Below are 57671 nucleotides of genomic sequence, written 5' to 3'. Positions count from 1 at the left end.
GGGGTTCTCGCAGACATCGGCGTGAGTGAGCCGCGGAATGTGGGCGAGCCCCAGAGATGATCAGCAGGGGTGGGCCGTGGTTGCGTTCCGCGGACACCCTTGGGCGTGACCGGGGTGCGGTACGTGCGCCCGCCCGCCGACGGGCGCACGTACGGCGGTCTTACGGTGCGGTCTCGTACTCCACGTTGGTCTGCCCGCAGCCGGAGGCGATGTGCTCCAGCGCGGTGCGCTCGGCGGTGTCGACGGTGAGGCCCCAGCGGAGTTTGGTGGAGGTCCAGTCCGAGGCGTACTGGCAGCGGGCATCGGTCAGTGGCGGCAGCCAGTCGGTGACGTCCTGGTCGCTCTTGGACCGGTTGGCCTTCGCGCTGACAGCGGCGAGGCTGCGGGGGGCGTCGAGGTCATTGGCGTACGCCTGGCGGCGGGCGGCTGTCCAGCCCGAGGCCCCGGAGTCCCAGGCTTCGGCGAGCGGGACCATGTGGTCGATGTCGAGGCCGCCGGGGGCGGTGACGGTGATCCCGTCGTAGTACGAGTACCAGGTGCCCGAGACGATCTTGCAGCCCGCTTCGATGACCGGCTTCGTGCGTGACTCGGCGATCAGGACCTCGGCCCGGGTGTTGCACCCGTTGTGGTCGGCGTCGACCCAGTGCTTGAACTTCGTCCTCTCGTACCCCTCACGATGCTCGGGAGCCACGGGCAGTCGAGCGATCCCGTTGGTGAGCGACGTGGTCTCAGGTGCGGGCGCGGCGTGGGGGAGGGGAAGGTTGGCGGCCGGCGCGGGTGCGGCGGCGGCGAGGGGCAGGGTGAGAAGGGCGGCGGCCGCGAGGCCGCGCATCAGGTTCTTGATCACGCACTGTTGATATCGGCTACGGGGAGACCGGGTTGGGCGTACCGCCCTGATGATCACTCGTCCGTGGATAGGTCGTATTTACGGCCCAGGTCGGCACCGCCGCAGGGCCCGGGGCCAGCTCCCGGAGCAAGGCGGAACGGAATCCGCATCGGCTTCGAAGCCCAGTTCGTAGATGACGGTCGTCTTGCAGATCGCTAGCCCTCATTTGACGAGCGAGGACCCATCGGACGCACTGTTCCCTACGATGGGCTCATGGGCTGTTCCGGCCTGGTGTCTGCCTCGGGGAGGCTGCTGTGACGACTGCACCGCTGCACACCGGCGAGAGCCCGACCCCACCCTCATACCCGCCGAAGACCCCGCCGCCGCCGAAGAAGCCGGTGGAACCGCCGCGCCCGCAGCGTGATCCTGTGCGTTCGTATGGGCCGCTCGGCGCCGGGACCGCGGTGGCGGGGCGTGGCCGGCCGGTGGTGACGATGGCGAACCGGCGCGGCGCGAACTGGCCGCTGGAGGCCCAGCCTTGGGCGCCCGCGAAAGCCTGCCGGCTCGTTGCCGGGCAGCTGGGGGAGTGGGGCTACGGGCCCGACGGAGAGGCTGTGGCCCAGGTGGTGACCGCCCTGGTGACTGCCGCGGTGGGCGAGGGAACCAGGCTCAGCATTCACCTTGCCGACCAGGACGAGCACGCCCTGGTCGTGGTCCTTTCACACCAGCACGGCCAGGCCCCGACCGACGACGGGCTGTTGCATGAGCTCGCGGGGCTGGGCGTGGTGTCATGCGGAGTCGATACCGACCAGGAGCACGGCGGCCGCCGACGCTGGGCACTTCTCGCCATGTGACCCTCTGCCAAGTCGTCGGTGGAACCGGACCTTCCTGGAGGCCGGGCGCGTAGTCCATCCTCGCTGCTCTTCACCGGTTCGGGTATTCGCAAGTCGTCACCTGATCCGTTCGGGCATGGTCAGACCTGGATACCGGGGCCGGGGCGGTGCTCTCCTCCGAGAGTGCCCGAAATCGTTGGCGCGGCCAGCCCGGCCCGCGGGGAGACAGGGTCTTGAGAAGGGTGTGGGAGTCATGTGGCAGGTCGAGGAGTTCGGGACTTCGCACGAGGGCAGGCCGGGGGTGCTGCTGGCTGACGGGAGCGAGCCGAAGCCGGTGATCTTCGATACCGGCAGCGGCCCGACCGTGCACGAGAGCAGCGACTGGTGGATCTATAACGGGACGCTCCGTGCGCCGCGGGCCACGGATCTGCGGGGATCGTGCTCGTGCGGTTGGCGGGGCGGTGAGCGGTACCCGGTCGACTGGGAGAGCGTGGACAGCAGGCGCCCATACCTCTTCGACACCCAGGGCCCGGAGAGCGACTGGCAGCGGCACATGGAAGAAGTCGGGGCGCGGTCGACGCCGTTGCCCGCCGGACTCGTCGCCCTGCTGGACCAGGTCGGGGAACAGCTTGATGCTCTTGTCACCGACGCTCCGCTCGCCGCTCTGAAAGCGGTGGCCGCTCTGGAGCGAATCACCCGCGACGCCGGGGAAATGGCGGCCCACTACGTGGAGGCCGACGCGGTCTCGGACGAGACCCTCGCGGCCGCCCTGGGGCTAACCGAGAAGGACGCCCGCTCGCGCCTGTTCCACTACGCCCACCGCTGAGCTCAGCTGACGACGCACCGCCGCACACCGGACAGGAACATCCGAGCCCACCTGCTCTGCCCGACCCGCTTGAAAGGTAGGACAAGCTGAAAGTTCAAAGCCTTGGCCTCCTCGCATCGGCCGAGAGCCCTTCATCCGGCCGTCGCGGCGTGTTCTCCGGTCCGAACGGTGACTTCAAGGTGCTGAAGGCCGCGCAGGCCGTTGTTGATGAGCGGGGTCGACGTCACGATCTCGAACCGGCTCACACGGTCAGCGAGCCGGTCCAGCAGCGCGCCCATCTCCAGGCGGGCCAAGTGCATGCCGATACAGACGTGTTCACCGCGCCCGAAGGCCAGATGGTCCGAGGCGCGACGGGTGATGTCGAAACGCTCGGGATCCTGATAGTGGCGCTCGTCGCGATTGCCCGAGCCGTAGAGAAGCGCCACTCGGCTGCCTGCGGCGAGAAGGACCTCGTCGATTTCGTGATCTTCGGTCAGGACCCGGCTGAACTGCGGGACCGGGGATTCCAGGCGCAGCGTCTCATTGATCGCGTGGGGAATGAGGGATCTGTCGGCGCGCAGCAGGTCCCACTGTTCAGGGTTCTCGGCGAAGAGAGCTATCGCGTTGCTGATTGCGAGGATGGTCGTGTCGAGGCTCGGTGTGATGTAGTCGAGCATCATCGCGGGACACTTGTCGCGCGGCAACTCCCCTTGAGCGGCGGCCTGGTACAGCTGTGAGGCCCAGCCGTCGGGGTCGATACGCCCGGGTACCGCCTCGTGCGTGACATAGGCCATGAACTCTTCGACGGCCGGCGCGGCTTTCGTGAAGCGCTCGTTGGCCGGGCCCTGCATGTCCCACATGGCCGCGGCCCATTCCAACATCTTGGCGCGCCCCTGCTCGGGGATGCCGACAAGGTCGGAGACGACGGCCATGGGCAGGTGCGCAGCCAGTTCCGTCACGGCGTCGAACCGGCCCCGGGCGACCAATGCCGTGACGACGCGGTCCGCTTCGGCCTCGATCGTGGGCGTGACATCGCGCATCCTGTCCTGCCGAAGGGGACGCCCCAGAACCGAGCGCATCGTGGTGTGCTCGGGTGGATCACTGCACAGCGTGATGCCTTCCAGCTGGGCGTTCATCGCCGGGTCGACGAACACACCGCGGGCCGATGAGAAGGTACGCCAGTCCATGAGGGCCGTTCGCACGTCTCGATAGCGCGGGATCGCGTACAGGTCGTGGCGCGACAGACGCACCACCGGACCGAGCGCGCGAAGCTCCTCATAGATCGGATACGGGTCGGTCCGCGCCTCCCGGGTGTAGAGATCTACATCGCTGACCGGTATGGCGGGCACATCGACTCCAGGAGACAGGGTTCGATCCAGGTACGGCTCAGCCGCTCAACAACTCTCAACTCGCATGGAGGGTCGCTGGAAACGTTGGGCACCGTGACGATCGTCGCATAAGTCAACCAGGAGTACACCGGCCTGGCCAAGCTGCTGGAGACCGAGGGCTTCGACGTGGTGCCCGTACGGCACCGGCACCGACGCCTGTTCGGGGGCGGGTTCCGCTTCTTCACTCTGGACACCCACCGCACCGGCGGCTTCGAGGACTACCTGTCGTGACCCTCCCAGGCGTGCTGTTACTGGACGCGGCCGGCCCCGAGGCAGGTTTCCTCGCCACGACAGCGGCCGTCCGCGGGTACCAGGTCCACGCCGCGATGTACGCGGGCTACGGGCCGGAACCGAAGGGACTGCTGGCCGGGCGCGTCGTCACCGACTTCGCCCGGCCGGGCCGGGCCCTCGACGAGATCGCCGCGTACTCCCTCCGCCACGGTGTCGGCGCCGTGCTCACCGTCAACGAATACCTGACCGACCTCACCGCGCACCTCTGCGCCGAACTGGGGCTGCCCGGCAACGACCCCGCCGCCGCACGGGCGGCCCGGGACAAGGCCGCCATGGCCGAGACGTTCACCATGGCTGGGATACGCACCCCGTACTCGGTCCTCGTCCGCGACGAGGCCGGGCTGCGGGCCACGCTGGCAGACCCACGGGTCGGCTTCCCGTGCGTCGTCAAGCCTGTGTCCGCGGGGGGCTCCGCCGGCGTCACGGTGGTGACCGGCCCGGCCGGCGCGGCCGCCGACACCGCCCGCGCGGCGGTCGGCATGTACGAAAGCGGCGGCGACCCGCACATCCTGGTCCAGGCATACGCCGCGGGGACGGAATACAGCGTCGAGTCCCTTACGCAAGACGGCACCACGACGCACCTCGCCGTAACCCGGAAGCAGGTGACCGCCGGCCAAAAGAGAGCCGAGACCGGTCACAGCCTCCCCGTCCGCTGCCACCGGCCGTCTACCCGGAGGCGGAGGCGGCCATCCAGACGGCCGGTATCCGGCACGGTGCCTCGCACACCGAGATCATCGTCGACGAGAACGGGCGGTGCACGGTCATCGAGATCGGCGCCCGCCTCGCCGCCGGGCAGATCGGCGTCCTGATCCAACACGCCCTGGGCATCGACGTGTGGGCGGCTCTCCTCGACGTCGCCCTCGGCCGCGCAGCTGCACTCGATCCCACCGCCCACGGGTATGCGACCGTACGGTTCGTGACCAGCTCGCGTGCCGGACGGCTGACCTTGCTCTCCGGATTCCCGGCGACGGGGCCGGACGTGCCGTTCGTCCGCTGGCGGGCGGCGATCGGGAGCCAACGGCCACCGGCTCGGATCGTTCGTGGTCACCGGCCTGGAGCTGCCGAGGTCGAGGAGCGGGCCGACGCACAACTGCGTAAAATCCGCATCGAAGTCGAACCACACCACGGCGAACCGGGACCGGTCCCCGGCCGCTCGGCCAGAACCGGCCGATGAGAGGGCCCGTCACACGTGAGGCGCACGAATCCGGGTCCGATGCGGTGATCACAGCGGCCTGCTTCCCCGCCCCTGCCCTTGTCCTGCGCACCAACTACCCGGGCGCCCAGCGGATGGTCCGGGCCTTCGCCGGCCAGCAGGCCGAGGCAGCGCGCTTCCTGGCCCGGTCCCTGGCCGCCGCTCTCCGCTCGACCCCCGACATGAGGGCCCGGGTCGCGGCATTCATCGCCGCGTTCGAGGCGACGGAGAACTGGCGGTACTCACTCGTCGTCGGCGGCGTGCTGTCGCGCAGGGGCCGCATCCCACCAAGCAGGTCGGGCAGCTGGAAAGAGTACCGGCCGTGCATGTTGATGTGCCGCCGTACGAACGGTGAGAGGCGGGCGACGTCCTCGTCGTGGACGTCGAAGCCGTCCGCCCGCAGCTTGGTTCACCGCAGCGTTCATGTTCCGGATGTTGAACAGCGTATCTGGGGCAAAGGGGGTGAACGGCTGGTGTTCGCGGAAGTAGAGCACTTGCGGTCGCGTCCGCAAGAGATCGGCGTCAAAGGGTCTGGAGCGGGAGATGGGTCGAGGGCCGAGGCAGGGCCGGGGGCCTTCGCTCTTGGGCGGCTTCGAGGACTTGCCTGGAAGGACGCGGCGGATATGGTCGATCAGGTTCGCGAGATCACCGACGCCCAGGTTCGGGGCACCGAGGAGTCCACGATGCAGCACCCAGACCCGCGGTATGCCGGGCGGCTCGCGACTTATGGGACCGTGGCCACGCGCCTGTCCCTGCTGAGCGACCGTCGCCTTGGCGAGGTCGTGGCTGCTGCCAGCCCGCTCGGGTCAGGGATCGGGGGCCGGTTGGCGGAGCTGGACATCGACGGGACGAAGGTGTTCGTCAAGCGGGTCCCCTTGACGGAGCTGGAGTTGCGACCGGAGAACGTGCGGTCGACGGCGAATCTCTTCGGGCTGCCGATGTTCTACCAGTACGGGGTGGGCTCAGCGGGGTTCGGGGCCTGGCGGGAGCTGGCCGTGCACACAATGACGACTCACTGGGTCCTCGGGAATGAGTACGACGGCTTTCCGCTGATGTACCACTGGCGCATCCTGCCCGACTCTCCTCCCGAGGCGTTCGCCGACGAGTTCGGGGGCATCGAGGGGGCGGTCGCGCACTGGGAGGGCTCATCGGCGGTGCGCGAGCGGCTGGAGGCCATCGGCCGGTCTTCGTCCAGCCTGGTGCTCTTCCTGGAACACGTGCCGCAGACGCTCGCCACGTGGCTGGACAACCGCCGGGAAGGTGTACTGGAGAGCGAGGAGGGCTCGCCTTATCCGTGGGTGGAGGAGGCTCTGGCGAGGGGGACCGCCTTCATGAGCTCGCACGGGCTGGTCCACTTCGACGCCCACTTCGCCAATGTGCTGACTGACGGCCGACTGCTCTACTTCGCGGACTTCGGACTCGCCCTGAGCTCCAGCTTCGAACTGTCAGCGGTCGAGGTCGAGTTCCTCTCAAACCATCTCGCCTACGACCACTGCCACACCGCGAGGCATCTCCTCCGCCACCACTTGCCCGAGCGCCTGCGTGGCGGCACGGAACACGAGGAGTTTCTGCGCGAGTGGGTGACTGGCCGACGGCCCGAGGGGGTCCGGCCTGAGATCGCGGCGATCATCGACCGGCATGCCCGGACTGCCGTCGTCATGGGCGAGTTCCGCCGCCGCCTACTCACCGAGAGTAAGCGAACCTCGTTTCCGGCCGCTGAGATCGAGCGGATCCGGGGCGACGCGGTCACGGCGCTCCACTGAGACCGTGACTCCGCACGAGAGCGATGTCAGGAGGTCTCGGGGCGAGCGGTGTGCCGGGGGCCGAGGCGGCGCCGAATTCGAGGTTCTCGCTCTGGGCCGCTTCGATGGTCTGCCGCGGGGCTTGGACTTCGTCGCGGTGCCGTTGCTTGAGTTCGGCGAGCTGGGCGGTGAGGGTGCGGACGACACTGCTGGGCGAGTCGTTGGGCAGTTGTTCTGCTGGCTGCGGCGGGTGGCTTCTCTGCTGGTCCCGGAGCTGTTCGACGCGTCTGCGGAGCTCGGTGCACCGGCGCTCCAGGATCCGGGCGTGGCGACTGATGACATTCCGGATGACCTGATCGCGCTGGAGCGCGCCGCCTGGGCTGAGATCCAGGAGAACCGGTTGACGGTGGAGACCGCGTGGGCTCCGGGTGGCGGACCCTCCTCTTCACGGCTTTGTCTTTTATTCGAAAAGAGGAATCGAACTGCACCCTTTCGGGGAAATGCCTTCCCGGGTGAAACCCTCTAGTCTTGCATCTGCGACTCAGGGGATTCTCGTATGGGAAACCCCGGTACGTGGAGCGGCAGTTCAGCGAGCAGTGAAGGTGGTTATGGCGTGGTAGAGAATGGGGTTTCCGCCGCCGAGATTGAGGGCGTTACGTGGAAGAAGGCGCGGGCGAGCATCGGAGGGGGTGAGTGCGTCGAGGCGGCCGGGCTGCCCAGTGGTGGCGTCGCGGTGAGGAACTCCCGGCACCCGGCCGGCCCGGCCCTCGTGTTCACCGAGGCCGAGTGGAGCGCGTTCCTGGCGGGTGCTAAGGGGAGCGAGTTCGACCGCCTCGCCACCTAGGGATAACTAGACGTGATGCGCTGGCCATAGTTTGTGGTGGCGGGCATGCCTCCGGCATTCTGTGGGGAACGTCTGTCCTCCCCTTTTCGGAGTTCGCATGCCCGCCGCCCACAATTCTCGGCCGGATGGTCCCGTGGTTTCCATGCAGGATTCGGGCGACAGTCTCAGTGGCCGGATGCTGGGAGCCGAGCTCCGCCGTTCCCGTGAACGGCGAGGCTATACGCTGGCCGACGCGGCCCGGGTTATCCGCGCCAGCACATCGAAGATCAGTCGCCTGGAGCGGGGGCAGAACCCCGTCAAGTACCGTGATCTGAACGACCTTGCCATGTTCTACGGTGTCTCGCGCGAGGAGCGGGCCCACCTCGATCAGTTGCACCAGCAGGTCGGGAACGAGGACCTGATCCAGCGGTTCAGCGATGTCACGCCGGCCTACTTCAAGCGCCTCATCGGTCTAGAGCGGTCTGCCTCCCGGATCACGGTCTACGAACCTCGCGTCGTACCAGGGCTCTTGCAGACCGAGGAGTATGCACGTGCGCTGGTCCGCCTCATAGAGGTCGACCGCTCCGAAAGAGACATTGAGCTTCTCGTTCTCCTTCGGATGGAGCGGCAGCTGAGGCTCGGCGGTGATGGGCCAAGTCTGGCAGCACTCATCTACGAGAGGGTTCTGTACGAGGGATTCGGGCCAGGCCGCATGATGGCGGAGCAGATGCGATACCTCCGCGATGCAGCCGCGGCCGACAAGGTGACCGTACGCATTCTGCCGAAGCAGGTCATTGCGTTGCCCGCTCCCATTTTTCACCTGTCGTTCCTCGATGGTGAGCATCAGGAGCTGGCGTACGTCGAGCATGCGAACAGCGCCAACTACATCACCCAGAGGGCAGAACTCGACCGCACGCGAAGTCAGCTCACCAACATCCGCGAGAACGTATACACCCGTGAGGACAGTGTGGTGGCCTTGGAACGCGCCATCGACTACTGGGAGCGGATCGCCGCGGAGGAGGAGCAGCCGTGCTAGGCGTTGGGCCCCGCGCAGCTGCTCCTCTGGCGCCGGTGTCACCTTTGGGTGCGGACGCGGCCGACCCCACCCCATTCGACCCAGTCCTCCGGGCGCATGCCTGGGGGCGGAGACGGTGAGTCGGGAAGCCAATCGATTACGTCGACCAGGCCGGGGGGCTCTTCAATGTCCAGAGAATCGAAGTAGCGAGCCACTTCGTGCGGTTGGCGCACGCGGCCCCATTTGCCTCCGGTGGCGCCGTCCATCAGGCGAGTAACGCCGTCGCGTACGTCGGGGTCGTCGCTGACCAGCTGGCAGATGACCACGTAACTGCCGGGAGCGAGCTGTTCGGAGACGGCTCTTATCAGGGCCGCCGGGTCGGTCTCATCGTCCGCATCGGGCAAGCAGTGCAGGACGGAGACGAACAGCGCCGCGATGGGTTCGCTCCAGTCGAGAAATTCGCTGGTAGCGCTCCTGATGTCTTTTGTGAGCCGCATGTCGTAGTCGACGACCATCGTGTTCACGTTGTCATCAAGGTGTGTCCGAGCGTGGGCGAGGACCATCGGGTCGTTGTCGACGTAGACGACCTTGGTGCCGGGGGCGATGTGCTGGGCCACCTGGTGAACGTTGTCCTGCGTGGGCAGGCCGCTCCCGTGGTCCAGGAACTGGGCGATCCCTTTTTCCGCGGCGAGGAACCGAACGACGCGGCGGAGGAAGGCCCGGTTGTTGCGCGCGAGCTGCTGGGTGCTCGGTGCGATCGTCAGGAGTTCACCGCAAGCGGTCCGGTCGACTTCGTAGTTTTCCGTCCCCCCTAAGAGCCAGTCGTACATGCGCGCTGCACTGGCCCGGCTGGTGTCGATCACGCGGTTAGTTTGGGGTTTCTCCCCGTTGGTCATACGCGCTCCCCTAAGCCCTGGTCTGGGCTGTATCCCTGAACGTAAGGGCTGATTCTAGAAGCGCGTACGGATGACGGCTAGTCATTCCCAGGGGCTGGCGGGGTTAGAAATGCGCCACAGGGGGTGCGAAATGCTGGTCAGCGCACACCTTCTTCGAGGACGTGCGCCGACCAGGCTTCACCCGTCGAACTGGGCACCGAGTGCCCGTGCCGCACTGCGCAACAGGGCGCTCGCGACGGGGGCCGGCATTCCCATGAGGTGAGCAGCCCGCTCGACGGGCAGGCCCAGATCGTGGTGGAGGATCACGATGTCGGCCTGGGCGGGTCTGAGGATGGCGTGAAGCCGACCGGCTCGACTGCCAGTGATGGGGGTCCGGCGCGCGGCTTCGGCGCGTAGGTCGGTCCAGATGCGGTCCGCGGGGCACCGGCTGCCCAGTACCGCGATCCATGAGTCTTCCAGTGCCGCCAGCACGGTGTCGACGCACCGTCGGGCCTCGGCGCGGTCGATGCACCGCCGTTCCGCGTACTGGACATACGCCGACCGGTTCGCCTCGCAGAGCGCGTGGTACCCGAGCCAGTTGGCGAATAGACGTGCGTCGCCGCCCCTCCGCCGGCTCATGACGGCACCACCTGTTCATCGGATTCCAGCTGAGTGGCCCGCGCAACGACCCACAACTGCTCGAACGCTGCCGGGTCCGCACCGAACCCGGCCAGGAGCGCGCTCACCATGGGCCACGGCGGAACCACCCGTCCACAAAGGGTGGCGCGGGCCACTGCCACATCGACATCCGACACGATCGCCGGGCTGGGCCCTCCGGCAGCCAGCCAGGCACCCCGCAAGGCCGCCGCCAGACGGTCCGTGCCGTTGCTCCCGTGGGTCGCCAGCCGCTCACCCGAAGCGTGCTCCCACAAGTGCAGCAGGTCCTGCGGCTCGCCGCCCAGGGCGTGCGCGACGGTGTACGTCACGGGCCAGGACCTCACTGTCCGCCCTTCGACGATGTCGGTGATCTGCTCAAGCGTCTGCCCGGTGACGGCCGCTGCCTCCGAGAGGCTGGTACGGGAGGCTCTGCGGAGCGTGCGCAGCGCAGCTCCGAGATCCCGCCGGGCGCCGGGTGCCACCCTGCCCGAGGTGCGGGGGCACGGAACCCGCGGAGCGCAGGGCACGGGCCGCGCCGGAAAGTCCGCGGCCGCCCTCAGGATCATCGGTGGCGGCAGTCGTGCGGCCAGCAGCTCTGAGACGCGGGACCCGCCCCATCTTGCCGTGGCCGATGCCCGGTTCACCCCGGCCGCGACGGCGATGTCCTGCCAGCTGTCACCACGGCGCAACGCGGTATCGACGGCGACCGCGACCAGGCATTTCGCATCCCAAGCGATGCGCTCGGCGAGCAAGGAGGCGCTCTTAAGCTCCAGTTGCTGTCCGCCGTACAGCTGAAGGCTGCTGGTCACCAGATCGTGGGCGATCGGCCACCACGATGGTCCGGGATCACGCCGGGCGCGGTCTCGTTCACGCTGGGCTCGGCGCCTGCACCGCGACGCACAGTAAATTCGGGGGCGCCCGCCCCGCGTTGTCCTCTCGATGGGTTCGCCGCACTGCACGCACCGGACCCGCCGCAATGGCTTCGCCATCAGGTCTCCCTTCGCCACCCCGGAGCACGCTCGCCCGCAGCATCCGGAGCTGGCCGTTGAGGCCGGGTGGGGCCGCTGTTGAGCGGCCCCACCCGACAGGGGGTCAGGCCCTGCGGTAGTGGAACCGGCGAAGCGTGCTCTGCCGGCTGGCCTTCAGCAGCAAGGCCACGAAGGACAGCACCGGCAACGGCCAGTAGCCAGGCAGGCCCAGCACAACCGGGAGTACCGTGATGATGAAGACGGCAGCGACGACCAGAATCGTGACGGTGAAGAGACTCCCGCACAAACGTACTTCGGTCCGGGAGATCTCCGTGGTTTCACCGGTACTCGCGTGAGGGATACTCCCGTGGGGGTGGCCCGGGAACGCCTTAGCAGACTCCGGGTTTACTCCAAAGGTCATGTACATAACCTTTCTCGGTTAGCGATGGCCTGACAGAGGTGGCCCCGGGGCGTAATCCCGGGGCCATCGGCATCACAGTCCGCCATCGAAAGACCGTGATACGTCATCAGACTATCTGGGTAATTCTGACTTCGCTGCCACTTGCCGAAGTTTCCCCTCGTGCAACACGCATCCCATATGCAACCCACTCCGGGATGGGGGCCTCCAGGGTTCCAAATGGAAAGTTACGATCGCGTAGGCGCCCACTAAAGGTCGCTTTGGCGATCGAATTTGAGTTCTTTATGAACGCACATGAAAAACAAGCAGATGGCGACGGTCTCAACCTTCCTAGATTCGAACCCAACGCGTCGAGAAGAGGAACGTTGACGTCCAGGTGCAGCAGTACGTGCAGATGGGAAAACAGCAAATGTGCGGTTGTGAATAATCGCCTTGGCTCGACATGGGAGACCCACTGCCGCGTCCATCGACAGCAATGATGCAGGCCCCGGTGGTCGCGGCTCGCCGGTGGCGGGATTTGCTGGGCGAATGGTGCCACGCGCCGGTCAGTGCCTCCTGGGAAACTCACGTGTGACGCACTGGGCAATTCGCGCACAGCTGCAACTCTGGTCAAGCGTTCATCCAAGAGCTGTCCTGCTTGGTGGTTGTCCCATCCACCAACAGCCCTTTCAGGAAACACGATCCGCCCTGGGGGCGCATCCTCGCCCAGCCGTCCCAGTCTTAGGTTCGCCAGGCTGCACGCCGTGGCGGAACCCGGGAGCAGGTGGCCACGCGCTATCCGGGGCATCACCCCGAGCCGGAGGTCACCGCGCCGCACATCGTCGGCGTCATCGCTGGCCTCAGCCTGGCCTGGAACTCCAGCGTAGAGATGCCTGCGCTTGTAGGTTCACTACAAGGCGCTTGGCGCAACGGATTCTGATGCCGCCAACAGGTCGGCCGCCGGTTCTCGCCCAGAGAGCGCCCCTGCGCGTGCGGTCGGGGAGGGTTCGGGGCACGGCGTCCTCGTTCCCGACTCGGCTTCGCAACGGGATCTGCTGCAGGCAGCTGGGGAGCGCAAGGGGAGCGCGGACGCCTTCGAACTTGCCGACACGAGACAACACTAACGAAACCTGCGCATGTGCTCTGATCAGCGAAAACGAGAACTGGCAGCACTTCAGGACATGACGCGGCATGGTCGCTCACGGACTTGTAATGCGTTGGTCTCGCGGAGGGGAAGTGCTTGCGTCCCCGACGCGCACCGTGCCCATACCTGGCGAGGCTCGATGGAGAGTGAACGTCTCACAGCCTCGTTGTGCAGCGAGATCCCAGGGACTTTTCAGGCACTTTCAGCTCTGTCACGGGGACTTTCCAGGGATGATCCGCTGTGCAAGCGGGAAAGCGCGTGACAGAGCTGAAAGATAAGAAACCGCTGATCAGAGGCTGTTTCTCAGCACTCGATGATGTTGACCGCCAGTCCGCCCCGCGCCGTCTCCTTGTACTTGACCGACATGTCCGCGCTGCTGCCCTTCGTGGTCTTGATGACCTTGCTGGCTTCCATGTACGCGTCCGCCCTCCCATCCCGTTGTCACGCCACGTGCGTCGACTCGACCGCGCCACGCGCCGTGCCCGCACTGCGCTCGTCCTGACCGTGCAGAACACCCTTAGCCATGGCACTGATCGGCGAGCCGGGGGCCGGGGCATATTAGCCCGGGGTCCGAGGTGGCTGGGTGAAGGTTCGCCATGACGAAGCCCGTCCCGCCGATCTCCGTGCCGCTACGGGTCCTCGTCTCCATCCTGACCATCTTGTTGGTCGGGTTCGACGACAACAACACACATCTCACTGCTCACCTGACGTGCTTCTGAGCAGGGCTTCTGAGTATGCGGCGAGCGCCTCGGTCGGCAGCCGGATGACCGAAGGAGCGCGGGTACGTATGGAGGTCCGGGCTGGAACTGGCCGTAGCCGTGTGATGCGCGTGCGCGGCGAGGGCTGAACTCCGAATTTAAGGGACGTCGGTGGTGGCGTCGCTGCGGGCATGGCGAGGCCCCTCTGGTGAGCACTCTCCGTAAAGGATGACGGGCAATCAAGCGTGTCTGACGCATCGTTACCCATTCAAGATCCTCTTGCACACGCGTTGCACAAGGTGATGAAAAGTAGCGGTGATCAATGGAAGGTCGAGAAAGGGTATAACCGCAGGTCGACAGGCATTTAGGGGTGTCGTGCCCCGTGCCCCTAAGGGTCACGACACCCCGCCGGTCAGATGTCGCGGAAGATCTCGATCTGCGCGCCCACGGAGTTGAGCCGCTCCGCCAGTTCCTCGTATCCGCGGTTGATCACGTACACATTGCGCAGCACCGACGTGCCCTCTGCCGCCATCATCGCCAGCAGTACCACCACCGCCGGACGCAGTGCCGGCGGGCACATCATCTCCGCTGCGCGCCAGCGGGTCGGCCCCTCCACCAGCACCCGGTGCGGGTCGAGGAGTTGCAGTCTGCCGCCCAGCCGGTTGAGGTCCGTCAGATAGATCGCGCGGTTGTCGTAGACCCAGTCGTGGATCAGGGTCTGGCCCTGCGCGACCGCCGCGATGGCCGCGAAGAACGGCACGTTGTCGATGTTGAGCCCCGGGAAGGGCATCGGGTGGATCTTGTCGATCGGGGCTTCGAGCTTGGAGGGCCGTACGGTCAGGTCCACCAGGCGGGTCCGGCCGTTGTCGGCCGCGTACTCGGCGCCGCGGTCGTGGTCGAGGCCCATCTCCTCAAGGACCGCGAGCTCGATCTCCATGAACTCGACGGGGACCCGGCGGATCGTCAGTTCCGACTCGGTCACCACGGCGGCGGCCAGCAGGCTCATCGCCTCGACCGGGTCCTCGGAGGGGGAGTAGTCGACGTCCACGTCGATCTCCGGCACCCCGTGCACGGTCAGCGTCGTGGTGCCCACGCCGTCCACCCGTACGCCCAGCGCCTCCAGGAAGAAACACAGGTCCTGGACCATGTAGTTGGAGGACGCGTTGCGGATGACGGTCACGCCGTCGCTGCGCGCGGCGGCGAGCAGCGCGTTCTCGGTGACCGTGTCACCGCGCTCGGTCAGCACGATCGGGCGGTCGGGGGCGGCGCCCCGCTCCACCTGTGCGTGGTAGAGCCCCTCCGTCGCGGTGATTTCGAGCCCGAAGCGGCGCAGCGCGATCATGTGGGGCTCAATGGTGCGGGTGCCCAGGTCGCAGCCGCCCGCGTACGGCAGCTTGAAGTTGTCCAGGCGGTGCAGCAGCGGGCCGAGGAACATGATGATCGAGCGGGTGCGGCGTGCGGCCGACGCGTCGATGGCAGCCATGTCCACGTCGGCGCCCGGGGCGATCTCCAGGTCCTTGCCGTCGTTGATCCAGCGGGTGCGCACGCCGATGGAGTTGAGTACCTCCAGCAGGCGGTACACCTCCTCGATGCGCGCGACTCTGCGCAGCACCGTCCGGCCCTTGTTGAGCAACGAGGCGCAAAGCAGCGCCACACAGGCGTTCTTGCTCGTCTTGACGTCGATCGCGCCGGAGAGCCGGCGTCCGCCGACCACCCGCAGATGCATCGGTCCGGCGTAGCCCAGCGAGACGATCTCGCTGTCGAGAGCTTCGCCGATCCGGGCGATCATCTCAAGGCTGATGTTCTGGTTTCCGCGCTCGATGCGGTTCACGGCGCTCTGGCTTGTGGCGAGCGCATCGGCCAGCTGGGTCTGTGTCCAGCCCCGGTGCTGACGGGCGACACGGATGAGCTTGCCGATGCGTACGAGGTAGTCATCTGCCATGCGGCAGACGCTATCTCACATATGAGATGCCGACTCCTCGGGGTGGGCCATTGGAGTGATGGGTGGGGTGGCGGCGGGGCCGGCCGCGGGCCTGTCCGGCTTGCCCGCTGTCGGAGTAATTACGGGGTTCCGTGCCCCGACCCGATCACGCTGTGCCGGATGAGCACCATCGGAGCGGACAGGAAGAGCCCGGAGCGGCTCGTCGCGCTCTCCGACGGGATCTTCGCCATCGCCATGACCCTGCTGGTGCTCGACATCCGGGTGAGGGACGACCTGGACGCGGACGCCTTCCGTCACGCGCTGCACCGGCTGCTGCCGGCGCTGGGCGCCTACGCGCTGAGCTTCACCATTCTCGCGGGCTTCTGGCGCGATCACCGGCGGATCCTGAATCTGGCCCACCGGGTGGACGGAATGACGTTGCGGTTCGCGCTGGCCGGGCTGGGGGCCATCGCGCTGGTCCCGTTCCCGACCACCCTGCTGTCGGACTACGCGTCGCAGCCGCTGGCCGTGGCCTGTTACGCGGCGACCGTCGCCGTCATCGACCTGCTGGAGCTGGCGCTGTTCCTCACCATCTGGTGCCGCCCGTGGATGGCGCGGCCGATCTCCGGACGCACCGGCCGGTACATCGTCCTGGACCTGTGCTCGTCCGTCCTGGTCTTCGGCGCGACGGTGCCGATCGCTTTCCTCTCCCCGCGAGCGGCCCTGTGGACGTGGGCGGTCCTGGTCCCGGTCAAGCTGGTGCTCGGCAGGCGCGAACGGGACCGAGGGGACCGGCCGGAGGCAACCTGAAGAGCGTCCCGCTCCGGGCCCGAACAGCTTCTGGAACCGGTGGCTACCGGCTGTGCAGCCAGACCCGCGGCCGACCGGGCGGAACCGCTTGACAGCGGTCGGCAGGGCAGCCCCGCATGACCTCCGCGCGGACGTGTACTAGAGTTATCTCGACATCGAGATATCTGCCGAGGCGCATCGCGGCCGTCACTCGGTAAGGGTTACCTAACTAATCCTCACTGTAGCGGATGGCCGAGCAGCCGTAGGCGGCACCACGCGGCGCCGGCGCATATGAGGCGCGGCGCGGTAGAACGCGCACTTTGATGAAGGAGACTGTCGTGTCGGCGAACAGCTTCGACGCCCGCAGCACGCTGCGCGTGGGCGACGAGTCGTACGAGATCTTCAAGCTGGACAAGGTCGAGGGCTCCGCGCGCCTCCCTTACAGCCTGAAGGTCCTGCTGGAGAACCTGCTGCGTACCGAGGACGGCGCGAACATCACCGCCGACCACATCCGGGCGCTGGGCGGCTGGGACTCGCAGGCTCAGCCGAGCCAGGAGATCCAGTTCACGCCGGCCCGCGTGATCATGCAGGACTTCACCGGTGTGCCCTGCGTCGTCGACCTCGCCACCATGCGCGAGGCCGTGAAGGAGCTCGGCGGTGACGCCGCGCAGATCAACCCGCTGGCCCCGGCCGAGCTGGTCATCGACCACTCCGTCATCGCCGACAAGTTCGGTACGTCGGACTCCTTCGCGCAGAACGTCGAGCTGGAGTACGGCCGCAACAAGGAGCGCTACCAGTTCCTGCGCTGGGGCCAGACCGCCTTCGACGAGTTCAAGGTCGTCCCCCCGGGCACCGGCATCGTCCACCAGGTCAACATCGAGCACCTGGCCCGCACCGTCATGGTCCGCAACGGCCAGGCGTACCCCGACACCCTCGTCGGCACCGACTCGCACACCACCATGGTCAACGGCCTGGGTGTGCTGGGCTGGGGCGTCGGCGGGATCGAGGCCGAGGCCGCGATGCTCGGCCAGCCGGTCTCGATGCTCATCCCGCGCGTCGTCGGCTTCAAGCTGACCGGCGAGCTGAACGCCGGCACCACCGCCACCGACCTGGTCCTCACGATCACCGAGATGCTGCGCAAGCACGGCGTCGTCGGCAAGTTCGTCGAGTTCTACGGTGAGGGCGTCGCCGCCACCTCGCTCGCGAACCGCGCCACCATCGGCAACATGTCGCCGGAGTTCGGTTCCACCGCCGCGATCTTCCCGATCGACGCCGAGACGCTGAACTACCTGCGGCTGACCGGCCGTGACGAGAAGCAGGTCGCGCTCGTCGAGGCGTACTCCAAGGAGCAGGGCCTCTGGCTCGACCCGGCCGCCGAGCCCGACTTCTCCGAGAAGCTGGAGCTCGACCTCGCCACGGTCGTCCCGTCCATCGCAGGGCCGAAGCGCCCGCAGGACCGCATCGTCCTCGCCAACGCCAAGGCGCAGTTCGCCCAGGACGTCCGCAACTACGTCTCCGAGGACGAGGAGTCCGGCAAGGAGTCCTTCCCGGCCTCCGACGCCCCGGCCGCCCACAACGGCGTGCCGAGCCGTCCGACCACCGTCACGGCCCCCGACGGCTCGACGTACGAGATCGACCACGGCGCCGTCACCGTCGCCGCGATCACCTCCTGCACCAACACCTCGAACCCGTACGTCATGGTCGCCGCCGCGCTGGTGGCCAAGAAGGCCGTCGAGAAGGGCCTGACCCGCAAGCCCTGGGTCAAGACCACCCTCGCCCCGGGCTCGAAGGTCGTCACCGACTACTTCGACAAGGCCGGGCTCACCCCGTACCTCGACAAGGTCGGCTTCAACCTCGTCGGCTACGGCTGCACCACCTGCATCGGCAACTCGGGCCCGCTGCCCGACGAGGTCTCCAAGGCCGTCAACGACCACGACCTGGCCGTGACGTCGGTGCTCTCCGGCAACCGCAACTTCGAGGGGCGCATCAACCCCGACGTCAAGATGAACTACCTGGCGTCCCCGCCGCTGGTCGTCGCGTACGCCATCGCGGGCTCCATGAAGGTGGACATCACCAAGGACTCGCTGGGCACCGACCAGGAGGGCAAGCCGGTCTACCTCCAGGACATCTGGCCCACCGAGGCCGAGGTCAACGACGTCGTGGCGAACACCATCGGCGAGGGCATGTTCAACAAGTCCTACCAGGACGTCTTCGCGGGTGACGCCCAGTGGCAGGCGCTGTCCATCCCGACCGGCAACACCTTCGAGTGGGACCCCGAGTCCACCTACGTCCGTAAGCCCCCGTACTTCGAGGGCATGACGATGGAGACCACCCCGGTCGAGGACATCACCGGAGCCCGGGTCCTCGCCAAGCTGGGGGACTCGGTCACCACCGACCACATCTCCCCGGCCAGCGCGATCAAGGCCGACACCCCGGCCGGCAAGTACCTCACGGAGCACGGCGTCGAGCGCCGCGACTTCAACTCCTACGGCTCGCGCCGCGGCAACCACGAGGTCATGATCCGCGGCACGTTCGCCAACATCCGCCTGCGCAACCAGATCGCGCCGGGCACCGAGGGCGGCTACACCCGCGACTTCACCCAGGCGGACGGCCCGGTGTCGTTCATCTACGACGCCTCGCAGAACTACCAGGCCGCCGGCATCCCGCTGACCGTCCTGGCGGGCAAGGAGTACGGCTCAGGATCGTCCCGCGACTGGGCGGCCAAGGGCACCGCGCTGCTCGGCGTCCGGACCGTCATCGCCGAGTCGTACGAGCGCATCCACCGCTCGAACCTCATCGGCATGGGCGTCCTGCCGCTCCAGTTCCCCGAGGGCAAGACCGCCGAGTCGCTCGGCCTGACCGGTCAGGAGACCTTCTCCTTCACCGGCGTGACCGAGCTGAACAACGGCACCACGCCCCGCACGGTCAAGGTCACCACCGACACCGGCGTGGAGTTCGACGCGGTCGTCCGCATCGACACCCCCGGTGAGGCGGACTACTACCGCAACGGCGGCATCATGCAGTACGTGCTGCGCAACCTGATCCGCAAGTAGGCGGACGGGCCGCGAGGCCACGAAGGGCCGTATCCCCGCGCAGCACCGCGGGGATACGGCCCTTCTTCCGTGTGTCCAGGTCCTCCGTGCGCCCGGGGGTCAGCGGACGCCGAGCAGGTGCTCCATGGCCAGCTGGTCCAGCGCCTCGAAGGCCATGCTGCGCTCCGCCGCCGTCGCGGTGTCGAAGTCCTCGTACGCGGAGCGGTCCGACAGCAGGCCCTTGAGCCCGTCGGCAGCGGTGGGCACGGCCAGCTCGTCCAGCCGCGAGGCGGCCAGCGCCTCCCGGACGGCCGGGTCGGCACGGAACGCCAGCGCGCGTTCCTTGAGGATCAGGTAGTTCCGCATGCAGTTCTTCGCCGATTCCCAGACGCCGTCGAAGCCGTCGGTGCGGACCGGCTTGAAGTCGAAGTGGCGCGGTCCGGAGTAGCCGGAGCTCTCCAGGAGGTCGACGAGCCAGAAGGCCTGGCGGAGGTCGCCCGCTCCGAAGCGCAGATCCTGGTCGTACTTGATGCCGGACTGGCCGTTGAGGTCGATGTGGAAGAGCTTGCCCGCCCAGATGGCCTGGGCGATGGAGTGGGTGACGTTCAGGCCGGCCATCTGCTCGTGGCCCACCTCCGGGTTCACCCCGTACATCTCCGGGCGCTCCAGTCGCTCGATGAACGCGAGGGCGTGGCCGACCGTGGGCAGCAGGATGTCGCCGCGAGGCTCGTTCGGCTTGGGCTCGATGGCGAAACGCAGGTCGTACCCCTGGTCCACGACGTACTCGCCGAACAGGTCGAACGCCTCCTTCATCCGGTCGAGCGCCACCCGGACGTCCTTGGCGGCCCCGGACTCGGCGCCTTCACGGCCGCCCCACGCCACGTACGTCCGCGCGCCCAGCTCCGCCGCGAGATCGATGTTGCGGATGACCTTCCGCAGTGCGAAGCGCCGCACGCCGCGGTCGTTGGACGTGAAGCCGCCGTCCTTGAAAACGGGGTGCGTGAACAGGTTCGTCGTGGCCATCGGGACCTGGAGACCGGTGCGGTCCAGTGCGTCCTTGAAGCGCGCGACATGTGCCGAGCGCTCACTGTCCGACGAGCCGAACGGGATCAGGTCGTCGTCGTGGAAGGTCACACCGTACGCGCCCAGTTCCGCCAGGCGCTCCACGGACTCGACGGGGTCCAGGGCGGGCCGGGTCGGGTCGCCGAAGGGGTCGTTGCCCTTCCAGCCGACGGTCCACAGACCGAAGGTGAACCTGTCAGTGGGGCTGGGGGCGGGGGTGAATCGGTCCGGCATGATCAGCCTCTTGTCGACGAGGGCCCGGGCGGCCGTTCGCTGCCGCCCGGCGGATTTGTTTGCCGACAGTACTAATACGGCATCGGCGCGGATGTTTCCAGAGCCCTCCCATGAACGGCCGGGAACTCTGCGCGACAACTACTGCGATCACGAATGCTCCATGGGTGTGGCCATGGGCGTGGTCATGGCTGCGGGCGCCGAGGGCGTACCGGTCCGGTGACGTCCTCGGCGCCCGCGGGCGGCAGCCGTTCTTCATTTGTTCTGTATGGGACTAAAAGGCTCCGGCGCCCGGCTCAACGGTTGACGAAGCCCAGGTTGCGCTGGTCGTACCGGGTGCCCGCGACCGACCCGGCGGGGGCCGCGGCGTCGATCGCCGCGAGTTCGTCGGCCGACAGCTCCAGGGTCGCCGCCGCGACGTTCTCCTCCAGGTACTTCTCCCTGCGCGTCCCCGGAATCGGCACCACGTCGGATCCCCGGTGCTGCACCCAGGCCAGCGCGAGCTGACCGGCCGTCACACCGCGCGCCCCGGCCAGCTCGTTGAGCCGGTCCACGATGGCGAGGTTCTGCTCCAGGTTGCCGTCGGTGAAGCGGGGCTGACTGCGGCGCAGGTCGGTCTCCGGCAGGCCGTCCAGTGAGGTGTACCGGCCGGTGAGGAAGCCGCGGCCGAGCGGCGAGAACGGCACCAGGCCGATTCCGAGCTCACGGCAGACCGGTGCGATCTCCTGCTCCAGGTCCCTGGTCCAGAGCGACCACTCGCTCTGCAGCGCGGCGATCGGATGCACCGCGTGGGCCCGCCGGAGGGTCTGCGCGCTCGCCTCGGAGAGTCCCAGATGGCGGACCTTGCCCGCTGTGACCAGCTCGGCCATCGCACCGACCGTCTCCTCGATGGGGACGTTCTGGTCGACCCGGTGCAGGTAGTAGAGGTCGATGTGGTCGGTGCCGAGCCTGCGCAGCGACGCTTCGCAGGCCTGCCGTACGAACGCGGCGTCGCCCCGGATGTCGGTCGTCTCACCCAGCCGGTTGGCGAAGCCGAACTTCGTTGCCACCACGGCCTGTTCGCGGCGCCCCGCCAGCGCCCGGCCGATCAGCTCCTCGTTGTGGCCCGCGCCGTAGAAGTCCGAGGTGTCGAGCAGCGTGACACCCAGTTCGAGGGCGCGGTGGATGGTCGCGATCGACTGGTCGTCGTCCGATGAGCCGTAGCCGTGGCTCATCCCCATGCAGCCGAGGCCCTGGGCGGAGACGGTCAGTTCGCCGAGACGGCGGAGGGGAAGCGTGGAGTTCATACCGCTGACCGTAGGTGCTGGAGCGCACTCCAGGTCAAGCGCCTTCCTCCGGTGCGGCGGACAGCGGAAGCGGCTCGGTACGGGCCGCGGGGCGGGCCCGGAAGTCCCGGTCCCGCCCCGCGGTTCACTCCGTCCGGCCGGTCACCGGCTGACCAGGATCAGGAGAGCAGCTCCACCTCCGCGAGGGTCGCCGTCCCGGTGCTCACCAGGCGGTACTGCTTGTACGTGCCCGGGTGGTCCACGGAGAAGACCCTCGTCTGCTTGTCGTAGGCGAATGACTCACCCGAGCGCTTGTCCAGCGTGGTCCACTTCGTACCGTCGGCGGACCCCTCCAGCTTCCACCCGGTCGGAGCCTTGGCCTTGTCCGACGAAGTGAGGGTGTACTGGACGGCCCGGGTCGCCGACTTCACGGGGAGGCCGGCCGAGGTGAACGAGGCATCCGTCTTCGAGGTGTTGTCGAAGAGCGCACCGGTACCGCTGGTCGCGTCCTCGCGCGGGGACGGCACCTTGTCGTCCTTGGCGATCGAGACCGGCGCCGCCTTCTTCCCGGTACCCCACTTCGACGGCCGCGGTCCCATGGCGAAGTCCAGGGTGCCACCGTGCTGCAGTACGTCGTTCGGCAGCGCGGTGGAGTTCCAGGCCTTGCCGTTCACCTTGAGGCCCTGCACGTAGATGTTCTCCGTGCTGTTCTGCGGAGCCTTGACCACCAGGTCCCTGCCGTTGTCCAGGTGGACGGTGGCCTTGGTGAACTGCGGTGAGCCGACGGCGAATTCGCCGCTGCCCATCACCAGGGGGTAGAAGCCGAGCGAGGAGAAGATGTACCAGGCCGACTGCTCGCCGTTGTCCTCGTCGCCGTGGTAGCCCTGCCCGATGTCACTGCCGGTGTACAGCCGGCCGAGGACCTCGCGGATCTTCTCCTGCGCCTTCCACGGCTGGCCCGCCGCGTCGTACATGTAGGTGACGTGGTGCGCCACCTGGTTGCTGTGCCCGTACTGGCCCATCCGCACGTCGCGCGCCTCGGTCATCTCGTGGATGACACCGCCGTACGAGCCGGTGTACTCGGGCCCCGCGGTCTCCGGCGTCGAGAAGTAGGTGTCCAGTTTCTTCGCCAGACCCGCCTGGCCGCCGTAGAGGTTGGCCAGACCGCGCGAGTCCTGCGGAGCGGTGAAGGCGTACCCCCAGCCGTCGGTCTCGGTGTAGTCGTAGCCCCAGACCCGGGGGTCGTACTTGTCCGCCGGGAGCCGCCAGCCGCCGTCCGGCGTCCTGCCCTGGAAGAAGCCGACCTCGGGGTCGAAGAGCTTGACGTAGTTCTGCGCCCGGTTGAGGAAGTACTCCGACTCCTCCTTGTAGCGGGCCTCGTGGGTCTTCTTGTAGAGCGCCTTGCCCATCTGCGCGATGCCGTAGTCGTTGACGTAGCCCTCCATCGACCACGACATGCCCTCGTTGGTCGCGGTGGACGCGTAGCCCGTGAAGGGCGAGGTGTCCATGCCCTTGCGGCCGACGCCCGAGCTGGGCGGGACGACGGTGGCGTTCTTCAGGGCCGCCTCGTACGCCGCCTTCGCGTCGAACTTCACACCCTTGACGTAGGCGTCCGCGAACGCCACGTCCGAACTGGTGCCGGTCATCAGGTCGGAGTAGCCGGGGGAGGACCAGCGGGAGATCCAGCCGCCGTCCTTGTACTGCTGGACGAAGCCGTCGACCAGCTTTCCCGCCTTCTTCGGAGTGAGGAAGGAGTACGCCGGCCAGGTCGTCCGGTAGGTGTCCCAGAAGCCGTTGTTGACGTAGACCGAACCGTCCACGACCTTGGCGCCGGTGTGCGTCGGCGTGTTGTCACCGGCCTTGGCCGAGAAGGGGCTCGCGTACTTCGTCTTCGAGCCGACCTTCTCCGAACCCGAGTTGGGGTACAGGTACAGCCGGTACAGGGACGAGTAGAGCGAGGTCAGCTGGTCGTGCGTGGCGCCCTGTACCTCGATCTTGCCGAGGATCTTGTCCCACTGGGAGCGGGCCTTCGCCTCGGTCCCCGCGAAGGTCGACGACGCGGGCAGTTCCTGCGCGAGGTTGGACTTCGCCTGGGCCACGCCGATGAGCGAGGTGGCCATGCGCAGGGTGACCGTACGGTTCTTGCCCGGCTTGAAGCGCATGTAGCCGGTGACGTTGTCGCCGCCCCCGCCGGTGAGCTTCGAACTCGCGGTGACCGGGGTGTCGGCGACGCCGTACACGAACATCCGGGTCGCGCCGGTGGAGCCGCCGCTCTTGACGTCCGAGTAGCCGCTGAAGGTGCCGGTCCTCGGGTCCAGCGTGAGGCCGCCGTCGTTGGAGATGTTGTCGAAGATCATGCTCGCGTTGTCACCGGGGTAGGTGAAGCGCATCATCGCCGCGTGGTCGGTCGGCGTCATCTCCGCCTTGAGGCCGTTCTCGAAGGTGACCCCGTAGTAGTCGGGCTTCGCGACCTCGTTCTCGTGCTTGAAGGGGAGGGCGCGCTTGGTCCGGGAGGCGTCCGGGGTTCCGGAGGCCACCGACGGCATCACCTGGAAGGTCTGCCGGTCGCCCATCCAGGGGCTCGGCTCGTGGCTGGCGCTGAAGGCCTGGAGCGTGGGCAGGTTGTCGGCGTTGTTGCCGCTCGCGTAGTTGTAGAGCCAGCTGGTCGAGCCCGCGTCCGTGACCGGTGTCCAGAAGTTGAAGCCATTGGGCACGGCGGTCGCCGGGAAGTTGTTGCCGCGCGAGAAGGAGCCGCTCGAATTGGTGCCCCGGGTGGTGAGGGCGTAGTCCGAGAGGTGCGCGGACGGCTTCTCCGCCTTCTTGGCCGCCAGCGAGATGTCGTCGATCCAGCCCCGGAACGTCGCCGGGCCCTTGGGCGAGTCGTACGCCACCAGGATCCGGTCGACGGTCTTGCCCGCGGCGACCGTCCCGATGTCCGCCGATACGGCGTTCCACTGGTTGACGTACAGCCGCATGGCGGCCCCCTGGCCCTGTGGGGTCAGCAGCCCGCCGTTGGAGTCGGTGGCCTTCAGGTCGCTCAGATAGGTGCCGTCCGTGAAGGCCAGGTCGACCGCCACATCGGTGGACGGATAGTTCAGATCGGTCTTGCCCATCTCCGGAAAGAGCTTGTACGACAGCTCGGTGTTCCGGCTGATCCGGGTATTGACGTCGAAGACCTTGTTGTACGAGTACGCGCGGCCCGTGCCCTTCTGCGTGCCCTCGTACCGCAGCGACCTGGTGCCGGTGAAGCCGGCGCCGGTCTTGGCGGTCGGTGACGAGGTGGGTCCGCTGTCCTCCCGGGTGACCATGTCGGAGGGCGGGGGCGTGCTCGTGTCGCCGTCCGAGAACTGGACATCGGCCAGCTGCACCGCGTCCGCGGCGCCGTGGTTGGCGGTGATGTCGAGGCGGTAGTGCGCGTACGCGGTGTCCGCGCCCGCGATCTCGTACGACCTGGTCTGCAACCGCTTGTCGAAGTCCTGGCCCTGCTGGGTGCTGAGGGTCTTCCAGTCCTTGCCGTCGGTGGAGCCCTGGAGGGTCCAGTCCTTCGGGTCGCGCTCGGCATGATCGTTGGCGGACGTCATCGCGTACGTCGTGAGCTTGACCGCTTCGTCGAGATCGAACTCCACCCATGCGGTGGGATGGAAGGCCAGCCACTTGGTGTCCGGGTTGATGTCGATGAGGCTTCCCTTGCCCTCACCGCTTCCGGCGTTCTCGTCACTGGCGCGCAGCGAGACGACGTGGTCCGTGACATTGCCTGGTATTCCCGCATTGATGGTGCCATCGATACCGGAGGAGCGTTTATGGCCGTCCGGGCCCACTTCCACGGTATTGCGCCAGTCCGGCTGTGGTTGGTCCGCTTCGAACGAGGAGCTGAACCCCTTGTCCCCTACATGGGGTTGCGCGGGTTGGGCGACGGCGGCGCCCTGCCCCGTCACGACGAGCACAAAAGCGGCCGCCACCAGGGCGGCGGCCGGGCCGGCCCTGTGCCGAGGTCTGGTCTGCATGAGGGTCTTTCCTCTCACCTAAGCGCTTAGGACAACGTTGTCACGCTGACGCGCAAGGTCCAGTAGGAAGGTAAGTGACATCTGAGTCAAGGGCGTTGACGACGCGCGGGCGGAAGAATTGGACGCGCTCTCATGCGACGGTGTCACCCGGTGGGCGGAGTGCACCAGATGTCTGTGAGGTCTCAACTCGGGAAAGACTGACGTTCAAACCTGCATTCGATCTTGCCCAGTCGAAGGGAAGTGGACTATACCTGTCGACGTCCGCCTAGCCGTGTCTTTGGCGGCGGGCCAGGGGGGCGGGGATCGGGGCGGGGGCTTCACGGCAGCCCGGCCGTATTCCCAGCTTTCCCTCCTGCAGCCAGTGCAACCCCAGCGTCAACTGAACGCGGTGGCGGGGCCCTTCGCCTGAGGCGAATTCTCAACGGGCGACCGGTACACCGCCTGAGTCCTGTAGAAGGCGAGGACTTGAGCATGGGATCCACCTCCGCCCGCACCAATGAGGGCCTCGGCCGTCGTGATCTGATCAAGCGGTCTGCCGCTCTCGGCCTGATCGCCGTTCCGACGATGAGTTTTCTCTCCGCCTGCGCGAGCAGCGACGACAGCGGCGACAAGCAGGTCAAGAAGGGGAAGGTGACGGCCGGCAACCCGCTGGGTGTGAACGAGACCGCCCCGCTCGACATGGTCATCTTCGACGGCGGCTTCGGCACCGACTACGCCAAGGCCGCGAACGCGCTCTACTCGAAGGCGCACCCGAAGTCGAAGGTCCACTTCTCGTCCACGCAGAAGATCCAGTCGGAGCTGCAGCCGCGCTTCAACGGCGGCACCCCGCCGGACCTGATCGACAACTCGGGCGCCGAGCAGATGGACATGGGCGTCCTGGTCGGCAAGAAGCAGCTGACCGACCTCACGCCGCTGCTGGACGCGCCGTCCGTCGACGACCCGGCCAAGAAGGTCAGGGACACCCTGCGCGCGGGCATCGTGGAGATGGGCCAGTACGACGGCAAGCCCTGCTACATCATGAACTACGCGTACACCGTCTACGGCGTGTGGTACTCGCAGACCAACCTGGACAAGCTCGGCGTCGAGTACCCCAAGACCTGGGACGACATGCTCGCCGTCTGCGCGAAGGCGAAGAAGAAGGGCATCGCCGGCTGGACGTACGCGGGCAAGTACCCGTACTACCTGCCGTTCTCGCTCTTCCCCTTCATCGGCAAGATCGGCGGCCGCAAGGTCCTCGACGACATCGACGACCTGGCGCCGAACGCCTGGAAGCACCCCGCGGTCAAGGCGGGGTTCGATGCCTACTACGAGCTCTTCAAGAAGGGCTACATCCTCAAGGGCACGCCCGGCATCGACCACATCCAGTCGCAGACGGCATGGACCGCGGGCAAGGCACTCTTCATTCCGAACGGTTCCTGGGTGGAGAACGAGTCGGCGAAGACCACGCCCAAGGACTTCGAGATGAGGGTCGGCGCGCCGTCCAGCCTGGACTCCTCCGACAAGCTGCCGTACGGGACCCTCTGGGCCGGCGGCGGTGAGCCCTTCATCGTCCCGCGGAACGCGAAGAACCCGCAGGCGGGCATGGACCAGCTGCGCATCATGCTCAGCGAGGCCTCGTCCAAGACCTTCACCTCGAAGGTGAAGTCGCTGTCCGCCTTCAACGGCGGCACCGACGGTCTGGCGCTGACGCCGGGCCTCAAGTCGGCCCAGGAGACGCTGAAGGCGGCGGGCGACAACGTCCTCAACCCGCGGCTCCAGGACTGGTACGTGAAGCTCCAGAAGGAGCAGATCGGCGTCTCCGTCCTCGGCGAGATGATGGCCGGCCGTATGACCCCGGCCGAGGCCATCAAGAAGTGTCAGCAGTACGCGGACGCGGCGGCCAAGGACTCGTCGATCACGCACTACAAGCACCAGTGAGCAAGCGTCACCAGCGGCGGCACCCGCCGGAAGATCGGGGTCGGTAACCATGCAACAAGGTAAGTACCGGTTCATTGTGGGGTTCTTGATACTCCCACTGGCGTTGTACGCAGTCTTCGTCATATGGCCGTTCATTCAGTCGATCTATTACTCGTTCACCGACTGGACCGGCCTGAGCCCGGACTTCAAGATGGTCGGCTTCGACAACTACAGCCGGATGCTCCACGACTCCACCTTCTGGAAGTCACTGGAACACAGCGTCCTTTTCGTGCTGTTGCTGCCGCTGGTGACGCTCGGCCTCGCGCTGTTCTTCGCCTTCATGCTGAATGTCGGCGGCCGCCGCCGTAAGGGCGCCGCCATCGCGGGCGTACGCGGCTCGGGGTTCTACAAGATCGCGTACTTCTTCCCGCAGGTGCTGTCGATCGCGATCGTCGCCCTGCTCTTCAGGTTCATCTACAACCCCGACGGGGGCATCCTCAACGGATCCCTGAGCGCGGTCCATCTCGACAGCATCCAGCCGGACTGGCTCGGCGATCCGAAGCTCGCCCTCTGGTGCATCTTCGCGGTCCTGGTCTGGTCCCAGGTCGGCTTCTTCGTGGTGCTCTTCTCCGCCGGTATGGCGTCCATCCCGAAGGACTTCTACGAAGCGGCGCTGCTGGACGGTGCGAGCCGGGTCACGACCTTCTTCCGGATCACCCTTCCGCTGCTCTGGGACACCGTGCAGTCGGGCTGGGTGTACATGGGCATCCTGTCCCTCGGCGCCGAGGCGTTCGCCGCGGTGAACATCATGAGTGTGGGTCCGGGCGGGCCCGCCCAATCGACCACCGTGCTGCCGCTGTTCGTCTACCAGACGGCGTTCCGTGACGGGCAGGCCGGATACGCGACAACGATCGGCGTCGCCCTCCTCGTGCTCACCATGGTGTTCGCCGCCATCGTGATGCGACTGGGCCGGCGCGAGCGGCTGGAGTTCTGAGATGAAGACCACTGACACCCCTCCGGCCGAGCTCACCGAGGAGCACGAGCCCGCGCCGCCGGCCAAGCCCGCCGCGCCCCCGGCGAAGAGGAGCGAGGGCGGCACCCTCAACGTCTTCTCGCACGGCGTGCTCATCATCTGGGCGGTCCTGGTCGTCGTACCGCTGCTGTGGGCGGTGATGTCCTCGTTCAAGAACGACCACGACATCCTCGCCAAGCCGTGGAAGCTCCCGGACCGGCTGCACTTCGAGAACTGGTCCCGCGCCTGGGGCCAGGCGCACATGGGCCAGTACTTCGGGCACACCATCGTGGTCGTCGGCTGTTCGCTCATCGGCACGCTGCTGCTCGGCTCCATGGCGGCCTATGTCCTGGCGCGCTTCGACTTCCCCGGGAACAGGTTCATCTACTTCCTGTTCGTCGGAGGGATGAGCTTCCCGATCATCCTGGCGCTGGTGCCGTTGTTCTTCGTCATGAACAACATGAGCCTGCTGAACACGACGCAGGGCCTGGTCCTGGTCTACATCGCCTACTCACTGCCGTTCACCGTCTTCTTCCTCACCTCCTTCTTCCGGACGCTGCCGGGAGAAGTGGCGGAGGCGGCGACGCTCGACGGCGCGTCGCACACCCGGACCTTCTTCCAGGTGATGCTGCCGATGGCCAAGCCCGGCCTGATCAGCGTCGGTATCTTCAACTTCCTGGGCCAGTGGAACCAGTACCTGCTGCCCACGGTGCTGAACACCGACCCGAAGCAGCGGGTGCTGGCCCAGGGGCTGGTCGAACTGGCCACCAGCCAGGGCTACAAGGGCGACTACTCCGGTCTCTTCGCCGGTCTGGTGATGGCGATGCTGCCGGTCCTCGCGGCGTACATCATCTTCCAGCGGCAGGTCGTCGCGGGTCTGACCGCGGGAGCGCTGAAGTAGGACTTCGCCCCCCGTTCTCCGTACGAACCGCCCGACGGCAGCCGCTGTCGGGCGGTTCGTCCGTTTCACGCCGGGGATCGCCTGCTCATCCGTGTCTGCCCTTGCTCAAGGTCTTGACGGGAGAGAGCGCCAAAGGGTCAGCTGAGGGTTCACATGTTGGAGATAGGGCGGGGTTCAGGACACGCGCCCCGCGCGGGGGCGGCCGTCGTGCCGTCCGCCAGTGGCAGGAGTGGATGAGTCGATGGAGACTCCGGGGTCGCAGACATCTCTGCACCGGGCCAACCTCGAGCGGGTCGTACGCGCGGTGCGTATGGCGGGCTCGCTCACTCAGGCGGAGATCGCCCGCAGCACGGGGCTCTCGGCAGCCACGGTCTCCAATATCGTTCGCGAACTGAAAGAGGGCGGCACGGTCGAGGTCACCCCGACATCGGCCGGCGGCCGCCGGGCCCGCAGCGTCTCGCTCAGCGGGTCCGCGGGCATCGTGATCGGCGTCGATTTCGGACATACGCACCTGCGGGTGGCGGTGGGGAACCTCGCCCACCAGGTGCTCGCCGAGGAGTCGGAACCGCTCGACGTGGACGCCTCGTCCGCGGAGGGCTTCGGCCGGGCCGAGGAGCTGGTCAACCGGCTGATCGAGGCCACCGGTATCGGCGCCGACAAGGTCGTCGGCGTGGGGCTCGGAGTGCCGGGCCCGATCGATGTCGAATCGGGGACTCTCGGCTCCACGTCGATCCTGCCGGGGTGGTCCGGCATCAACCCGAGCGACGAGCTCGCGTCCCGGCTCGGGGTGCCGGTGTACGTCGACAACGACGCCAACCTGGGCGCGCTCGGCGAGCTGGTCTGGGGGAGCGGGCGCGGGGTCCGGGACCTCGCCTACATCAAGGTCGCCAGCGGCGTGGGGGCCGGCCTGGTGATCGACGGGCAGATCTACCGCGGCCCCGGCGGCACGGCGGGCGAGATCGGGCACATCACGCTCGACGAGTCGGGCCCTGTGTGCCGCTGCGGCAACCGGGGGTGTCTGGAGACCTTCACGGCGGCCCGGTACGTCCTGCCCCTGCTGGAGTCCAGCCACGGCACCGGTCTGACCATCGAGCGGGTCGTCCAGCTCGCCCGCGGGGGCGATCCGGGCTGCCGCCGGGTGATCGCGGACGTCGGACGGCACATCGGCAGCGGCGTGGCCAACCTCTGCAACCTCCTGAACCCCACCCGGGTGGTGCTGGGAGGGGACCTCGCCGAGGCCGGTGAACTGGTGCTCGGCCCCATCCGGGAGTCGGTCGGCAGGTACGCGATCCCCAGTGCGGCACGGCAGCTTTCGGTGCTTCCCGGGGCGCTCGGCGGCCGGGCCGAGGTGCTGGGCGCGCTGGCCCTGGTGCTCAGTGAAATGGGCGATTCAAGTCTTTTGGACGCGGCACTGCCTACCGGCACTCCTGCCTTCACTTAGATAACGAATGACACCGTTGCCATCTCGTTAAGGATTTACTCCTTGACGCTGGCCTGGCGGCCGAGTTGACTCCAGGCACCTCGGCCGCAACGTCGCGGCCTCGTCAGGGAGGTTTCTGAAGTGAATACGCAGATGCGTCGTGCCGCCGTGGCCGTGGCCGCCACCGCGATGGCTGTCTCTCTCGCCGCCTGTGGCAGCGCCAAGGACTCCGGCGGGAGCAAGGACAAGGCGTCCTCGAACTCCGCCAAGAAGGGCGATGCCCTCAACATCGGTCTGCTCCTGCCGGAGAACCAGACCGCCCGGTACGAGAAGTTCGACAAGCCCCTGATCGAGAAGAAGGTCAAGGACCTGACGCACGGCAAGGGCAAGCTGACCTACGTCAACGCCAAGCAGCAGGCCGACACGCAGAGCCAGCAGATGGACACGATGGTCACCAACCAGGTGGACGCCATCATCGTGGACGCCGTGGACGCCAAGTCGATAGCCTCCTCGGTCAAGAAGGCCAAGGACGCCGGTATCCCGGTCGTCGCCTTCGACCGTCTCGCCGAGGGCCCGATCGACTCGTACGTCTCCTTCGACAACCAGACCGTCGGCAAGACGCAGGGCACCGCCCTGCTGAAGGCGCTCGGCTCCAAGGCCAAGTCCGGCAAGATCGTCATGATGAACGGCTCCTCCACCGACCCGAACGCCGCCGACTACAAGAAGGGCGCTCACTCCGTCCTCGACGGCAAGGTGAACATCGGCAAGGAGTACGACACCAAGGAGTGGAAGCCGGAGAACGCCAACTCCAACATGGAGGGCGCGATCACCGCCATCGGCAAGAAGAACGTCATCGGCGTCCTCTCCGCCAACGACGGCATGGCGGGCGGTGTCATCACCGCCCTCAAGTCCGCAGGCGTCAACCCGATCCCGCCGGTCACCGGCCAGGACGCGGAACTCGCCGGTGTGCAGCGCATCGTGGCCGGTTCGCAGTACATGAGCGTCTACAAGCCGTACCTGCGCGAGGGCCCGGTCGCGGCCGAGATGGCTGTGGCGCTCGCCAAGGGCCAGAAGCTCGACTCGATCGTCAAGACCAAGGTCGACAGCGCCAGCGAGAAGAACATCCCCTCGGTGATCTTCCCGGTCTACTCCCTGACCAAGGCCAACATCAAGGACACCGTCATCAAGGACGGCATCTACACGGTCAGCGACATCTGCACCCCGGCCTACAAGGCCGCGTGCGACAAGATCGGTCTGAAGTAATTCCCCTGCCCCGCAAGGGAATCACGCATCACTGAAGCCCGTCCGGCGCCCCGCCCCCTCAACTGTCCCGCTACCGGGGCGGGGCGTCGGACGGTACACCCCGCTCAGCCACCGCGCTCTCATGACAGCGCGGTATCCCCGCCGGTCAGGCGGCGAAGGAGATGGTTCAAGTGTCCGCTACGCCCGTGCTGGCGTTGCGTGGGGTCTCCAAGCGATTCGGTGCCGTCCAGGCGCTCACCGATGTGGAGCTTGAGGCCTACGGCGGTGAAGTGCTCGCCCTGGTCGGCGACAACGGAGCCGGAAAGTCCACGCTGGTCAAAACGATCGCAGGCGTGCACCCCATCGATGACGGTGTCATCGAGTGGGAAGGCAAGGCAGTACAGATCAACAAGCCGCACGACGCGCAGAACCTGGGCATCGCGACGGTGTACCAGGACCTCTCGCTCTGCGACAACATCGATGTCGTCGGCAACCTCTACCTCGGCCGGGAGCTGCGCAAGCGCGGCATCCTCGACGAGGTCGAGATGGAGCGCCGCTCCCGCGAGTTGCTGACCACGCTCTCGATCCGCATCCCCAGTGTGCGCATCCCGATCGCCTCGCTCTCCGGCGGTCAGCGCCAGACCGTGGCCATCGCACGTTCCATGCTCGGTGAGCCCCAGCTCGTCATCCTCGACGAGCCGACGGCGGCCCTCGGCGTCGAGCAGACCGCGCAGGTGCTCGACCTCGTCGAGCGGCTCCGTGAGCGCGGCCACGCGGTCCTGCTCATCAGCCACAACATGGCCGACGTCAAGGCCGTGGCCGACAAGGTCGCGGTGCTCAGGCTCGGCCGCAACAACGGTGTCTTCGACGTGAAGAGCACCTCGCAGGAAGAGATCATCGCCGCCATCACCGGCGCCACGGACAACGCTGTGACCCGTCGTGCGTCGCGCGGTGTGGAGGTTCAGAAGTGAGCATCGACAAGACCTCCGCCACGGATGCCGCGCCCGGCGTGGTGGACGCCCCGGCCCCGGCCGCCGAAGCGGTGACCGCGGTCGACCCCCGGCTGCTCGTGCGCGAGCAGGGCTTCGCCGGTTACCTGTCCGAGTTCCGGCGCAAGATACGCGCGGGCGAGCTCGGCTCCATCCCGGTGATCGTCGGCCTGATCGTCATCGCCGCGATCTTCCAGAGCGTGAACTCGCGCTTCCTCACCGCGGGCAACCTGACCGACATCTCCGTCACCATGGTCGGTACGGGCATGATCGCGGTCGGTATCGTCTTCGTCCTGCTGCTCGGCGAGATCGACCTCTCGGTCGGCTCGGTCAGCGGTGTCGCCGGAGCCGCCTTCGCCGTGCTGAACGTCACACACGGGATGAACCAGTGGCTGGCCCTGGTGCTCTCGATCCTCACCGGTACGGTCGCCGGCGCGATCCACGGGTTCTTCTTCGCCCGCATCGGTGTTCCGGCGTTCGCCGTGACCCTGGCCGGTCTGCTGTTCTGGAACGGCTTCATGCTCCAGATCCTCGGCGACAACGGAACGATCAACCTGCCGGACGACGGTCCGATCGCCAACATCACCGGCTACTACTTCTCCGATGTCGCGGTGGCCTATGGCTTCGCCCTGCTCGGTGTGGTGGTCTTCTTCCTCACCTCGTTCCTCGACGCCCGGCGCCGTGAGGCCGCGGGTGTGCCCTCCCGGCCGCTCAGCGAGATCGTGCTGCGCACCGCCGTGCTGGCGGTCGTGGGCTTCGCCGTCGCGTACATGTACAACCAGTACAAGGGTCTGCCGCTCGCGGTCCTGATCTTCCTGGTGGTGCTGGTCGGCACGGACTTCCTGCTCCGCCGCACCACGTACGGCCGTAAGGTCTTCGCGCTCGGCGGCAGTGTCGAGGCGTCCCGCAGGGCCGGTATCAACGTCACGCTGATCCGGGTCTCCGTCTTCTCCGTCGCCGGTACGTTCGCCGCCGTCGGCGGCCTGTTCCTGGCCTCCAAGATCGCCACCGCCAACCAGGGCGCAGGCAGCGGTGACCTGCTGATGAACGCCATCGCGGCGGCCGTCATCGGCGGCACCAGCCTCTTCGGCGGCCGCGGCCGCACCTGGAACGCGCTGCTCGGCGTACTCGTGATCGTCTCGATCCAGTACGGCCTGTCGCTGCAGGGCATCGCCTCGCCCATCCAGTACATGATCACCGGTGGTGTCCTGCTCGCCACGGTCGTGATCGACGCCGTGACCCGCAAGACCCAGAAGTCCGCGGGCCGCGCCTGACCACGCGCGGTCAGGAACCGCACATCGGACGCCCGGCCGGGAGACTCCCGCGCCGGGCTCCCGTGCGTCCCGGGTACGCCGAACGGGTGACGTACGACGCACCGCCCGATGACGATCGTCCCGGATGGAACATTAGACTCGACAGACCCGGCAAAGCTCGATCACAGTTCGAACGCAAGGAGGCACGGGTGCCGCTGCTGACCCGCATCAGGGGACCGCGCGATCTGGACAGGCTGGGCCCGGAGCAGCTGGAACAGCTGGCGGGGGAGATCCGGACCTTCCTCGTCGACGCCGTGTCCAAGACCGGTGGCCATCTCGGCCCGAATCTGGGTGTCGTCGAGCTGACCATCGCCCTGCACCGCGTCTTCGACTCACCGAAGGACCGGGTGCTCTTCGACACCGGTCACCAGAGCTACGTGCACAAGCTCCTCACCGGCCGCCAGGACTTCGGGATGCTGCGGACCAAGGGGGGCCTCTCGGGCTACCCGTCGCGCGCCGAGTCCGACCACGACGTCATCGAGAACTCGCACGCCTCGACGGTGCTGGGCTGGGCCGACGGCCTCGCCAAGGCCAATCAGGTACTCAAGAAGGACGACCACGTCGTCGCCGTGATCGGTGACGGCGCGCTCACCGGCGGGATGGCCTGGGAGGCGCTGAACAACATCGCCGACGCCAAGGACCGCCCGCTCGTGATCGTCGTGAACGACAACGAGCGCTCCTACGCGCCGACCATCGGCGGGATGGCCAACCACCTCGCCACACTCCGCACGACCGACGGTTACGAGCGTTTCCTGGCCCGCGGCAAGGACCTCCTGGGGCGTACGCCGGTCGTCGGCAAGCCGCTGTACGAGACCCTGCACGGCGCGAAGAAGGGCCTCAAGGACTTCATCGCCCCGCAGGGCATGTTCGAGGACCTCGGCCTGAAGTACGTCGGCCCGATCGACGGCCACGACATCGAGGCCCTGGAGTCCGCCCTGGAGCGCGCCAAGGGCTTCGGCGGACCCGTCATCGTGCACTGCCTCACCGAGAAGGGCCGCGGCTACCAGCCCGCCGAGCAGGACGAGGCCGACCACTTCCACGGCATCGGCCCCATCCACCCGGACACCGGCCTGCCGATCAAGGCCGCCGCAGCCAGCTGGACCTCGGTCTTCGGCGACGAGATGGTCAAGCTCGGCCGGGAGCGCGAGGACATCGTCGCCATCACGGCGGCCATGCTCCAGCCGGTCGGCCTGACCAAGTTCGCGAAGGAGTTCCCCGGCCGGGTGTACGACGTCGGGATCGCCGAGCAGCACGCCGCGGTCTCCGCCGCCGGTCTCGCGACGGGCGGGCTGCACCCCGTCTTCGCGGTCTACGCGACCTTCCTCAACCGCGCCTTCGACCAGCTCCTGATGGATGTGGCCCTGCACAAGTGCGGTGTCACCTTCGTACTGGACCGGGCCGGGGTCACCGGCGACGACGGCGCCTCGCACAACGGCATGTGGGACATGTCCATTCTCCAGTGCGTCCCGACGCTGCGTATCGCCGCTCCGCGCGACGCCGAGCAGGTGCGCGCCCAGCTGCGTGAGGCCGTCCAGGTGGAGGACGCGCCGACCGTCGTGCGCTACTCGAAGGGCGTGGTCGGCCCCGCCGTCCCCGCCGTGGGCCGGGTCGGCGGGATGGACGTGCTGCGCGAGGCGGGCACCGGCACGCCGGACGTCCTGCTCGTCTCCGTCGGCGCGCTCGCCCCGATGTGCCTGGAGATCGCCGAGTTGCTCAACAAGCAGGGCATCTCCACCACCGTGGTCGACCCGCGCTGGGTCAAGCCCGTCGACGAGGCGCTCGCCCCGCTCGCCGAGCAGCACCGGGTGGTCGTCACCGTCGAGGACAACAGCCGTGCGGGGGGCGTCGGTTCGGCGGTCGCCCAGGCACTGCGCGACGCCGGGGTCGACGTACCGCTGCGGGACTTCGGAATCCCGCCGCGCTTCCTCGACCACGCGTCGCGCAAGCAGGTCATGGCCGAGATCGGGCTGACCGCCCCGGACATCGCACGCCAGGTCACCGGCCTGGTGGCGAAGATCGACGGCCGGTACGAGAGCCCGTCGGCCGCGTCGGCGGAGCCCGCCCGCGACTGACCCGCACCACGCCCGCGCGCGGCCGCGCGGCACCGGACGAGCCGATGGGCCTACCTGTACGGGTGGTCCCGTCGGCTCATTCGTGTGAAAGGTCCTCGCCGAGGGGTATACATGGGGCTCCCGCGCTCCAATCATGGCGAGGACTACAAGCGTGGAGGTATACCCGTGAGCAGCAGTCTCTTCCGGACGAAATCCGTGGAGCAGTCGATTCGGGACACGGAGGAACCGGAGCACGCACTCAAGAAATCCCTGTCCTCACTGGATCTGACGGTCTTCGGTATCGGGGTCGTCATCGGTACCGGGATCTTCGTCCTGACCGGTCTGATCGCCAAGCAGACCGCCGGTCCTTCCGTGGCCCTGGCCTTCGTGGTGGCCGGTGTCGTCTGCGCCCTCGCGGCGCTCTGCTACGCCGAGTTCGCGTCGACGGTGCCCGTCGCCGGCTCCGCCTACACCTTCTCGTACGCGTCACTCGGCGAGCTGCCGGCCTGGATCATCGGCTGGGACCTCATCCTCGAACTCGCCCTGGGCTGTGCGGTGGTGGCGGTCGGCTGGTCCGGGTACGTGCGTTCGCTGATGGACACGGCCGGGATCGGCATGCCGCAGGCCCTCTCCGGGACGCAGAACGGCAAGTTCGGCTTCGACCTGCTGGCTGCCGTCCTGGTCCTGGTGCTGACCGGGATCCTGGTGCTGGGGATGAAGCTCTCCTCGCGCGTGACGACGGTCATCGTGGCGGTGAAGGTCACCGTCGTCCTGCTGGTGATCATCGTGGGCGCGTTCTACATCACCGGATCGAACTACCACCCCTTCATCCCGCACAAGGTGCAGGGCTCGGGCAGCAGCAGCCTCAGCGCCCCGCTCGTCCAGCTCTTCGGGTTCACGCCCGGCTCCTTCGGTGTGATGGGTATCTTCACCGCGGCCGCCGTCGTGTTCTTCGCCTTCATCGGCTTCGACATCGTCGCCACGGCGGCCGAGGAGACCCGCAACCCGCAGCGCGACGTGCCGCGCGGCATCCTCGGCTCGCTGGCGATCTGCACCGTGCTGTACGTGGCGGTCTCGATCGTCGTCACCGGGATGCAGAAGTACACCCAGCTGTCCACGGACGCCCCGCTCGCCGACGCGTTCAAGTCGGTCGGACACCCCTTCTGGGCGGGCGTGATCAGCTTCGGCGCGGCCGTCGGCCTCACCTCCGTCTGTATGATCCTGCTGCTCGGCCAGAGCCGGGTCTTCTTCGCCATGAGCCGCGACGGGCTGCTGCCCAAGGTCTTCTCGCGGGTGCACCCCAAGTTCGGTACTCCCTACCGCTCCACGATCCTGCTCGGTCTGATCGTGGCACTGGTGGCGGGCTTCACCTCGATCAGCGAACTGGCCGAACTGGTCAACATCGGGACGCTGTTCGCGTTCATCCTGGTGGCCGTCGGAGTCATCATCCTGCGCCGGAAGCGCCCGGATCTCCCGCGCGCCTTCCGGACCCCGCTCGTCCCGCTGGTGCCGGTCGTCTCGGCGCTGGCCTCGTTCTGGCTGATGCTGAACCTGCCGGCCGAGACCTGGATCAGGTTCGGCATCTGGATGGTCATCGGCGGCGTCGTGTACGTCTGGTACGGGCGCAAGCACAGCCGGATGGCCGAGCGCGCGGAGCAGTAACCGGGCCGGTGCCCGGGCCTCGCCGGCCCGGGCACCCACCGCTCCCACCAGCCGGAATGTTATTCTCAGCGGTACCGTATGACCGGTTGAGGGAAGGCTGGCAGCCAGCCATGTCGTCGCGTTCCGCACAGGCCGCAGGCCCGGCCACGAGCTGCTGGCTGCTGCGGGGCAAGGACGCCGGCCTCAGCGCGTACGCCCCGGCGGACGGCGGTCTGCTCCGCTGGACCGAACAGCGGCCCGGCGGGCCCGACTGGACGGGGCCGCAGTTCATCGAGGCCCCCGGTCTCACTCACGCCACCCTGGCCCAGGGCCCCGACTCCTATATCCATCTGGTCACCCGGCGCACCACCGCCCGGGGCGTCGAGCTGACGCATACGACGCAGTACCAGACAGGCCGGCCCTTCGGCCCCTGGCACTCACTCGGCAACCCGTACAAGGACGAGGACCGGGCACGCAAGGTCGGGGCCCCGGCGGCCGCGGTCGGCGCCGACGGCCGGGTCCACGTCTTCGTACGGAACGCGGGCGGCGGCGTCAGCATGCGCAGGCAGGGCAAGTCCGGCAAGTGGGAGGGGTGGAAGGACCTGAAGGGCCGTCACCTCCTCGACGCGATGCCGGCGGCGGTCGCGGTCGGCGACCGGGTCGAGCTGCTGGCCCCCTCCGAGAAGCAGTTGTCGCGCTGGTGCCAGGGCGAGCCCGGCGGCGACCTCACCGAAGCGGAACCGTTCACCGCCACGGCCGCCGCCGGATCCGTCACCGGCCTGTGCACCGCGGACGGCCGTGTCACGTACTACGGCTGCGCCCCGGGCGGCGACGGGGTGACCGCGCACCGCACGGGCACCGGCACCCTGGTGCTGGGCGGCATGCCGGACGGCGGTCCGGTGGCGGCGCTGCGCACCTCCATAGAGGGTTACGACTGCACGGTCGTCGCCCACCGCGCCAGGAGCGGCCGCCCGGCCATCGCCGCCTGCCCCACCGAGGGTGAGGCGGACGGCCTGTGGTGGACGGAGACCGGCGAGCCCTCACTCGGCGCGCCCGCGCTGGCCGTGGACGCGGCGGGGCGGGTGGTGCTCGCGGCCATCGCCGAGGACGGCACCCTGCGGGTGGCCCGGCAGAAGGCGGAACCGGGCCTCGCACTGGCGGCCTGGACCCGGGCCTGAACATCGGGCCGGGTCCGGGCCGGGCCGGTCAACCGCCGTGTGCCGGGGACTTCTTGGCCGACGCGGGGACCTCGGAGTCCGTGCGGATGGCCTTCCACAACTGGGTGGCCTGCGGCTCGGCCGCCACCACCCGGTTGGGGTCGACCTTGTCGTACGCCACCGGGAGCATGATCGTCTCCATGGTGTCCGGGTTGACGCCCTTCATGCTGCGGGCGAACTCCGCCAGCTTGGTCAGCGACGCCAGATCGGAGTCGGTGGTCAGCGACTTGGTCGCGGAGCGGGCGATCTTGTACGTCTTGGTGGGGCTGCTCAGCATGTCCTGCTTCTGCACCTCGCTCAGGAGGTCCAGCAGGAACTGCTGCTGGAGCCCGATCCGGCCCAAGTCGCTGCCGTCGCCAATGCCGTGCCTGGTCCGTACGAACTCCAGCGACTGGGTGCCGTTCAGCTTCTGCGGGCCCGCCTTGAGGTTGAGGCCGCTGGCGCCGTCGTGAATGTCCTGCGGGACATCTACGGTCACGCCGCCTATCGCGTCCACAAGGCCCTTGAACCCGGCGAAGTCGACCTCCATGTAGTGGTCGATCCGTACGTGGGACATCTGCTCCACGGTCTTCACCACACAGGCCGGACCGACCTGCGAGTAGACGGAGTTGAACATGACCCGGTTCGCGGACGGCACCGACGAGCCGTCCGACTTGGCGCACTCGGGGCGGGTCACGAGGGTGTCGCGGGGGATGCTGACTGCGGTCGCCCTGCTGCGCCCCTCGGGCACATGGATCACCAGCGCGGTGTCGGAGCGGGCGCCGCTGACGTCGCCGCCCGCTATCTTCCCGTTCTCCCCGGAGCGTGAGTCGGACCCGAGGACCAGCAGGTTCTGTCCCGCGGTCGGCAGCTTCTCCGGACGGTCGCTGCCGAGCGACTTGTTGATGTCGACGCCCTTGATGTTGCCGTTCAGGTTGCTGTACAGCCACCATGCGGTTCCGCCCGCGGCGAGCAGCAGCACCAGGAGTACGAGCAGAACGATGCGGAGCCCGCGACGGCGCTGCCGGGGGGCCTTGCGCGAGTGGGGCGGGGTGGTGGTGGCCTGAGTCATGCCGTAGTTGTCCTCTGATCCCGGTAATCGGCTTCGTGCGGAGTGACGACCGCGCCTGGCATGGGGGGACTGGCGGTCGGTCGAGTGCGACAGCGCGGAAAAAAGGGGGGCGTCGTTGCCGCCGGTTTGGATTGGCACCAGAGCATATAGGCAATTGTGTGCGTCTTGTGTGCGTCTATCGTGCTGGTGTGCGGCACAAGGCGGGAACCGCGGGCTCCGCGGCGGAAGGGAGCGACAGCGCGATGGTGGCATCAACGGGACCCCGTGCCGAGGCGTACGGGCGGCGTGAACCGCAGGCCGGAGCCCGGCGGGAGGCGGGCGCCGCCCTGCTCGTAGCGGCCACGCCCGCCGAAGCGGCCGTCCTGCTCGCGGGCGCGGGCGGGCCGGGCGAGGTCACCGTGGTCTGCCTGGAGAGCGGCGGACCGCAGGAGCGGCAGGCGTTCGAGCGGGCCGCGTCCGACTCCGCACGGCAGGGCCGCCGGGTCCGGGGCGAGCCGCGCGTCCTCGCGTCGCGCGACGACGCCGCGCAGGCCGTCCTGGCCGAACTCCGCACCCTGCGACCGGCGCTGGTCATCACCACGGGGCCCGACGCACCCTCCGGGGGTCCCGCAGCCGACCCCGGTGCCGAGCGGCGCCGTACCGCTGCCGCGTCCGCCGCTCTCCGGGCCGCCGACGCCTACCAGCGCGAGAGCGGGCAGCCGCTCCTCGTCGACTGCCGTGACCCGGCGCTCACCGACGCTACCGGCACGGGCCTGCGCCCCCGGTACGCGCTGCCCGGCACCTGGCTGATCAGGGGGAACGACGGCCGCCTCTCCGCCTATCTGCCGACGGCCGGGGCGGTGCTCCGCTGGACCGAGAGCGTGGCCGGCCGCTGGTCCGGACCCGAACGGCTGGACGCGCCAGGCCTGTTGCCCGGCCTGACCGTGGTCCAGGGGCCGGACGGCTACGTACGGCTCATCGGTCTGCGGCGTACCGAGGGCCCCGGCGGCGCGGTCACCGTGGACGTCGTGTGCGCGACGCAGTACCAGACGGGGCGCCCGGCCGGGCCGTGGCACTCGCTGGGCAATCCGCACCGCGCCGAACCGGAGCGGGGCCGCCATGTCGGCTTCCCCGTGGCCGCGTTCGACGACGACGGAACGCTCCATGTCTTCCTCCGCAACGACGAGCACACGGTGAACACCCGCCACGAGAAGTCCAACGGATCGTGGTCGTCCTGGCAGCATCTGCGCGGCACCAGGACCGCGGACGAGCTGGTGGCCCTCCGCGTGCCGGACGGCAGGGTGGAGCTGTTCGCCCGCCTGCGGGACGTCCCCGGGACGGCGCGCTGGAGCAGGACGGGGCGCGACGGCGCCTGGGCCGAGGACACCGGCCCAGGCGTCCACGCCGCCGCGGACAGCCTGGCGCCCGCGCCCGAGAGCGGCGCACTGCGCTACCGGTACGCGGGGACCGGCGAGCTCTGCCAGTGGCAGTGGAACGCCCCGGGCCCCGTGGCGCTTCTCAGCTCCGAGGCGATGGGGAGGGTCACCGGGGCGACCGGAGTCGACATCGGCGGCTGGGCCTGCACCGTGCTGGTCACCACCGATCCGTACGGGCACTGCCTGGTCGGTTTCCACGTTGACGGACGGCCCGATTCCGGTGTGTGGTGGTCGGGTACGGAGCAGTGGTGTCTGGTGCCGCCCGCCGTCGTCCGGGACGGCCGCGGCCGTCTCACGATCGCCGCGCTGGGGGCCGACGCCCGGCTCGCCGTCACCCGCCGGATGCCCGGCGGACAGGCTCTTGACCTCGGCCCCTGGGCCTAGGGCCTTTCCGGACGAAAGGTCCCGTCGGGCCCCTGCCCCGGGCGCCTCCGGCAGCTCGCCGAGACGGCTGGGACCTGCCTGTACGTAACGTACTGGCGACTTGTCCGTAACCCTTTTGCGGGTACTATTCTGACGTCAGGTAAAGCTCAGGTTAACGTTTCGGGTTGGTCTGCTGAAGCCTTGCCGTCACTGTGGTGCCGCTTGTGCGTCCGCGTTCCGTCGCGCACGTACGCCCTGGGGGGAGACGCGGGTCAGGGTGTGCGTTCGACGACGAGAAAGGGACCAGATTGATAGCCGCACTGATCCGCCATGCCGAAATAGCCAAGGGCAAGAACGTCCTTGTGCTGTTCCTGCTGCTGGCGAGTTACCTCGGGATGCTGGTCTCCGGCGTCTTCGGCTTCCTCTGGGCCTTCGCGGCGGCCCTGGTCCTCAGCTACGCGACCGACTTCTATCTGCACCGCGTCGAACCCGATCTGATCCGCTTCCTCGGCAAGCTCAAGTGGGGCCTCAGCATCCGGGTCCTGACCCGGGAACTCGGCGTGCTGGTGCTGCTGCGGGACACCAGCGGGGACGACCGGGACATCTTCACGGTGGTCTTCCTCGGCTTCGCCGCCGTGCACTCGCTGCGCCTGCTCTACACGTTCCTCTGCATGTTCATCAAGCGCCGCCGTGCCCTCCCGGTACGCGTGCGCAACCTCGATCTCAGCGCCCTGAACATGCCGGAGCCGCCGTCTCCGATCGCCTTCCGGTCCTACGAGCGCAAGCTGCTCCACCTGGACAGCGCGATCATCGTCGGCGCCATCGCCTCCCGCGCCACCCACATCATCGGCTTCAGCGTCCTCGGCGGCGCGCTGGCGGTGACCGTCGCGGTCCTCGGCATGCTGATCCTGCTGCCGACCATCAGGCAGTGCCGCCGGGTGCCCAGCCACGAGCGCACCTTCCGCATCCTGAACAAGCAGGTCGCCAAGTACCGCCCCGAGGTCGTCCTCTACTTCACCTACGCGGCCGGCGCACGGGACTCCGCCTACCAGGTCAACATGTGGCTGGAGACCCTCTCCCGGCTCGGCAGGCGGCCGTTGATCGTGCTGCGCGAGGTCACCACGCTGCGCTTCCTCGCGTACACCTCGCTGCCGGTCGTCTGCCTCCCCAAGGCCGACGACCTCAGCCTGCTGGAGCTGCCCGAGGTCCGGGTGATCCTCTATCCGGCGAACGCGGGCAAGAACGTCCACATGCTGCGGGTGGCCGAGGCCAAGCACGTCTTCATCGGACACGGCGACAGCGACAAGCTGGCCAGCAGCAACCGGGTGAGCAAGGTCTACGACCAGATATGGACGGCGGGCCGCGGCGGCGAGGACCGCTACCAGCGGCTGCGCGGCACCATCCCCGGTTCCGCCCTCGTGCCGGTGGGCCGCCCGCAGCTCAGCGCGGTCGAGTCGGTCTCGGCCCGCCCGGCCGGCCGGATGACCACCGTGCTGTACGCCCCCACCTGGGAGGGATGGACGGCCGACCCGTTCCACACCTCGCTCACCCTGATGGGCGAGAAGCTCATCCGGATGCTGCTGAACCAGGAGGAACCGGTCCGGATCCTCTACAAGCCGCACCCGTTGACCGGCAAGCGGTCCGCCGACGCGACCCGGGTGCACCGGCGCATCATGGCGCTGCTCGAAGCCGACAACGCCAAGCGCGACCGCACCAGGGACGGCCGGGGTTCCCGCGCCTCACAGGCGGACGGCGACAAGCAGCTGGCCGGTCTGGAGGCCCGGATGGCCAGGCTGAAGGCATGGACCGTGGTGGGGGTATACGGCCTCTGGCACAAGGACAGGTCCATGCTCGCCCGGCCGCCGAAGGAGACCTGGGAGGAGTTGCAGGCCGAGTGGCACGAGACCTTCTGGGCCGCGGGCGGCAGTGAGCGCCACCAGGTGGTCACCGGGCAACTGCCGTCCCTCTACAGCTGCTTCAACGAAGCGGACATGCTGATCAGCGACATCTCCAGCGTGGTGTCCGACTTCGTGGCGAGCGAGAAGCCGTACGCCGTCTCGAACCCGTCCGACTCGGACCCCGAGCTCTTCAAGCAGCTGAACCCGGCGGCGTCCGCCGCGTACATCCTCGGCCCGTCCTGCGAGGAGCTCGCCGTCTGTGTCGACGCCGCGCGCTCCGGCGGCCGGGACCGGCTTGCCGGGCACCGGGAGCACCTCAAGCGCTATCTGCTGGGCGACGGGGACTCCATGGTCCGGTTCAACGACGCGGTGAACCAGCTGTTCGCGACGGGCATCACCGAATTCCCGGCCGGGGACAGCGCGGAGCCGATCCTCGCCAACCCGTTCACCCAGGGGACCGCCGCGGTACCGCACCAGCCGGTGGACTCCGCCGTGCCCGTCCCGCACGGCGGATGGATCGGACAGCAGCCCGGACCGCAGGAATCGGTGCAGCAGTACTTCTGACCTGTGGGAGGCGACACGTTCTGATGGAGGGTACGGAGATGTACGGGCAGGAGATGCCCCGCAGGCGGATGTTCGTCACGGGCGATTCCACGGTGGTGACGCGCTCCGTCGACTACCTCCCGATGGCCGGCTGGGGGCAGACGCTCCCGCTCTTCCTCAGCCCCGCGGTGGAGGTGGTCAACTGCGCACGGGCGAAGGCGAGTTCCAAGAGCTTCTACGACCGCGGCCGCTTCCAGTGGATCCTCGACCGGGCGGCTCCGGGTGACTACGTCCTCATCACCTTCGGCCAGGTCGACTGGGAGCCGGAGGAGGGCCTGCACACCGAGCCCTTCGCCGCGTACCAGCAGTACCTGCGGCAGATGGTGCACCTCACCAGGGAGGCGCAGGCGCACCCCGTCCTGGTCCTCAGCCACGAGCGGCGCAAGTTCGACGCGTACGGCAATCTGCGGCGCTTCCTGCGCACCTACCCGATGGCCATGCGGGAGGTCGCGCAGGAGCTGTCCGCACCGCTCGTCGATCTCTACGCCCAGAGCCTGGCCTGGTGGGAGGAGCTGGGCGGCGACGCCGTCAGGGAGCTCTTCGCGCATCTGCGGCCGTACGAGAACCCCGTCGCCAATCTCAAGGGCGCGGACGACACCCACCTGCGGGCCGAGGCCGCGGTGGAATGCGCGCGTTTCATCGCCCGTGCCCTGCGGGACCAGGGGCTCGTCCCGGCGTCCTGGGTGCACAGCCTCGACCGGCTGGAATTCACCACCGACGAGATGGGCTGGCTGGACACCGCGACGTTCGACCGGCTGACCAAGGAGCGGGTGGCACAGGTGCCGGGCGCGGCACGGATCGGAGCCGGGCGGTGACCTTCCTCCTCGCCGTGGTCCGCATCCAGGAACCCGGTCTCCCGGACAGCGCGACGCAGGCGGCCGTGCACTGCGACGCGCATCCGCTGGCATCCGTCGCTCCCGGCCAGACGGTCCGGATCGCCCTGACCGTCCAGGCGGGCCCGGGCATCGGACACGCCTACGGTTACCTCGCCGAGGACTCCTTCGCCGGGGCCGCGGACGTGGTGGCGGTCCACGGTGCCGAGTACTCCTCCCTGCTGCGGCACTACCGGGCCCGCGCCGACGGCGGCGGCTCCGAAACCGCCGTCCTGACCCTGCGGATCCGGCCGGACAGCGCGGAACACGTGCTGCGTCCGGCGGTCTCCGCCGCCATCCCCGGCCGGGACCCGCGCAGGCTGCTGCGCACCGAACCACTGGCCGACCAGGGAGTGCGGATCAGGGGCTTCTCCGCCCCCGGCCGCGCCCTGAACGTCTCCGGACCCGGGTACGCGCCCGCGCTCGTCGACGTACGGGACGGCCTGCCGCAGGGCACCGTCGTGGTGGGACACACCCAGCCGCGGTCCGGGCAGGTGACCGTCACCCAAGAGGGAGTCCTGGCCTTCCAGGCGGCTCCGGGGGCGGTGGGCTACGACCACTTCCAGTACGCCGTGCAGTCGCCGTCGGGGGAGCGGGCCGAGGGCCGGGTGGTCATCCACATCGGCGATCTCTCCGAAACCCCGGGGCTGCTGACCCCGCCCGGCTTCAACGGGTCCGGCACCACCGCGCACGCGCCCTGGACCCAGCCGAAGGTCCACGGTCCGCTGCCCTGGCCGCACGAGGGCGCCCCGCTCCCCGGCTGACCCGCCGGCCCCGCTCGCAGCACCCCCGTTCGCAATGAAGTCTGGTGATCAGCGTCGTGAATTCCGTGTCCGTCCACCCCAGGGAACAGCCCGACGTCAGTGTGGTCGTCGACGTGGCCGACGCCGTGGGCCACATCGGCGCCTGTCTCGAATCGGTGCTGGCCCAGGGCGATGCCGGTTTCCTGGTGGAGGTACTGGTCTTCGACCGCGGCTCGCAGGACGGCACCCGGGAGGCGCTCCAGCAGTGGGCGGCCCGGTACCCGGCGCTGAGGTGTTCGGCCGCGCCCACCGCGTCGGACACTCCGGCACCGGCGCGCAACGCGGGGATCGAGCAGTCCACCGGCCGCCATCTCCTCTTCCTCAGCGGTACGGACCGGCTCACCGCGGGCGCGCTGAAGAGCATGGTGCGGGCGGCCGACGAGAACGACGCCGATGTCGTGCTCGGCAAGGTGGCCGGCCTGGACGGGCAGAAGGTCGGCACGTCCATGTTCACCCGCAGCACGCCCGACGCCGATGTCGCCACCTCGCGGGTGTACTGGTCGCTGAGCGCCGACAAGCTGTTCCGCCGCTCGCTGGTGGACCGCTGCGGGCTGCGCTTCCCCGAGGACTGGTCCCTCGGCGACGACCAGGCGTTCACCGCCCTGGCCTATCTGTACGCCGACCGGGTCTCCGTCGTCGCCGGCCAGGTCTGCGTCGAACAGGCCCGCCGGGTCGCCGGGGTCAACACGTCCCGGTTCAGCGGGTCCCTCGCGGACCGGATGGCGCTCACCCGCCGGATGGTCACCCTCGTCACCGAACGCGTCCAGCCGGGCCCCCTCCGGGACCAGCTGCTCGCCCGCCACTTCGAGCTGGAACTCGGCAAGGCCACCGGAGCCGCCTATCTGGCCTGCGAGGACCAGGAGTTGCGCCGGGCCACGCTCACCGAATGCCGTGGACTGCTGGAACTCCACGCGGGACCGGAGGTGTTCGGCAAGCTGCCCCGGCCGCTCTCGGTCCGCCTGGAGCTGATCCGCCGCGGTCTGTTCGCCGAGGCCGAGCGGACGGCCGCGTTCGAGCAGGGCAAGGAGAAGGCCCCGCTGCTCGTGGCGGACGGCCGCGCCTTCCGCCGGTACCCCTTCTTCAGGGACCCCGAAGTGGGCCTGCCCGACGCGTACTTCGAGATCACCCACACCCTGAAGGCCAAGTACCGGCTGACCGGTCTCAGCTGGTCGGGCACCGTGCTCAGGGTGAACGGCCACTGCTACATCGAGCAGCTGTCCACCCGCGACCCGGCCGTCCGTGTGGTCCTGCGTGAGCGTACGAGCGGCGCCGAGTACCGCTTCCGCGTCTACACCACGCCCACCCCCAAGCTCGACGCCGCCACCCGCGCGGACCGTGCGCAGGCCGGTTTCGAAGCGAGGCTCGACCTGTCGGCGGCCGACGGCTTCCAGCCCGTCGCACCCGGGCTCTGGGACCTGTTCCTGCACGTGTCCTACCAGGGGGTGGCCAAGGAGGTACGGCTCGGCGGGGCCCGCACGGAGACGGTCGCCGACCGGACGAGGCAGGGCGTCGTGGTCGGCCGGGCCGACGCGTCCGGTCTGGAGACGGTCTGCCACCTCTACGCCACGAAGGCCGGGAACCTCACCGCCGAGGTGTCCGCGAGGCGCCCGCTGCCGCAGTGACGGCGCGGTCCGCGGCCCTCACACCCGGCCGCACGAGTGGATCGCCAGCATCCTGGCCCGCGAGCCGCCGGTCGCGAAGCCCACACAGAGCCGGGGACCGCCCGCCCGCCTGACAGCGAGCCCTTCCGGCTCCCGGTAGGCCAGCCCGGCCCCTACGGTGATCCGCCGCGCAGCAGGGGCGGGGCCGTCGCGCAGGTCCACCGCGGTGACCCGGGTATTGCCCCCGGAAACGGGCGGGTTGGCGCCGGACGCGGCGGTGTACGCGTTGCCCGCGAGCTGGTACACCCGGTCTCCGTACAGCACGCACCCCTGGAACGTCTCGGCCGCGCCGCGTCCCTGCTGCCGCACGGTGTGCAGCGGCTCGTAGCGGCCCGCGAGGAAGTCGTCCATGGCGTACACCGCGTACCACTGCTGCCGTCTCCCGTACGCCGGGACCGTCCAGTAGCTCACCATCACCCGCCGCGCCGCCATGTCGACACTGGGCTGGTTGGCGAGCGAGCCGGGCACCGGGCGGTAGTGCCGCAGGCCGGGACGGTCGCTGTCGAGCACCGCCGCGTCCCGGAAGGCGAACCGGGAGACCGCCTGCCCGTACCCGGTCTCCGGGTGGGCCTGCGACTCCGTCCAGAGCAGCGCACCGGACGCGGACGGCTCGACGCCGAGGGAGACGCCGTGGCCGAATCCGCGCAGGAACATGTGGCCGCGGGGCTGCCCGCTCGCGGACAGCCGGGTGACACAGAGATCGCCGCGCTTGTCCCGCTCCGCACTCGACAGCCGGCGCGGCTCGCCGGGCAGCCGCACACCGCCCTGGACCAGTTGCACCGCGTAGATGTCGCCCTGGCTGTCGTCGAAGGCGAACGACTGGGGCACCGTGGTCTGGTGCAGCGCGGTGGGGGCCAGGATCTGCGAGGGTTCCGCCGGATCGAACGTGCCGTCCCCGTGTGCCCGCTGCTCCGCGTACCACCGGCCGCCGGCCAGGCCTCCGGCCGCGGCCGCCGCCGATACGCCCGCCCACAGAGCGGTCCTGCGTGTGTACTTCCGCTGCCGTTCCACGAACCGTCCTGCTCCCCGTGTCCGCCGTCCGGCAGGTACTCGACTCCCCATTCCCACACACCGCGGAAAGGGTCATTTTGTCATACCGCCATGGCCTGCCCTCAACGGTGTGTGCCCGCCCCGGACTCGCCGGGACGGGCACACACACGAAGGGCTCCGGAGGGGCGGAGGCCCGGGGTCAGGCAGGAACGCTCGCCACACCCTGGGCGAGGAACGGCTTGCCGTTCACCCGCTGCGACACACCCTCACGGTCCAGGTACGGCGTGATGCCGCCCAGGTGGAAGGGCCAGCCCGCGCCGGTGATCAGGCAGAGGTCGATGTCCTGGGCCTCGGCCACGACACCCTCGTCCAGCATCAGGCCGATCTCCTGCGCCACCGCGTCCAGGACACGGTCGCGGGTCTGCTCCTCGGAGAGCACCGACGTGCCCTGCTTGAGGAGTGCGGCGACCTCCGGGTCGAGCTCCGGCTTGCCCGACTCGTAGACGTAGAAGCCGCGCTTGCCCGCCTTGACGACGGCGGCCAGGTTCTCCGAGACGGTGAACCGGTCGGGGAAGGCGCGGTGCAGCGTCTCCGAGACGTGCAGGCCGATGGCCGGGCCGACCAGTTCGAGCAGCACCAGCGGGGACATCGGAAGACCGAGCGGCTCCACGGCCTTCTCGGCGACCTCGACCGGGGTGCCCTCGTCAATGACGTTCTGGATCTCGCCCATGAAGCGGGTGAGGATGCGGTTGACGACGAACGCCGGGGCGTCCTTCACCAGCACCGCGGTCTTCTTCAGCTTCCGCGCCACACCGAACGCCGTGGCCAGCGAGGCGTCGTCGGTCTGCTCGCCGCGCACGATCTCCAGGAGCGGCAGGATCGCGACCGGGTTGAAGAAGTGGAAACCGACGACCCGCTCGGGGTGCTTCAGCTTCGACGCCATCTCGGAGACCGACAGCGAGGAGGTGTTGGTGGCGAGGATGGCGTGCGCCGGGGCGACCGCCTCCACCTCGGCGAACACCTGCTGCTTGACGCCGATCTCCTCGAAGACCGCCTCGATGATGAAGTCGGCGTCCGCGAAGCCCTCGGCCTTGTCGAGCACACCGCTCACCAGGGCCTTGAGCCGGTTGGCCTTGTCCTGGTTGATACGGGACTTCAGCAGCAGCTTGTCGATCTCGGCGTGCACATAGCCCACGCCCTTGTCGACGCGCTCCTGGTCGATGTCGGTGAGTACCACCGGTACTTCGAGGCGGCGCAGGAAGAGCAGCGCGAGCTGAGAGGCCATCAGACCGGCGCCGACGACGCCGACCTTGGTGACCGGGCGCGCCAGGTTCTTGTCCGGGGCACCGGCCGGGCGCTTGGCGCGCTTCTGGACCAGGTTGAACGCGTAGATCCCGCTGCGCAGTTCGCCGCCCATGATCAGGTCGGCGAGCGCGGCGTTCTCGGAGTCGAACCCCTGCTCCAGGTCACCGTCCTTGGCGGCGGCGATGATGTCCAGCGCGCGGTAGGCGGCCGGGGCCGCGCCGTGCACCTTCGAGTCGGCGATGGTCCGGCCGCGCTCGACCGCCCGGTCCCAGGCGTCGCCGCGGTCGATCTCCGGGCGTACGACCTCGATCTCGCCGCGCAGGACGGCGGAGGTCCAGATCAGCGACTGCTCCAGGAAGTCCGCGCCCTCGAAGATCGCGTCGGCGATCCCCAGCTCGTAGACCTGCTTGCCCTTCAGCTGCCGGTTCTGGTTCAGCGAGTTCTCGATGATGACCGAGACCGCGCGGTCCGCGCCGATCAGGTTGGGGAGCAGCGCGCAGCCGCCCCAGCCGGGCACCAGGCCGAGGAAGACCTCGGGCAGCGCGAAGGCGGGCAGCGACTTGGTCACCGTGCGGTACGCGCAGTGCAGACCGACCTCCACGCCACCGCCCATCGCCGCACCGTTGTAGTAGGCGAAGGTGGGGACGGCCAGCGACGACAGCCGCTTGAAGACGTCGTGGCCGCCCTTGCCGATGGCGAGCGCGTCCGAGTGGTTCTTCAGCAGCTCGACACCCTTGAGGTCGGCGCCGACCGCGAAGATGAACGGCTTGCCGGTGATGCCGATGCCGACGACGGTGCCCTCGGCGGCCTCCTTCTCGACCTGGTCGATGGCGGCGTCGAGGTTCGCCAGCGACTGCGGGCCGAAGGTGGTCGGCTTGGTGTGGTCCAGGCCGTTGTCGAGCGTGATCAGCGCGAACCTGCCCGCGCCGCCCGGCAGATCGAGGTGGCGTACGTGCGCCTGGGTGACGACCTCGCCGGGGAACAGCTCGGCCGCGCCCTTCAGGAGATCGGAGGTGGTGGTGCTCACTTGGTGCCTCCGGCTGTCGTGTCGAAGTTCGGGTTCTCCCAGATGACGGAGGCGCCCATGCCGAAGCCGACACACATCGTGGTCAGGCCGTAGCGGACCTGCGGCTGCTCCTCGAACTGCCGCGCCAGCTGCGTCATCAGACGCACGCCGGAGGAGGCGAGCGGGTGGCCGAAGGCGATGGCGCCGCCGTACTGGTTGACGCGCGCGTCGTCGTCGGCGATGCCGTAGTGCTCCAGGAAGGCGAGCACCTGGACGGCGAAGGCCTCGTTGATCTCGAAGAGACCGATGTCGTCGATGGAGAGCCCCGCCTTGGCGAGGGCCTTCTCGGTCGACGGGATCGGACCGTAGCCCATGACCTCGGGCTCGACGCCGGCGTACGCGTACGACACCAGGCGCATCCTGACCGGCAGCCCCAGCTCGCGCGCCGTCTCCTCGGAGGCGAGCAGCGAGGCGGTGGCGCCGTCGTTGAGCCCGGCGGCGTTGCCCGCGGTGACCCGGCCGTGCGCACGGAACGGCGTCTTGAGACCGGCGAGCGACTCCATGCTGGTGCCGGGACGCATCGGCTCGTCGGCGGTGGCCAGGCCCCAGCCGGTCTCCCCGGCCTCGGGGTTGGTCCTGCGCACCGACACGGGCACCAGGTCCTGCTGGATCTTGCCGTTGGCGTACGCCTTGGCGGCCTTCTCCTGCGAGCGCACCGCGTACTCGTCGGTGCGCTGCTTGGTGATCGTGGGGTAGCGGTCGTGCAGGTTCTCCGCGGTCATGCCCATGAAGAGGGCCGACTCGTCGACCAGCTTCTCGGAGACGAACCGGGGGTTCGGGTCGACGCCCTCGCCCATCGGGTGGCGTCCCATGTGCTCGACGCCGCCCGCGAGGACGATGTCGTACGCGCCGAAGGCGATGGAGCCCGCGGTCGCCGTCACGGCGGTCATCGCGCCCGCGCACATGCGGTCGACGGAGAAGCCCGGCACGGACTGCGGCAGCCCGGCCAGGATGCCCGCGGTGCGCCCGAGGGTCAGGCCCTGGTCGCCGATCTGCGTGGTCGCCGCGATGGCCACCTCGTCGATCTTCGCGGGGTCCAGATCCGGGTTGCGGCGCAGCAGCTCCCGGATCGCCTTCACGACGAGATCGTCGGCGCGGGTCTCGTGGTAGATGCCCTTCGGGCCCGCCTTGCCGAACGGGGTGCGGACGCCGTCGACGAAGACGACGTCCCGGATGGTACGAGGCACGATGGCTCTCCTCCAGGGTGCGGGATGGCACTGCTGCTGCGGGCACGCCGGAGCGCGCTGCACAAGGCCATGCTACCCACGGGTAACCATGCTGCCCAGTCCTTGGGGCGGGAGCGTCGAAGGTCACACGCCGGGCGGGCCCGCGAACGGACCCGCCCGGCGTACCGCTGTGTCAGGGCGCCCGGCGGTCAGCCAATCGGCCGCCCGGCCCGTACAGCAGCCGCTCAGCCCGTACAGCTCACCGACGCGGCGCCCCAGTCCCCGTGGTCGAGTCCGTTGCCGTCGCCGCCGTCACCGACGACCAGGTCCACCACCTGCGCGCCCGTCACGTCCGCGTCGAGGGCCACGGCCTTCTGCTTCCCCTTGAGCACCGGAGTGGTGGCGACCTGTTTCCCGTCGGCCAGCACGGTGAAGGTCACCGAGCCGCCGCCGTCCGTCTCGTCGTCCACCCCGGCCGACGCGGTGAAACGGGTGCAGGCCCCGCCCAGATAGGCGGTGATGTCGCTGTCCGCGTTCGTCCCGAGACCCTTCGCGTACGCGGTGCCCGCGACGGACATCGGTCTCCCGTCCCCGGCGGCCTCCTCGCCGTTGGAGGAGTCGCGCTCCACCGGACCCCATCCGTTGGTGGCGGTGAAGTCCAGAGCGGAGAGGTCGTGTTTCCCGGCCCCGGGCGCGGGCGGCGGTGACGCCACACTCACGGCCGCCGCCGCCGAGCCGCGCCCCGAGTAGCGGGCCGCGGCCGACAGCACGGCTGACCACGGCTGCGGGCCCGCCGGCGCTGTGACCTGCCAGGTGCGCGTCACCGTCCGCCCGGCCCGTACATCGCCCAGCGGTCTGCGGACCGCTGTGTCCGCCTTCCACCCGTCGGGCAGCCGCAGCGCCAGCGAGGCGTCGCGCGCCGTCGTCGCGCGCGGGGTGAAGGCGGCGGTCACCGTGCCCGTGCCGCCCCGCCCGACGCTGTCCGGCGCGGTGATCCGCACATCCGCCGTGGCCTTCGGGTCGTGGTTCACCGCGGCCGACCACCCCGGCGACGCGATGTCGCCGTACCGCAGCGGGGTCGTGTGGTTCCCGTACTCCTCCAGCGACACCCTGCCGAGCCCGTCGCCCGCGGTGTCCTCACCGATGACGGCGATGGCGACCGTGTTGTGCCCGTCGGTGCGGAGCATCCCCGGCTGCACCGGGAAACTGGTCTGCGGCCCGAGGTCGTTGATGTAGAGGCCGACCATCCAGCCGTTGACGTACACCAGCGCCCGGTAGTTCTTCGCCTTGTCGTCCGCGAAGGTCAGCCCCATAGGGACGTCCTGGTCCTTCGGCAGCCGGAGATCGAAGCCCGTGCGGTACCAGGAGACCCCGGGTGCGCCCTTGCGGGTGTCCGGCAGCGAGACGTCCGGCCACGTGGTGTCCGGGTAGCCGGGCAGGTGCATGCCCTGCCGCTCGCCGTACAGGCCACCGGTGTTGAGCGGGCCACGCACCGGGTCGACGAGGTTCTCGCCGCCGAGTGCGCCCTGGATCCGCCAGCCGATCTGCCGTGCCGAGCCCACGAGACGTACCGATGTCAGTCCGCGCGGCTGCTTGTGGCTGTCGTTCACCCCGCCGTCCTGCTCGTGCGCCATGTCGGCGGCCAGCACCGCGAGCACGTTGTCCTTGCCGGGTTTCAGCGTGCCCGGCGGGACGGTGAAGGTGTGGGTGGCCGAGTCGGAGCTGCCGAGATACGTGCCGTTGAGCCAGGCCAGATACGAACCGGCCCTGCCGGTACTCGCGTTGACCTGTACGGCGCTCTCCGTGCCGGCCGCCGAGAAGTGCCCCCGGTACCAGACGGAGCCCGCGTGGAAGCCGTAGTCGTCGGCCGCCGGCGTCTGCCGGTCGGCGGCCCGCCAGGCGGCGTCGTCGAAGCCGGGCTGCGCCTCCGGTGTCTCGCGCTGGTACTTCCACGTGCCCAGCTTCGGCAGGGCGACCGGCTTCGGACCGGCGAGCGCGGCCCCGGTGGTGTCCAGCGCGCCCCGGGCGGGCTTCCCGTTCCAGCTCACCGAGGTGGCGGGGGTCCCGGTGATGACGTTCAGCTTCGACGCCTTGCCGGTGTCGCCCGTCAGCCTCAGCACCCCGTTCGCGTACGCACTGGTGCGCAGCAGCTCGGGACCGTTGGCCAGCACCGGCCCCTGCGGGGTGTCGAGCCGCCAGTAGGTGTCGGCCGTCGCGTCGTCGGCGAGCAGGAGCAGCAGCGGGGTCTTCGCGCCGGGCGGGGTGATGAGCACCTTCGCGAGCCCGTCGTGCCGGTAGTCGAGACGCAGGTCGCCGGTGGCCGGGTCCCAGCTCTGTTTCACCGTCCCGCCGGTCACCCGGACGTCCGGCTTCGCGGCGTACCGCAGTACGGTCTCACCGTCCTGGCCGTGCCGTCCGTACAGCAGCGCCACGTCACGCCGGCCGAAGGTCCCGTGCGTCATGAGCTCCGACGTCGAGTACCGCAGCTGCTGGTGGTCCATGGCGTAGTCGGAGACCAGCAGCTTGGAATCGCGCCCGTCGACCGTCAGCGCGGTCCCCGGTTCCTGCGGCACCGACGGATAGCCGCCGAGCGCCAGGTGCGTGGTGTCCTTCGCTTTGTTGTTGACGTCCTTGTGGCGGACGACGGTGATCGTGGTCCCGTCGTCGGGGTTGCGCCGGTCGCGGCGCTGCACCGCGGAGTTCTCCGGTGCGGCTGCCGCCAGCGGCCCGGTCTTCGTGAGCGGGGCGAGCGACTGCACGAGATACCCGAGCCGCTTGTCGGTCAGGTACTTCTCACTGAGCTGCCTGTCCTCCTGGATCGGCGCGCCGTAGTCGTACGAGCTGTAGACCGCGCCCGGCGAGGGCAGCCAGCCCCAGGAGGTGCCGCCGTACGCCATGTAGAAGTTCTGCATGGTGGCCCCGGAGGCGATGTTGTTCTCGTACGAGGCCTTCTCGAAGTCGCCGTCGGTCAGCTGCCGGCATTTGTCGAAACCGGACCCGCCCCAGGGGTCGAACGAACCGCCCTGGAATTCGGCCAGAAATAGCGGTTGTCCTGCCTTCTTCGCACCGGAGAGATCGGGCAGTCCGCTCCACTTGTCCGGAGTTGAGCAGGTGAAGCCCTGGGGGTACGAGTCGTGCCCGTCGATGTCCAGTTCCTTGGCGAAGACGCCGTTGTGGTTACCGGTCAGCGGGACGGTGATGCCGTCGGCGTGCGCCTTGTCCACCAGGTGCTGGATGTAGGCGTGGCCGTCGGGGGTGTCCTGGTAGTACTCGTTCTCGACCTGGTAGGCGATCACCGAGCCCGTGCCGTTGGTCAGCTGGTGCCGGGCGATGATCGGGTCGATCTTCGAGAGCCACTCGTCGGCCGCGGCCAGATAGTCGGGCGCGGTCGTCCGGGCCTTGCCCTTCTGCTGGGTCAGCCAGCCGGGGAAGCCGCCGCCGTCCGTCTCCGCGTTGATGTACGGGCCGGGGCGGGCGATGACGTAGATGCCCGCCTCCTGGGCGATGTCGAGGAGCTTGTCGACGTCGCGGATGCCCTTGAAGTCGTAGACGCCGGGCTTGGGCGAGTGGAAGTCCCAGTCGAAGTAGATGGACGCGGCGTTGAAACCGCCCGCCTTCATCTTCTGCAGGACATCGCGCCAGGCGTCGGGGCTGGGCAGCCGCCAGTAGTGGAACTCGCCGGACCAGATGTTCAGGCGCTTGCCGTCGATGGTCAGGGCGGTGTCGTCGTGCCCGACGGTGTGTACGGCGGTGTGTGCGGCGGCTGCGGCTGCGGTGGGGGGTGCGGCGTCCCGCGCGGGCCGCTCCGCGCCCGCGGCCGAGGTGAGCGCACCGGCGCTGAGCGCCAGCACGGCGAGTGCGGCGGTGAGGGAGCGTCTTAGTGGCGTGTGCATGTCATTCCTTCGCTCGCATGGACATGCTGAAAGAATCTGATGCGAAGCACAGCCTAAAGCTGTTGGACCGTGTTGGATACGGTCCGGTCTTGGTGTTTTCCGGGTCTGCGGCGGGGGCGCCGCAGACCCGGTCGTGTCAGCTCTCGGCGGGAGCGTCCTGGACCGCGGCCGTCAGCAGCGGAGCGACCTGCTCGATCTGCCAGTTCCGGGCGCCGAGCCCGGTGAGAACGGCTGAGATCTTCTCCACCGTCCGCTCCCGCGGCGGCTCCCAGCACACCCGGCGCACGGTGTCCGGGGTCATCAGGTTCTCCTGCGGCATGTTCAGCTCATCGGCGAGGGCCGACACGGCCGCGCGCGCCGCGGAGAGCCGGGCGGCGGCGGCCGGGTCCTTGTCCGCCCAGGCGCGGGGCGGCGGCGGGCCGGCCACCTGCTGCCCCGGCTGCGGGAGCGCGGTGTCGGGAAGCGCCTTGGCCCGGTCGACGGCCGCCTGCCACTGCTCCAGCTGGCGCTTGCCCATGCGGTGGCCGAAACCGGGCAGTGCGGTGAGCTCCTGGAGATTCGCCGGGAGGCCGAGGGCCGCCTCGACGATCGCACCGTCACCGAGGACCTTCCCGGGGGAGACGTCCCGCCGCTGCGCCACCGCGTCGCGGGTGTTCCACAGCTCCCGTACCACCGCCATCTGACGGCGCCTGCGCACCTTGTGCATCCCGGACGTACGGCGCCAGGGGTCCTTGCGCGGCGGGGCGGGCGGCGCCGACGCGATGGCGTCGAACTCCTCCATCGCCCAGCCCAGCTTCCCCTGCCGGTCCAGCTCCTCCTCCAGGGCGTCCCGGAGGTCGACCAGCAGTTCCACGTCGAGCGCGGCGTAGCGCAGCCACGGCTCGGGCAGTGGACGGGTCGACCAGTCGACCGCCGAGTGGCCCTTCTCCAGCGTGAAGCCGAGCA

At 68.7% G+C, this 57671-nt stretch carries 41 protein-coding genes and 2 pseudogenes (1 of these 43 running past the window's edge); 26 read left to right on the top strand and 17 right to left on the bottom strand.

Annotated elements, in window-relative coordinates; translation table 11 throughout:
* Positions 1 to 160 precede the first annotated feature (160 nt).
* Entirely contained in the window at positions 161 to 847 is a 687-nt protein-coding gene (locus OG285_RS05505; RefSeq protein WP_371790323.1) for an HNH endonuclease family protein, read from the bottom strand.
* A gap of 293 nt (positions 848 to 1140) precedes the next feature.
* Here OG285_RS05505 and OG285_RS05500 point away from each other — a divergent pair, with 293 nt between their 5' ends.
* Together OG285_RS05500 and OG285_RS05495 are read left to right on the top strand one after the other, a co-directional pair.
* Entirely contained in the window at positions 1141 to 1680 is a 540-nt protein-coding gene (locus OG285_RS05500; RefSeq protein ID WP_371790322.1) for a hypothetical protein, read from the top strand.
* A 232-nt stretch (positions 1681 to 1912) separates the two neighbouring features.
* The gene (locus OG285_RS05495) at positions 1913 to 2485 is read left to right on the top strand and encodes a hypothetical protein (RefSeq protein WP_371790321.1); all 573 of its coding nucleotides are present in this window, start codon (positions 1913 to 1915) and stop codon (positions 2483 to 2485) included.
* A gap of 131 nt (positions 2486 to 2616) precedes the next feature.
* Here the strand turns inward: OG285_RS05495 and OG285_RS05490 are convergent, their stop codons facing one another.
* Positions 2617 to 3813 carry a cytochrome P450 gene (locus tag OG285_RS05490; protein WP_371790320.1) on the bottom strand — a complete coding sequence of 399 codons (1197 nt, stop codon included), beginning with the start codon at positions 3811 to 3813 and terminating at the stop codon, positions 2617 to 2619.
* Positions 3814 to 3957: 144 nt separating this feature from the next.
* On the opposite strand from OG285_RS05490, the pseudogene OG285_RS05485 reads away from it, so the two are divergent.
* Together OG285_RS05485 and OG285_RS05480 are read left to right on the top strand one after the other, a co-directional pair.
* A pseudogene (locus OG285_RS05485) lies at positions 3958 to 4083 on the top strand (inosamine-phosphate amidinotransferase 1); the annotation flags it as partial.
* Complete coding sequence (locus OG285_RS05480; RefSeq protein WP_371790319.1) at positions 4080 to 4952, top strand: acetyl-CoA carboxylase biotin carboxylase subunit family protein; 873 nt, start codon at positions 4080 to 4082, stop codon at positions 4950 to 4952. The pseudogene OG285_RS05485 and the gene OG285_RS05480, both read left to right, overlap by 4 nt.
* 625 nt (positions 4953 to 5577) lie before the next feature.
* Here OG285_RS05480 and OG285_RS05475 read toward each other — a convergent pair.
* Positions 5578 to 5778, bottom strand: a pseudogene (locus OG285_RS05475) (Tn3 family transposase); the annotation flags it as partial.
* 240 nt (positions 5779 to 6018) lie between these two features.
* On the opposite strand from OG285_RS05475, the gene OG285_RS05470 reads away from it, so the two are divergent.
* The 4 genes from OG285_RS05470 (at position 6019) to OG285_RS05455 (ending at position 8936) form a co-directional block, all read left to right on the top strand.
* The gene (locus tag OG285_RS05470; protein ID WP_371793458.1) at positions 6019 to 7098 is read left to right on the top strand and encodes a protein kinase family protein; all 1080 of its coding nucleotides are present in this window, start codon (positions 6019 to 6021) and stop codon (positions 7096 to 7098) included.
* Between the two features lie 121 nt (positions 7099 to 7219).
* Positions 7220 to 7603, top strand: coding sequence for a hypothetical protein (locus OG285_RS05465; RefSeq protein ID WP_371790318.1), 384 nt, complete (start codon positions 7220 to 7222; stop codon positions 7601 to 7603).
* Positions 7604 to 7690: 87 nt separating this feature from the next.
* On the top strand, positions 7691 to 7921 hold the full coding sequence (locus OG285_RS05460) for a DUF397 domain-containing protein (protein ID WP_371790317.1): 231 nt from the start codon (positions 7691 to 7693) through the stop codon (positions 7919 to 7921).
* Positions 7922 to 8063: 142 nt separating this feature from the next.
* Positions 8064 to 8936 carry a helix-turn-helix domain-containing protein gene (locus OG285_RS05455; RefSeq protein ID WP_371793457.1) on the top strand — a complete coding sequence of 291 codons (873 nt, stop codon included), beginning with the start codon at positions 8064 to 8066 and terminating at the stop codon, positions 8934 to 8936.
* Positions 8937 to 8974: 38 nt separating this feature from the next.
* On the opposite strand, the gene OG285_RS05450 is transcribed toward OG285_RS05455, so the two are convergent.
* From OG285_RS05450 to OG285_RS05435, 4 genes are all read right to left on the bottom strand, one after another.
* Positions 8975 to 9811: an SAM-dependent methyltransferase gene (locus tag OG285_RS05450; RefSeq protein WP_371790316.1), complete on the bottom strand. Its 837-nt coding sequence runs from the start codon at positions 9809 to 9811 to the stop codon at positions 8975 to 8977.
* A gap of 177 nt (positions 9812 to 9988) precedes the next feature.
* Complete coding sequence (locus tag OG285_RS05445) at positions 9989 to 10429, bottom strand: hypothetical protein (RefSeq protein WP_371790315.1); 441 nt, start codon at positions 10427 to 10429, stop codon at positions 9989 to 9991.
* The gene (locus tag OG285_RS05440) at positions 10426 to 11256 is read right to left on the bottom strand and encodes a hypothetical protein (RefSeq protein WP_371790314.1); all 831 of its coding nucleotides are present in this window, start codon (positions 11254 to 11256) and stop codon (positions 10426 to 10428) included. The genes OG285_RS05445 and OG285_RS05440 overlap by 4 nt, the downstream gene beginning before the upstream one ends.
* A gap of 283 nt (positions 11257 to 11539) precedes the next feature.
* Positions 11540 to 11722, bottom strand: coding sequence for a hypothetical protein (locus OG285_RS05435; protein WP_371790313.1), 183 nt, complete (start codon positions 11720 to 11722; stop codon positions 11540 to 11542).
* Positions 11723 to 13552: 1830 nt separating this feature from the next.
* On the opposite strand from OG285_RS05435, the gene OG285_RS05430 reads away from it, so the two are divergent.
* Positions 13553 to 13675, top strand: a complete 123-nt coding sequence (locus tag OG285_RS05430; RefSeq protein ID WP_371790312.1) for a hypothetical protein — start codon at positions 13553 to 13555, stop codon at positions 13673 to 13675.
* A 391-nt stretch (positions 13676 to 14066) separates the two neighbouring features.
* Here the strand turns inward: OG285_RS05430 and OG285_RS05425 are convergent, their stop codons facing one another.
* Positions 14067 to 15596 carry a helix-turn-helix domain-containing protein gene (locus OG285_RS05425; RefSeq protein WP_371790311.1) on the bottom strand — a complete coding sequence of 510 codons (1530 nt, stop codon included), beginning with the start codon at positions 15594 to 15596 and terminating at the stop codon, positions 14067 to 14069.
* A 159-nt stretch (positions 15597 to 15755) separates the two neighbouring features.
* Between OG285_RS05425 and OG285_RS05420 the strand changes: the two genes are divergently transcribed.
* Both OG285_RS05420 and acnA read left to right on the top strand, forming a co-directional pair.
* Positions 15756 to 16385, top strand: a complete 630-nt coding sequence (locus tag OG285_RS05420; protein WP_356830332.1) for a TMEM175 family protein — start codon at positions 15756 to 15758, stop codon at positions 16383 to 16385.
* Positions 16386 to 16702: 317 nt separating this feature from the next.
* On the top strand, positions 16703 to 19417 hold the full coding sequence (gene acnA, locus OG285_RS05415; RefSeq protein WP_371790310.1) for an aconitate hydratase AcnA: 2715 nt from the start codon (positions 16703 to 16705) through the stop codon (positions 19415 to 19417).
* A gap of 99 nt (positions 19418 to 19516) precedes the next feature.
* Here the strand turns inward: acnA and xylA are convergent, their stop codons facing one another.
* From xylA to OG285_RS05400, 3 genes are all read right to left on the bottom strand, one after another.
* The gene (gene xylA, locus OG285_RS05410; protein ID WP_371790309.1) at positions 19517 to 20692 is read right to left on the bottom strand and encodes a xylose isomerase; all 1176 of its coding nucleotides are present in this window, start codon (positions 20690 to 20692) and stop codon (positions 19517 to 19519) included.
* Positions 20693 to 20985: 293 nt separating this feature from the next.
* On the bottom strand, positions 20986 to 21975 hold the full coding sequence (locus OG285_RS05405; RefSeq protein WP_371790308.1) for an aldo/keto reductase: 990 nt from the start codon (positions 21973 to 21975) through the stop codon (positions 20986 to 20988).
* A 158-nt stretch (positions 21976 to 22133) separates the two neighbouring features.
* Entirely contained in the window at positions 22134 to 25958 is a 3825-nt protein-coding gene (locus OG285_RS05400; protein ID WP_371790307.1) for a GH92 family glycosyl hydrolase, read from the bottom strand.
* 471 nt (positions 25959 to 26429) lie between these two features.
* Here OG285_RS05400 and ngcE point away from each other — a divergent pair, with 471 nt between their 5' ends.
* From ngcE to OG285_RS05350, 10 genes are all read left to right on the top strand, one after another.
* Complete coding sequence (ngcE, locus tag OG285_RS05395) at positions 26430 to 27875, top strand: N-acetylglucosamine/diacetylchitobiose ABC transporter substrate-binding protein (RefSeq protein WP_356830342.1); 1446 nt, start codon at positions 26430 to 26432, stop codon at positions 27873 to 27875.
* Between the two features lie 49 nt (positions 27876 to 27924).
* Positions 27925 to 28848, top strand: a complete 924-nt coding sequence (locus tag OG285_RS05390; protein ID WP_371790306.1) for a carbohydrate ABC transporter permease — start codon at positions 27925 to 27927, stop codon at positions 28846 to 28848.
* A gap of 1 nt (position 28849) precedes the next feature.
* Positions 28850 to 29767 carry a carbohydrate ABC transporter permease gene (locus tag OG285_RS05385; RefSeq protein WP_371790305.1) on the top strand — a complete coding sequence of 306 codons (918 nt, stop codon included), beginning with the start codon at positions 28850 to 28852 and terminating at the stop codon, positions 29765 to 29767.
* 241 nt (positions 29768 to 30008) lie between these two features.
* The gene (locus OG285_RS05380; RefSeq protein ID WP_356830348.1) at positions 30009 to 31208 is read left to right on the top strand and encodes an ROK family transcriptional regulator; all 1200 of its coding nucleotides are present in this window, start codon (positions 30009 to 30011) and stop codon (positions 31206 to 31208) included.
* A gap of 132 nt (positions 31209 to 31340) precedes the next feature.
* Positions 31341 to 32450 (top strand): sugar ABC transporter substrate-binding protein, encoded by a 1110-nt coding sequence (locus OG285_RS05375; RefSeq protein ID WP_356830407.1) that lies wholly within the window; start codon positions 31341 to 31343, stop codon positions 32448 to 32450.
* Between the two features lie 161 nt (positions 32451 to 32611).
* On the top strand, positions 32612 to 33400 hold the full coding sequence (locus OG285_RS05370) for an ATP-binding cassette domain-containing protein (protein ID WP_356830350.1): 789 nt from the start codon (positions 32612 to 32614) through the stop codon (positions 33398 to 33400).
* Complete coding sequence (locus OG285_RS05365) at positions 33397 to 34692, top strand: sugar ABC transporter permease (RefSeq protein ID WP_356830352.1); 1296 nt, start codon at positions 33397 to 33399, stop codon at positions 34690 to 34692. The genes OG285_RS05370 and OG285_RS05365 overlap by 4 nt, the downstream gene beginning before the upstream one ends.
* Positions 34693 to 34880: 188 nt before the next feature.
* A complete protein-coding gene (gene dxs / locus OG285_RS05360; protein WP_356830354.1) occupies positions 34881 to 36803 on the top strand; it encodes a 1-deoxy-D-xylulose-5-phosphate synthase in 1923 nt (640 codons plus the stop codon).
* A 165-nt stretch (positions 36804 to 36968) separates the two neighbouring features.
* On the top strand, positions 36969 to 38444 hold the full coding sequence (locus tag OG285_RS05355; RefSeq protein WP_371790304.1) for an amino acid permease: 1476 nt from the start codon (positions 36969 to 36971) through the stop codon (positions 38442 to 38444).
* Positions 38445 to 38554: 110 nt separating this feature from the next.
* On the top strand, positions 38555 to 39601 hold the full coding sequence (locus tag OG285_RS05350) for a hypothetical protein (protein WP_371790303.1): 1047 nt from the start codon (positions 38555 to 38557) through the stop codon (positions 39599 to 39601).
* Positions 39602 to 39629: 28 nt separating this feature from the next.
* On the opposite strand, the gene OG285_RS05345 is transcribed toward OG285_RS05350, so the two are convergent.
* On the bottom strand, positions 39630 to 40691 hold the full coding sequence (locus tag OG285_RS05345; RefSeq protein WP_371790302.1) for an LCP family protein: 1062 nt from the start codon (positions 40689 to 40691) through the stop codon (positions 39630 to 39632).
* A gap of 242 nt (positions 40692 to 40933) precedes the next feature.
* On the opposite strand from OG285_RS05345, the gene OG285_RS05340 reads away from it, so the two are divergent.
* The 5 genes from OG285_RS05340 (at position 40934) to OG285_RS05320 (ending at position 48267) form a co-directional block, all read left to right on the top strand.
* Positions 40934 to 42490: a hypothetical protein gene (locus tag OG285_RS05340; protein ID WP_371790301.1), complete on the top strand. Its 1557-nt coding sequence runs from the start codon at positions 40934 to 40936 to the stop codon at positions 42488 to 42490.
* Positions 42491 to 42777: 287 nt separating this feature from the next.
* Positions 42778 to 44931, top strand: coding sequence for a hypothetical protein (locus OG285_RS05335; protein WP_356830364.1), 2154 nt, complete (start codon positions 42778 to 42780; stop codon positions 44929 to 44931).
* Positions 44932 to 44954: 23 nt separating this feature from the next.
* Positions 44955 to 45785, top strand: a complete 831-nt coding sequence (locus OG285_RS05330; RefSeq protein WP_371790300.1) for a rhamnogalacturonan acetylesterase — start codon at positions 44955 to 44957, stop codon at positions 45783 to 45785.
* Entirely contained in the window at positions 45782 to 46606 is an 825-nt protein-coding gene (locus OG285_RS05325; RefSeq protein WP_371790299.1) for an Ig-like domain-containing protein, read from the top strand. Before OG285_RS05330 ends, OG285_RS05325 begins: the two co-directional genes overlap by 4 nt.
* A gap of 44 nt (positions 46607 to 46650) precedes the next feature.
* A complete protein-coding gene (locus OG285_RS05320) occupies positions 46651 to 48267 on the top strand; it encodes a glycosyltransferase family 2 protein (protein WP_371790298.1) in 1617 nt (538 codons plus the stop codon).
* Positions 48268 to 48285: 18 nt separating this feature from the next.
* Here the strand turns inward: OG285_RS05320 and OG285_RS05315 are convergent, their stop codons facing one another.
* From OG285_RS05315 to OG285_RS05295, 5 genes are all read right to left on the bottom strand, one after another.
* Positions 48286 to 49317: a signaling protein gene (locus tag OG285_RS05315; RefSeq protein ID WP_356830372.1), complete on the bottom strand. Its 1032-nt coding sequence runs from the start codon at positions 49315 to 49317 to the stop codon at positions 48286 to 48288.
* Positions 49318 to 49495: 178 nt separating this feature from the next.
* Positions 49496 to 51628 carry a 3-hydroxyacyl-CoA dehydrogenase NAD-binding domain-containing protein gene (locus tag OG285_RS05310; protein WP_356830374.1) on the bottom strand — a complete coding sequence of 711 codons (2133 nt, stop codon included), beginning with the start codon at positions 51626 to 51628 and terminating at the stop codon, positions 49496 to 49498.
* Positions 51625 to 52854, bottom strand: coding sequence for an acetyl-CoA C-acyltransferase (locus OG285_RS05305; protein WP_356830376.1), 1230 nt, complete (start codon positions 52852 to 52854; stop codon positions 51625 to 51627). Before OG285_RS05305 ends, OG285_RS05310 begins: the two co-directional genes overlap by 4 nt.
* Before the next feature lie 224 nt (positions 52855 to 53078).
* Positions 53079 to 56726, bottom strand: a complete 3648-nt coding sequence (locus OG285_RS05300; RefSeq protein ID WP_371790297.1) for a beta-galactosidase — start codon at positions 56724 to 56726, stop codon at positions 53079 to 53081.
* A gap of 136 nt (positions 56727 to 56862) precedes the next feature.
* Positions 56863 to 57671, bottom strand: partial view of a ribonuclease D gene (locus OG285_RS05295; protein ID WP_356830380.1) — the 3' portion only. 475 nt of this gene lie beyond the right edge of the window; only the last 809 of its 1284 coding nucleotides appear in the window; its start codon lies beyond the right edge, outside the window — the gene reads right to left on this strand; its stop codon occupies positions 56863 to 56865.

It is taken from the genome of Streptomyces sp. NBC_01471 (assembly GCF_041438865.1).
Lineage (GTDB): Bacteria > Actinomycetota > Actinomycetes > Streptomycetales > Streptomycetaceae > Streptomyces.
The sequence above is the reverse complement of the archived record's forward strand: the minus strand, read 5'-3'. Positions and strand labels throughout refer to the sequence as shown.

Bases quoted from the DNA above. Each gene is read 5' to 3' on its own strand.
- OG285_RS05495 (WP_371790321.1), top strand. From the start codon at position 1,913: ATGTGGCAGGTCGAGGAGTTCGGGACTTCGCACGAGGGCAGGCCGGGG.
- OG285_RS05470 (WP_371793458.1), top strand. From the start codon at position 6,019: ATGCAGCACCCAGACCCGCGGTATGCCGGGCGGCTCGCGACTTATGGG.
- OG285_RS05455 (WP_371793457.1), top strand. From the start codon at position 8,064: ATGCAGGATTCGGGCGACAGTCTCAGTGGCCGGATGCTGGGAGCCGAG.
- OG285_RS05450 (WP_371790316.1), bottom strand. From the start codon at position 9,811: ATGACCAACGGGGAGAAACCCCAAACTAACCGCGTGATCGACACCAGC.
- OG285_RS05445 (WP_371790315.1), bottom strand. From the start codon at position 10,429: ATGAGCCGGCGGAGGGGCGGCGACGCACGTCTATTCGCCAACTGGCTC.
- OG285_RS05430 (WP_371790312.1), top strand. From the start codon at position 13,553: ATGACGAAGCCCGTCCCGCCGATCTCCGTGCCGCTACGGGTCCTCGTC.
- OG285_RS05425 (WP_371790311.1), bottom strand. From the start codon at position 15,596: ATGGCAGATGACTACCTCGTACGCATCGGCAAGCTCATCCGTGTCGCC.
- OG285_RS05420 (WP_356830332.1), top strand. From the start codon at position 15,756: ATGAGCACCATCGGAGCGGACAGGAAGAGCCCGGAGCGGCTCGTCGCG.
- xylA (WP_371790309.1), bottom strand. From the start codon at position 20,692: ATGCCGGACCGATTCACCCCCGCCCCCAGCCCCACTGACAGGTTCACC.
- OG285_RS05405 (WP_371790308.1), bottom strand. From the start codon at position 21,975: ATGAACTCCACGCTTCCCCTCCGCCGTCTCGGCGAACTGACCGTCTCC.
- OG285_RS05400 (WP_371790307.1), bottom strand. From the start codon at position 25,958: ATGCAGACCAGACCTCGGCACAGGGCCGGCCCGGCCGCCGCCCTGGTG.
- ngcE (WP_356830342.1), top strand. From the start codon at position 26,430: ATGGGATCCACCTCCGCCCGCACCAATGAGGGCCTCGGCCGTCGTGAT.
- OG285_RS05390 (WP_371790306.1), top strand. From the start codon at position 27,925: ATGCAACAAGGTAAGTACCGGTTCATTGTGGGGTTCTTGATACTCCCA.
- OG285_RS05385 (WP_371790305.1), top strand. From the start codon at position 28,850: ATGAAGACCACTGACACCCCTCCGGCCGAGCTCACCGAGGAGCACGAG.
- OG285_RS05380 (WP_356830348.1), top strand. From the start codon at position 30,009: ATGGAGACTCCGGGGTCGCAGACATCTCTGCACCGGGCCAACCTCGAG.
- OG285_RS05375 (WP_356830407.1), top strand. From the start codon at position 31,341: ATGCGTCGTGCCGCCGTGGCCGTGGCCGCCACCGCGATGGCTGTCTCT.
- OG285_RS05370 (WP_356830350.1), top strand. From the start codon at position 32,612: ATGGTTCAAGTGTCCGCTACGCCCGTGCTGGCGTTGCGTGGGGTCTCC.
- OG285_RS05350 (WP_371790303.1), top strand. From the start codon at position 38,555: ATGTCGTCGCGTTCCGCACAGGCCGCAGGCCCGGCCACGAGCTGCTGG.
- OG285_RS05345 (WP_371790302.1), bottom strand. From the start codon at position 40,691: ATGACTCAGGCCACCACCACCCCGCCCCACTCGCGCAAGGCCCCCCGG.
- OG285_RS05340 (WP_371790301.1), top strand. From the start codon at position 40,934: ATGGTGGCATCAACGGGACCCCGTGCCGAGGCGTACGGGCGGCGTGAA.
- OG285_RS05330 (WP_371790300.1), top strand. From the start codon at position 44,955: ATGGAGGGTACGGAGATGTACGGGCAGGAGATGCCCCGCAGGCGGATG.
- OG285_RS05300 (WP_371790297.1), bottom strand. From the start codon at position 56,726: ATGCACACGCCACTAAGACGCTCCCTCACCGCCGCACTCGCCGTGCTG.